This is a genomic window from Pseudoflavonifractor phocaeensis, assembly GCF_038439875.1.
Classification (GTDB): Bacteria; Bacillota; Clostridia; order Oscillospirales; family Oscillospiraceae; genus Vermiculatibacterium.
Genome location: NZ_JBCDMT010000002.1, coordinates 456,416 through 513,482, shown reverse-complemented (window position 1 = coordinate 513,482; position 57,067 = coordinate 456,416). Strand labels below are relative to the sequence as shown.

Below are 57,067 nucleotides of genomic sequence, written 5' to 3'. Positions count from 1 at the left end.
CCGCTGGTTTTACGACTACGTGGGGAAAAACCGCGCCGACCAGCGGGTGAGCCTGATCTACGTGGATCTGGACCAGTTCAAGCTGGTCAACGACACCTATGGGCACAACGCCGGGGACCAGGCCTTGATTCTGGCCGCCCGGGTGTTGAAGGAGGGGTTCCCGGATGGGTCCATCACCCGGCTGGGCGGGGACGAGTTCCTCATCACCCTGCTGGGGCCCTATGAGCTGTCCGACCTGCAGGCCCGCTCGGAGCTGCTGCTGCGGCGGATGGAACGCGCCTTCCAGTCCTCTCCCCAGCTGCGCATCCTCTCGGCCAGCATCGGCATCGCCCAGACCGACGACCCGTCGGTGAAGCTCGACACCCTGATCCAGCAGAGCGACCAGGCCCTCTATACCGCCAAACAGCAAGGCCGTGCCCGCTGCCACGTCTATCGGGATGAGGCGGGCCGGGGACCCCGGAGCTCCTGAGTCCCGCGGGAAAGACCGCGGCGGCCCGTCTGAAAGGGCGGGCCGCCGGCCATCCCTCCCTCACGTCACTTCGCCAGGCGGCGGAAAAAGCACAGGGAGCCCTCCGCCGGTGCCCCGTCCTCCTTTCCCGCCAGCCCTTGCATGGCGAAAAAAACTATGTTAAACTATCGAAAAGGCTCAGAAAGGGGACGGTGAAATGAAGATGCAGGAATCCGGGGAGGATTACCTGGAGGCCGTGCTGGTCCTCAAGGAGGAAAAAGGCCTGGTCCACTCCATCGACGTGGCCCGTCACCTGGGCTTCTCCAAACCCAGCGTCAGCCGTGCCATGAAGCTGCTGCGGGAGGACGGCGACGTGACCATGGACGCCGAGGGTGTCATCGAGCTCACCGCCAAGGGCCGGGAGATCGCCGAGCGGATCTACGAGCGCCACCGCCTGCTCACCCGCTGGCTCACCGAGCTGGGCGTCGGAAAAGAGCAGGCCGCCGAGGACGCCTGCCGCATCGAGCACGACCTGAGCGTGGAGACCTTTCAAAAGCTGAAAGAACACTTCGGTTCCCCTTAAAAAAATCAGCGAAAAGGGTTGACAAAATCGAGGGGTTTGTGGTAACATATCACTTGCGCTGAACGGCGCAGCCACAACGCACGAGTGGTGGAATTGGTAGACTCGCCGGCTTCAGGTGCCGGTGTTCGCAAGGACGTGTGGGTTCGAGTCCCACCTCGTGCACCAAAAAAAGAAGGAATTTTGTCATAAGACAAAATTCCTTCTTTTTTGGGTTCCGTGCCGCGGCGTGTCACTCCACCCGATTTGATTTCATCCGCGGACGGGCGAAATGAATTCGCCCTGCGGAAATTCTCCGCCGCTTTTGGCGGCTCCGAATTTGCGGCGCACTCGCGCCGTGCCGCTGTGCGGGGCCCCTTCTTCTCAATATCGTTTTTGCCGTCCCGCGGCTCTGTCCCTTTCCCCTCATCTCCAGGGAATGGTATGAAAGAGCCGCGGCCGCCTCTCCCCAAACCCGGCTTTTGCTTTTCTCCGATCCGTGCTATAATGATGCCGGGCCTCCGCTCCGCCGGAGGCCCGGCATCATTATGGAAAGAGCGTGGGAGACATGCACAACGAGCTGACCCGGAAGGATATCGAGCTGATGAAGCAGGAGCTGGACGAGCGGCGCATCCGCCTGCGGCCCAAGCTGCTGGAGGCGGTGAAGGAGGCCCGGGCCTTCGGAGATCTGAGCGAAAATTTTGAGTACAAGGCCGCCAAGCAGGAGAAAAACCGCAACGAGGGCCGCATCCGCTACCTGGAAAATATGATCCGCACCGCCCGCATCATCGACGAGGGGGGCAAAAACGGCGGCGTGGCCCTCTACGACAAGGTTACCGTCTTTCTGGAGGACGAGGGGGAGACTGAGGTCTACCAGATCGTCACCACCATGCGCCAGGATGCCCTTCACGGCCTTATCAGCCGGGAATCCCCCGTGGGAAAGGCCCTTCTGGGCCGACAGGTGGGGGACCGGGTCCACATCCAGGTGGATGAACACTACGGTTATGACATGCTCATTCAGGCCATCGAGAAGGGCCGGGACGACGGGAGCATCCCCCTGAACAAGTATTGAGCCGGGGGCGGAGCGCTCCGGGCGGGCCCGTTGGACCCGCCCGTTTTTTACACAATTAGGGCTGGAACCCTTTCCAGCTTTATGGTATACTACATTGGTAGACTTTACGGAAGGAGGCCCACCCATGGCCGAACTCTTTTTGCCCGTCCTCTCCCACTTCGAAAACGGCAACCCCTGGTCGGCCAGCGCTGGCCGGATGCGTTACCGGATCAGGCCGGAGGACGGCGGCCTCACCGCCCAGGTATGGGAGGGCCCCTGGGCCTATGAATTTTCCGACGTGGAGGAGACCCGCGCCTTTCCCCTCTCCCAGGAGGGGCTGGACCAGCTGCCCTCCTGGCTGGAGCAGTGGCGGCAGACCATCGAGGCCCGCCCCCGGCGCACCCTGGCCGAGGACATCGCCCGACGGGACGCCCACGCGGCCCGGGAGGCACAGGATTGACGGCTTTCCGCACAATTTTATCGCCCCCGGCGGGCCGGCACCGCTCCACCCAGGTGGAGACGGTGTCGGCCCGCTGTTTTTTGTCTCCGCTTTTTTCCATTCGAGGGAATCTTCCCTTGACCTTTTCTTGAAAGAGTTGTATAATTTACACAATTTAAATCTTTAGTTTAGCGTTCTTTGTGTACATTTTACAGCACCCAATTTCTGGGGATTTCAATTTTTGTAATAATTTACCAACTCGTCGGGAGGTCTTTATTGTGCAAAAGAAAACAACGGCCGTCCAGCGCTCGCCGCTGGACCGGTTTTTACAGGGAAGCGAGACCCACCTCCAGGATTTCCTGGGCAGCCATCCGGTGACCCAGGGAGGCCGGGAGGGCTACTCCTTCCGGGTATGGGCCCCCCACGCAAAAAAAGTCTGCCTCATGGGCGACTTCAACGGCTGGGACGTGGAAGCCCTCCCCCTCTCCCCCATCGGCGGCGGCGTGTGGGAGGTCTTTGTCCCCGGACTGGAGCGGTACGACACCTATAAATACGTCATCCACACCGCCGACGGACGGGCCCTGGCCAAGGCCGACCCCTTCGCCTTCCACGCCGAGACCCGGCCCGGAAACGGTTCCAAGCTCTATGACCTGTCCGGCTACCAGTGGGGGGACGCCAAGTGGCTGGAGTGGCGGAAAACCCACCCGGTCTACACCGCCCCCCTCAACGTCTACGAGCTGCACCTAGGCTCCTGGCGGCGCACTGGGGAGGACGAGTTTTTGAGCTACCGGGACATGGCCCAATACCTGGTGCCCTACGTGAAAGAGATGGGCTTCACCCACGTGGAGCTGATGCCCGTGATGGAGCACCCCCTGGACGCCTCCTGGGGCTACCAGTGCACCGGCTACTTCGCCGCCACCAGCCGCTTCGGCACCCCCCACGACCTGATGTGGCTCATCGACCAGCTCCACCAGGCGGGGATTGGGGTCATCCTGGACTGGGTGCCCGCCCACTTCCCCAAGGACGGCTTTGGCCTCTACCAGTTCGACGGCCAGCCCTGCTACGAGTACGCCGACCCCCGGAAGGGGGAGCACGCCGAGTGGGGCACCATGGTCTTCGACTACGCCAAGAACGAGGTGCGCTCCTTCCTCACCTCCTCCGCCCTCTTCTGGCTGGAGCAGTACCACGCCGACGGCCTGCGGGTGGACGCGGTGGCCTCCATGCTGTACCTGGACTATAACCGCTCCGACGGCCAGTGGGTCCCCAATATCCACGGGGGCAAGGAGAACCTGGAGGCGGTGAGCTTCCTCCAGGATTTGAACACCGCCATCTTCGCCGCCTGTCCCGACACCATGATGATCGCCGAGGAGTCCACCGCCTGGCCCCTGGTTACCGCCCCGGTGAGCGAGGGGGGCCTGGGCTTCAACCTGAAGTGGAACATGGGCTGGATGAACGACATCCAGCATTACATCAAGCTGGACCCCTACTTCCGGCAGTACAACCACCGGGACATCACCTTCTCCCTGGTGTACGCCTTCTCGGAAAACTATATTCTCCCCCTCTCCCACGACGAGGTGGTCCACCTGAAGGGCTCCCTGCTGGCGAAGATGCCCGGAGAGGACGAGATGAAGTACGCCGGGGTGCGGGCCTTCTACACCTACATGCTCACCCATCCGGGGAAAAAGCTCCTCATGATGGGCAGTGAGTTCGGCCAGTGGCACGAGTGGCAGTTCGAACACTCCCTGGACTGGCACCTGCTGGACCAGCAGGACGCCGACGGCGAGCGCCACCGCCGGCTCAAGGCCTTCTTCCAGGCCGCCAACAGCCTCTACCTCCAGCGCAGCGAGCTGTGGGAGGAGGACTTCGACTGGAAGGGCTTCCAATGGCTGTGTGCCGACGATTCCGGCGGCAACACCGTGGCCTTCCTCCGCAAGGATAAGAAGGGCGCCTTCCTGTTGGCGCTGTGCAACTTCTCCCCCGTCCCCCGTCCCGGCTACCGGGTGGGGGTCCCCGTGGGCGGCAAGTACGAGGCCATTTTGAATTCCGACGACGCCGCCTTCGGCGGCAGCGGCGCGGGGGACGTGGGACTCATCTCCTCGGAGAAGATCCCCTGTCACGGCCAGGACCAGTCCATCGCCGTGGATCTGCCCGCCATGAGCTCCGTCATCTACCGCTGCGCGCGGAAAAACCCCGTCCGGAAAAAGGCGGAGCCCAAAAAGAAGAGCCCGGCAAAAAAGGAACTTTGAGCGTTTCAAGCAGTTCCCTCTCGGGTCCACCGGCGGGGGACGCCCCTCCAGCGCACCACCTGTCCCAGCGTCCCATCAACAACGAGGTGATAAGATGAAAAAGGAATGTGTAGCCATGCTTTTGGCGGGCGGCCAGGGCAGCCGGTTGTTTGCCCTCACCCGCAAGGTGGCCAAGCCGGCCGTCCCCTTCGGGGGAAAGTACCGCATCATTGACTTTCCCCTGTCCAACTGTGTCAACTCCGGCATCGACACGGTGGGCGTCCTGACCCAGTATCAGCCCTTGGAGCTCAACGCCTATATCGGCAACGGCCAGCCCTGGGATCTGGACCGTTCCGACGGAGGGGTCCATATCCTGCCCCCCTATGTCCAGGAAGGGGACAAGGGCACCTGGTACAAGGGCACCGCCAACGCCATCTTCCAGAACATCAGCTTTCTGGAGCAGTACGACCCGGAGTATGTCCTCATCCTCTCCGGCGACCACATTTACAAGATGGACTACTCCGAGATGCTCCTCCACCATAAGCAGACCCACGCCGCCTGCACCATCTCGGTGATGGAGGTCCCCATGGATGAGGCCTCCCGCTTCGGCATCATGAACGTGGACGAGAACGACTCCATCTACGAGTTCGAGGAGAAGCCCAAAAAGCCCAAGAGCAACCTGGCCTCCATGGGTATCTACATCTTCACCTGGTCCAAGCTGCGGGAGTACTTGATGGCCGACGAGGCCGACGAGAAGTCCTCCAACGACTTCGGCAAAAACATCATCCCCGCCATGCTGAACGCCGGGGAGGTCATGAGCGCCTACCGCTTCTCCGGCTACTGGAAGGACGTGGGCACCATCGACTCCCTCTGGGACGCCAACATGGATATGCTCTCCCCCGACGCGGGCTTCGACCTCTACGACCCCGAGTGGCCCATCTACGCCCGGGCCTCGGCCCAGCCTCCCCACTTCACCGGCGCCTGCGCCCAGATCACCCACTCCATCGCCACCAGCGGATGTGCCATCTACGGCAAGGTGGAAAACTCCGTCCTCTTCCACTCGGTGACCATCGAGGAGGGGGCCCAGGTGCGCTACTCCATCCTCATGCCGGGCACGGTGGTCAAGTCTGGGGCGGTGGTGGAATACGCCATCGTGGCCGAACGGGCCGTCATCGGCGCGGGGGCCCACGTGGGCACCGCCCCCCCGGGCGGGGACGAGTGGGGCATCGCAGTGGTGGCCCAGGACATCAAGGTGGGTGACGGGGCCGTGGTGCCGCCCAAGGCCATGGTCACCCGGAACGTAAAGGGGGTGAGGGCATGAAGGATCTGCACGGCATCATTTTCGCCTACCGCCAGAGCCCCGATCTGCGGGAGCTGGCCCAGAAGCGCAACGCCTGCTCCATCCCCTACGGCGGCCGCTACCGCCTGGTGGACTTCGCCCTGTCCAATCTGGTGAACGCCGGGGTGGACGACGTGGGCATCATCGTGCACACCTCCTACCAGTCCCTCCTGGACCATGTGGGTTCGGGCAAGGACTGGGACCTCAGCCGCAAGCACGGCGGCCTGCGCATCCTGCCCCCCTTCAGCTTCTCGGGCAAGCACCAGTCCGGCCACTACCGGGGCCGGATGGATGCCCTGGCCGGGGTGTACTCCTACCTCCAGAACATCCGGCAGGACTATGTCCTCCTCACCACCGGCGACCTGGCGGCCAACCTGCCCATCGCCGAGATCTTCGCCCAGCACCTCTCCTCCGGCGCCGACATTACCGCCGTCTGCGCCCCGGTGAGCCAGGCCGATCCCCGGATGACCAACTATTTCACCCTGGACGGCGAGGGCCGGGTCACCGACATCGCGGTGAATCCCCCCGCCCATAACGGGGACGCCTCTCTGGAGACCTACATCCTCTCCAAGTCCCTCCTCCTCTCCCTGGTGGACCAGTGCGCCGCCCACGACGTGGCCTCTTTCAGCCAGGGGGTGCTCCTGTCCACCCGGGGCCGGGTGGACCTGCGGGCCTACCGCTTCGACGGCTACGCCGCACGGGTGCTGTCGGTGGCGGGCTACTTCCAGCGCTCCATGGAGCTGCTGGACCCCACGGTCCGCGCCTCCCTCTTCAACCCAGACCGGCCCGTCAAGACCAAGGACCAGTCCAACCCCTCCACCTACTACGGCCCCGACGCCCGCTCGGTGAACTCCCTCATTTCCGACGGCTGCGTCATCGAGGGCACGGTGGAAAACTCCATCCTCTCCCGTGGGGTCCGGGTGGAGAAGGGGGCCCGGGTGGAGAACTGCATCCTTATGCAGCGCACCACCATCCAGCAGGGGGCCGTCCTCCGGTACGCCATCACGGATAAGAACGTCCGCGTCTGCCAGAGCCGGATGCTCATGGGCCACGGGACTTACCCCCTGGTCATCGCCAAGAACGAGATCGTGTAAGGCGGGAAAGGAACGCCGTAGAAGCCTCCCCTTCGGCCCGCGGCTTTCCGCTTCCCCCCGCCCCCGCTTCCGCCGCCGGCTTTTCCCCGTTCGGAGAAAGGCTGTCCGCGCCCTTACCTCCACCAACGAAAGGAGACCTGTTCTATGAATATCCTCTTTGCCGCCTCCGAGGTTGCTCCCTTTATCAAGACCGGCGGACTGGCCGACGTGGCCGGCTCTCTCCCCCAGGCCTTGGCCCGGCTGGGCCATGACGTGCGGGTCATCCTCCCCCTCTACGACCGCATCGGGGAGGACTGGCGCAGCCAGATGACCTACCTCCAGTGCTTCCACGTCCATCTGGCCTGGCGGACGCCCTACTGCGGGCTCTTCGAGCTGAAGAAGGACGGGGTCACCTACTATTTCGTGGACAACGAGTACTACTTCAAACGCAAGGACATCTACGGCCACTACGACGACGCCGAGCGCTTCGCCTTCTTCTCCCGGGCGGTCATCGAATCCCCCGGCCACCTGGGCTTCTGGCCCGACGTGATCCACTGCAACGACTGGCAGACCGCCCTGGTGCCCATCTACCTGCTGGAGGAGCGGGGGGTGGTGCCCGAGCTGGCAAACGCCAAAAGCGTCTTTACCATCCACAACATCGAGTACCAGGGCCGCTACGGCCGGGAGCTCCTGGCCGACCTCTTCGGCCTGGCCGACGGGTATTTCCATGAGCATATGCTCTCCTATTACGGGGACGTGAATTTGATGAAGGGGGCCATCTACGCCGCCGACTACGTCACCACCGTCTCCCCCACCTACGCCGAGGAGCTGCGCTACGCCTTCTACGCCCACGGACTGGAAGGGGTCGTGGCCGACAACGCCCACAAGATGAAGGGCATCCTGAACGGCATCGACACCGTCCGCTACGACCCCTGGCGGGACAAGGGCCTCAGCAAGCTGTACAACGCCAAGCAGCCCCAGGGCAAGAAGGCCTGCAAGGCCGCCCTCCAGAAGATGGCGGGCCTGAACGAGGACCCCCACGTCCCCATCATCGCCTGCGTCTCCCGGCTGGTGAGCCACAAGGGCTTCGACCTGGTGGTGGACGCCCTGGGCGGCATCATGGACATGAACGTACAGATGGTGGTGCTGGGCACCGGCGACTGGAAGTATGAAGAGGCCTTCCGCAACGCCGCGGGCCAGTATCCCGGCCGCTTCTCCGCCCAGATCATGTACTCCGACGCCTTCTCCACCGCCATCTACGGCGGCGCCGACCTCTTCCTCATGCCCTCCATCTCCGAGCCCTGCGGCCTCTCCCAGATGATCGCCATGCGCTACGGCACCCTGCCTGTGGCCCGGGAGACCGGCGGGCTGCGGGACACGGTCATCCCCTGGAACCAGTTCACCGGAGAGGGCACCGGCTTCACCTTCGCCAACATCGACGCCGGGGACATGCTCTGGGTCCTGCGCCAGGCGGTGGAGCTCTACCAGGGTGATACCAAGGCGTGGAAGACCCTCCAGAAGAACGCCATGACCACCGATTTCTCCTGGGACCGCTCCGCCGGGGAGTACCGGGAGATCTACGGCTGGATCACCGGCAAATAAAAGGCCTTCTTAGAGGGAACGCCCACGTCGTTTGGCTCACGGCCAAATGAAAGGCTTCCCCTGGGGGAAGCTGGCGAGCGAAGCGAGACTGATGAGGGGAACTTATCCCTTTAGCAGAGCCTTTCCCATTTTCCCCAGTTCCCCTCATCCGGCCCTTCGGGCCACCTTCCCCCAAGGGGAAGGCTATGGCGGCTGACCCACGCCCCAATAAAAGGCTTCCCCTGGGGGAAGCTGTCTGCGAAGCAGACTGATGAGGGGAACTTATCCCTTTAGCAGGACTTTTCCCATGCCCCCAGTTCCCCTCATCTAGCCCTTCGGGCCACCTTCTACCCGCAGGGCATGAGCTGTCCGTAAGCGGCACAGCCGCCAACGGTCAGCCAACCCCAAGGGGAAGGCCGTGGCGGCTGGCTTACGGCCAAAGGAAGTCCTTTCCCCCGGGGAAGGCCAATGAAAGGCCCATCCCGGTATGTGCGATGCGGAAGGAGGCCGCCGAAGGCGGCCTCCTTCCCTGTCCCCTCTCCCCGCCGCATATTTGACAACCCGGCGGCAATATGATATAGTGACGCCGCTGTTCAACTTGGAAACGTTTCCAACTCACAACCCCGAGAATGGAGTGAATTTTTTGCGGAAATATACAAAAAAAGAACTGATGGACCTGATTATCGGCAAGCTGCGCCGAAACTTCGGCCGGGACGTGGACGAGGCCACCTCCCAGCAGATGTTCCAGGCCTGTGCCCTGGTGGTGCGGGACATCATCTCCGAGCGCCAGCTCAAATCCGCCGACAAGGAGCGGGACGAGCACGCCCGCCAGGTCCACTACCTGTCCATGGAGTTCCTCATGGGCCGCTCCCTGCGGAAGAACGCCTACAACCTGGGGATGGTGAAGCCCCTGACCCAGGCCATCGAGGCCCTGGGCTTCTCCGCCGCCGACCTCTTTGAAGAGGAGCCCGACGCCGGTCTGGGCAACGGCGGCCTGGGCCGTCTGGCGGCCTGCTACCTGGACGCCGCCACCACCCTGGACATCCCCCTCACCGGCTACACCATCTGCTACGAGCTGGGCATCTTCAAGCAGAAAATCGTGGACGGCCAGCAGATCGAGCTGCCCGACAACTGGCTGGACAGGGGCGGGGCCTGGCTCATCACCAAGATGGACGAGACCGAGGAGGTCCGCTTCGGCGGCACGGTGAAGGACGTGTGGTACCCCGACGGCTCCCACGGCATCGACCACTCCGGCTACACCACCGTGCTGGCCGTGCCCCGGGATATGCAGATCGCCGGCTACAAGACCAACCAGGCCAACGTCCTCCGGCTCTGGGACGCCAAGAGTCCCACCCCCGTGGACATGTCCCTCTACTCCGCCGGGGAGTACCTGAAGGCGGTGGAGCAGCAGGCCAACGCCGAGGTCATCTCCAAGGTCCTCTACCCCGAGGACAACCACCGGGAGGGCAAGTCCCTGCGGCTCAAGCAGCAGTATTTCTTCGTCTCCGCCACGGTGCAGTCCATCTGCCGCAAGCACAAGGCCGAGTACGGCACCCTGCGGAACTTCCACGAGAAGCACGTCCTCCAGATCAACGACACCCACCCCACCCTGGTCATCCCGGAGCTGATGCGCATCCTCCTGGACCAGGAGGGCTACTCCTGGGAGGACGCCTGGTATATCGTCAGCCGCAGCGTGGCCTACACCAATCACACCGTCCTCTCCGAGGCCCTGGAGCGCTGGCCCCAGGATCTTGTGGAGAGCCTTCTGCCCCGGATCTGGCAGATCATCGTGGAGATCTCCAACCGCTACCAGTCCGAGCTGTCCGCCTACTGGAACGGGGACCAGTCCAAGCTGGAAAAGCTGGCCATCATCTGGGGCCACGAGGTGCGCATGGCCAACCTCTGCGTGTGCGCCTGCTCCGCCGTCAACGGCGTCTCCGCCCTCCACACCGAGATCCTGAAAACCGACGTATTCAAGGACGCCTACCAGCGCCAGCCCGACAAGTTCCACAACGTGACCAACGGTGTGGACCACCGCCGCTGGCTCAGTGAGGTCAACCCCGAGCTGGACGCCCTTATCATCGACTGCTGCGGCTCGGACAAATACCTGCTCCAGCCCGACGCCCTCACCGAGCTGGAGAAATTCGCCGATGACGCCGCCGTGCTGGAAAAGCTGGCCGATATCAAAAAGCACAACAAGGCCCGCTTCGCCGCCTGGGTCCAGCGGGAGAGCGGCGTCCTCCTCAACACCGACGCCATGTTCGACGTGCAGGTGAAGCGCCTGCACGAGTATAAGCGCCAGCTTTTGAACGCCCTGCACATCATCTACCTGTGGCAGCAGCTCCACGCCAACCCCAACTTCGAGCTGACCCCCCGGGTCTACCTCTTCGGGGCCAAGGCCGCCCCCGGCTACGCCGTGGCCAAGGAGATCATCCACCTTTTGAACTCCCTGGCCGACACCGTCAACAAAGACCCGGTGTGCAAGGATAAGCTCCAGATGGTCTTTTTGGAGAACTACCGGGTGTCCATGGCCGAGACCCTCATCCCCGCCAGCGAGCTGTCCGAGCAGATCTCCACCGCCGGCAAGGAGGCCAGCGGCACCAGCAACATGAAGTTCATGATGAACGGCGCCCTCACCATCGGCACCCTGGACGGGGCCAACGTGGAGATGCACCAGCGGGTGGGCGACGAGAACTTCTTCCTCTTCGGCCTCAAGACCGAGGAGGTCAACGAGATGCGCCGCCGGGGCTACAAGTCCTACGAGTACTATATGCAGAACCCGGCCCTCAAGGCGGTCATCGACCAGCTCACCGTGGGCTTTGACGACGGGGTGAGCTATGCGGGCCTGGCCAAGCGGCTCCTCTTCGGAAACGGCTGTCCCCCCGACGAGTACTTCCTCCTGGCCGACTTTGAGAGCTACCGCTCCGCCCAGCTCTCGGCGGGCCGGACCTATCTGGACCCCAAGACCTGGAACCGGATGTCCCTCATCAACATCGCCCGGTCCGGCATCTTTGCCGCCGACCGGTCGATTCGGGATTACGCCGACGAGATTTGGCACGTGCCCCATAGATGAATGAAATGAAAACCGCCTTCCCTCTTTGCTGTAAGGGGGAAGGCGGTTTTGTTTTGTATCGGCTGATTGCACGTCAAACGTGCGTGGTTCTGAAAGACCATTCTTTTCTAGAAAAGAATGGCCTCTCAGACTCTCCAAGAAAAGTCTTGGGTGCTGACCTGCCCGCAGATTCCCTTTTCAGTAGGAGGTCTACTGCCCGTTGATAGGGGTATAAGCACGGGTGCGTCTGTGCGACCCGTGGTCCCTCTTGCGCCGCTGCCGCTGACAGCTTCTTGATAAGGACTGGTCTTTTAGCCTTCCCCTTGGGGGAAGGTGGCAGCCCGAAGGGCTGACGGATGAGGGGAACTGAGGAAAACACGAAAGGCTCTGTTAAAGAGATAAGTTCCCCTCATCAGTCTGCTTCGCAGACAGCTTCCCCCAGGGGAAGCCTAAGGGCTTTCGAGCCTCACCCAATCTCCTGCCAAGGGGTCCCCCTCCGGGGGCACCCCAGGGTGGCCTCTCTTGCGCCGCTCGGCCGCTAAGTGGTGCGGCAGTATTCTTGATCTCAAAAATATTGTGCCACACTATGGTAGCATATTGAAGTTATTATATTGGATAACTGATATAATGATGTCACTTTCCTGTCGAGTGACAGTATAAATTTGGGCTTAAATGCCATATGATATACTTAAAGCTCATAAATGGAGGTATCTTATGGCTACAACGAAACGGGTGTTTACCTTGCGGCTGGAAGATTATACATATGATAAAATTGGGGTGCTGGCCACTCGGGAACACCGTTCAATGGCAAACTGCATCGAGTATATCCTTATGGATTATATCTCAAAAATTGAACAAGAACAGGGCGAAATCAAACCAGAGGGCGAAAGCTATGAATGACATCACACCTCGTGAACTCGAGGTAGAAGCCCTCCGGGAAAATGACGGGCTCACCTATAAGGCCATCGGGGAATATCTGGGGGTCAGCCCAACCATGGCCCGCCATCTCTATGTTCACGCCAAACGCAAGCGGCGGGACGCCCTTCGCCGGGAGCTGTCCCACGGTGAAACAGAATGCCCCGTCAACGTCCCTTTCCTCCCCAGTGAGTTGACCGCCCTGCAAGACCTGCTCAAGCACGTGGTACAGACCCGCAGGCATAAGGGCAAAACCCTCTCCGCCTGCTACACCGACCGTGACTACGCCGCCGCCCGCCTGCTGTACAACAAACTGACCGGCAAAGACTAACTCCCACCTTCCAAGCCCTACCCAACCGAACCCCGGCCACGTTACGAAGTAAGGGGCCGGGGTTTTCCCACGCTCTTGTGGACAGCCCCGGGGAGGTTTCCAAAGGGAGGGGGACCGCAGTCCCCCTCCTTTGGTCGTTGAGAGGGGGTCCAGGTGGAGAGAGTCGAAACCGCAGCGTTAAGGAAACTTGCCAGTGGCAAGTTTTTAGCGTAGGCCGCCCGGCTATGCCGGGCGGGTCTCTCTTTCAAGGGGAGCACAGCAGGGGGACCATCTTTTCCACGTGGAAAAGATGGTCCCCCAGGCTTCCCACGTCCCGACGTGCAATCAAGCAAAAAAAGAAGGACCACCCTCCCCGGGTGGTCCCTCCCATATCACACTTCCATGATGACGGGCAAAATCATCGGATTCCGCTTGGTCTTCTTGAAGAGGTACCCGGACAAATCGTTCTTCATGTCCCCCTTCACGGCGGCCCAGTCCCGGCCATTGGACATCTGGCTCTTCTCCATGGACTCCAGGGCCACGGTCTTGAGCTCCTCCATCAATCCCTCGGACTCCTTGACGTACACGAAGCCCCGGGTGATGATGTCCGGCCCGGACATAAGCCCGCCGTCCATGGCGGACACGGAGGCCACCACCACGATCATGCCGTCTTCGGCCAGGTGCTTGCGGTCCCGGAGGACCACGGCGCCCACGTCGCCCACGCCGTAGCCGTCCACAAAGACCCGCCCGGCGGGCACGGTGCCGTTGATGCGGGCGCTGTTGGCGTCCACCTCAATGACCTTGCCGATGTCGGAAATGACGATGTTCCGGGGGTCCATGCCCATCTCCTGGGCCAGCTTGGCGTGAATTTTCAAGTGCCGCTGCTCGCCGTGGACGGGGATGAAAAACCTGGGCTTCACCAGGGCGTGGATGATCTTCAGCTCGTCGGCGCAGGCGTGGCCGGAGACGTGGAGCTGCCCGGCCCGCTCGTTGACCACCTCGGCCCCCTTGCGGTAGAGCTCGTTGATGACGTTGCCGATGGCGTTCTCGTTGCCGGGGATGGCGGAGGCGGAGAAGATGATGCGGTCCCCGGCCTGGATCTCCACCTGCTTGTGGGTGTTGAAGGCCATGCGGGTCATGGCGGACATGGTCTCCCCCTGGCTGCCGGTGGTGACCACGCACACCTTGTTCCGGGGCAGGCCCTTGATCTGGTTGAGATCCACCAAGGTGCCCTCGGGGATGCTCATGTAGCCCAGCTCGGTGGAGACCTTGATGGCGTTCTCCATGCTCCGGCCGGTGATGGCCACCTTCCGGCCGTACTTGGCGGCCACGCTCACCACCTGCTGGATCCGGTCCACGTTGGAGGCGAAGGTGGCCACGATGATGCGCTCCTCACAGCCCCGGAACAGGCCGTCGAAGGAGGCGCCCACGCTGCGCTCGGACTTGGTGAAGCCCCCCCGCTCCACGTTGGTGGAGTCGCACAGCAGGGCCAGGACCCCCTCCTTGCCCAGCTGGCCCAGGCGGGCCAGGTCGATCATCCCGCCGGAGATGGGGGTGGGGTCGATCTTGAAGTCGCCGGTGTGGACGCACACTCCCGCCGGGCACTTGATGGCGAAGGCCACCGCGTCGGCGATGGAGTGGTTCACGTGGATGAACTCCACGCTGAACCGCCCCGCCTTCACCGTCTCCCCCGCCTCGCAGGTGATGAGCTTGGTCTTGCCCAGCAGGTGGTGCTCCTCCAGCTTCAGCCGGATGAGCCCGGCGGACATCCGGGTGGCGTACACCGGCACGTTCAGCTCCCGCATCAGGTAGGGCAGGGAGCCGATGTGGTCCTCGTGTCCGTGGGTGATGAAGATGCCCCGGATGCGGTTCTTGTTTTTCAGCAGGTAGGTGAAGTCCGGGATGACCACGTCGATGCCGTACATATCGTCGTCGGGGAAGCCCATGCCGGCATCCACCACGATCATGTCGCCGCCGTATTCATAAACGGTCATGTTCTTGCCGATCTCGTTGAGACCGCCCAGGGAAATGATTTTCAGTTTTTCTGCCATGTGTGAATCATACACTCCTTTATCAGTACAGGTTGGGTGGATATGTATGGCATCCCTGAAAACCGGGGGAACGCCTGGGGGCGCTCTCATCACGGGCAGGGACACCTGGGGACAAAGGAGCGCGGTGCGGGTTACGAAGCGCACGCCAAAATCAGGCCAGGGGGCCGCCCCCAGTCCTGCCCGGCCCTGTATCGCCGGACAGTTGGGACGGTCCCCTCGCCGGGGCCCTCAATGTCCTTTTTGCCTTATATCATAGCGCTAACAGCGCATAAAGCCGTTCAAAAGCACACCGATAACGGTGTTATTCTAAGCTAGTATACCACATCCAAGCGGAAAAGTATACCTCTAATTTTCCTGGTCCAGCTCCCGCACCTTCCGCCGGTAAAAGTCGCACAGCTCGGCGGCGGTCTCGGCGTCGGCGGCCTCGGCCACCACCCGGAGGGCGGAGCGGCGGGACATGGGCACCAGGTACACCCAGCCCTCCCCCACCTGGGCCCGGACTCCCTCCCCCTGGCTCCTGGCGGCGGGATCGCTGTTCAGCACCGCCCCCATCACACGGCCCCGGCCGGAGCGGAGGGGCACCTCCCCCCGGGCGGTGGCGAACCGGGGGCAGGCCTGGTCCAGGTCGGCCAGCCGCTCCCCCGTCAGCCCCAGCCGGGCACAGATGCGGCAGCCGGCAAAGACGGCGTCCCACAGCCAGGGGAGGCTCCGCCACAGCTCCTCCGCCTCCTCCCCGTCCCGGCCCAGCCGCAGGACCGCCCCGTGGAAGGCGGCGGCCACGGTGTCGGCGGCGGCGGGGGCCCAGGCGGGGAGGGCCGCCCGCCCCCCGCCGTTTTCAAACTCGATGAGGGTCAGCAGCACCAACAGCCGCTCCGGGGCCACGGCCCGGCCCTCCTCGTCCCAGGCGGAGAGCCGGAAGCCCCCCAGGTCGGCGGACAGGGTGGGCTGGCCCCGCCCCTCTCCCCGGCTCACCCGGCACCCCATGGCGGTCAGGGCGGCGGCCAGCGCCTCGTTGGCCGCGCCCCCCTTGGGCACCTGGACCCGGGTGGGCCGCAGGGGGATGGAGGAGAGGCGGCTGAGCCGGGCGGCCTCCTGGGCGTAGCCGGAGCGGGCCCCGGTGACGGTGTCGATGGTCCCCACCCGTCCGGCGGGGACCCGGCTGCCCTCCCCCCGGAGGAGGGCCCCCTCGATCTTCCGCCGCTCCCCCCGGGGCAGGGGCAGGCCCCAGGGGCCGAAGAGGCGCAGTTCGGCGGCGTCAGAGTCCTGCTGGATAAAGAGGGTGACGGGCAGCTGGTAGTAGCGGCCCACCCAGGCCCCCGCGGAGGGGCACAGGGCGTCGCTGGCCAGGGCCCGCCCCCCGGCGGCGGCCACGCCACACCCGGCGGCCCGGCCCAGCATCCCGGCTCCGTCTCCCCCGGCCCAGCCCAGGCCCACCTGGCCCCGCTCCCCCAGGATGGCCCCCAGGGCCAGCATGGCCTCGGGGGTCAGCTCCTCCCCCACGGTGCCCCGAAGGGCCCCGCCGTCGGAGAACTTCAGCGCCCCGGCGCTGCCGGCGGTGACCAGGGAGGAGGTGGCCTTGCCCCCCTCGGGCACCCGGCGGCCGGGCCACAGCTTGACGCCGGGGGCCACGATGGCCTCGGCCCCCACGGCGGCCCCCTCCCCCAGCACGGCTCCCGGGCCCACCATGGCCCTGCGGTGGACGGCGGCGCCCTTGCAGAGGATGGCCCCGGTGACCTCGGCCCCCTCCCCCACGCTTGCCCCTAGGAGGACGGAGCGCTCCACCACCGCCCCGGTCTCCACGGTGGAGCCGTCCCCCAGGACGGCGCAGGGCCCCACGATGGAGCCGGGGGCCAGCCAGACCCGCTCCCCCACCCAGCAGGGCGGGCGCAGCTCCACCCCGGCGGGGGGCGTGGTCAGCAGCCCCCGGCCCAGGTCCAGCTTCACCTTCCCCGTCAGGGCGTCGGCGGCGGAGTCCAGGTAGGCCTTGCAGTCCCCCATGTCCTGCCAGTAGCCCTCGCTCTCCCAGCCGTAGAGGGGCTCCCCCTTGGCCAGGAGCTGAGGGAAGAGGTCCTTGCCGAAATCGTACTCGGTGTCCTCGGGCACCAGGTCCATGGCCCGGCGGGTGAGGACATAGACCCCGGTGTTCACAAGCTCCGTGTCCACCTGGCTCCACCCCGGCTTCTCCACGAAGCCCAGCACCCGGCCCTCCCCGTCCACCCGCACGAGGCCGTATTCCAATGGCTCCTCCCGGCGGCACAGGGCCAGGGAGGCCGCCCAGCGGCGGCTTTGGTGGAGGGCGCAGAGCTCCGTCAGGTCCAGATCGCACACCGCGTCCCCGCTGATGACCAGGAAATCCTCGTCCCCCAGGAAGTCCATGCACTTTTTGACGCCCCCCGCCGTCCCCAGGGGGGTGTCCTCCACAAAGTAGGTCAGCTTCACGCCGTAATCGGCGCCGTCGCCGAAGAAATCGGTGACGGCGCCGGGGAGGTAGCGCAGGGTGACGGCGATGTCTTTTACCCCGTGGCGGCGCAGGAGGTCCAGGATGTGGCCCAGCACAGGCTTACCCAGCAGGGGGGTCATGGGTTTGGGGCGGCCCAGGGTGAGCGGGCGCAGACGGCTGCCCTCGCCCCCCGCTAAAATCACTGCTTTCATGGGGAACACCACCTTGTTTTTGTGATGCTCCTTAGTATGGCTAGAGTTTTATAAAAATACCCGGCTTTACTTTTGGGGGAAAAATGGTAGTATAATGAAAACGATTTTTATTGTCAGGCAGGGGTGGCTGGGGAACGTAAAAAAGCCCGGGCCCGTTACTTTGTAACGGGCCCGGGCGGCTCAAAGGCTTCCCCTGGGGGAAGCTGTCTGCGAAGCAGACTGATGAGGGGAACTTATCTCTTTAGCAGAGTCTTTTCCATATCCGCAGTTCCCCTCATCCGTCAGCCCTCCGGGCTGCCACCTTCCCCCAGGGGGAAGGCTAAGGACCAACTTTCTGTTAAGCACACGTCAGCGGCAGCGGCGCCAGGGGGACCACGGGTCGCACAGACGCACCCGCGCTTTTCCCCCTATCAACGGGCAGTAGACCTTCTACTAAAAAGGGAATCTGCGAGCAGGTTTGCACCAGAGACTTTTCTTGGAGAGCCTGAGAGGCCATTCTTTTCTAGAAAAGAATGGCCTCTCAGAACCACCCACGTCCCGCCGTGCAATCACGCAAAAAAGAAAGGACCTCCCACCATGAACATCCAAATCTTCGGCAAATCCAAATGCTTCGACACCAAAAAGGCCGAGCGGTACTTCAAGGAGCGCCGGGTCAAGTTCCAGGCCGTGGACCTTCTGAAATACGGCATGAGCCGGGGCGAGCTCCTCAGCGTCATCCGGGCCGTGGGCCTGGAGGCGGTCATCGACCAGAAGCACCCCGACGCCCCGCTCCTGAATTACCTGGCCTACGACGACGCCAAGCTGGAAAAGCTGGTGGAGGACCCCCGGCTCCTCAAGACCCCTATCGTCCGCAACGGAAAGCTGGCCACCGTGGGCTACCAGCCCGAGGTGTGGAAGAGCTGGGAGTAGGACCGGCCTACGTCCCGCCCCCCTCCGCCGCCTCCAGCGCCCCGGTGAGCCGCCGGCGCCACTCCTCCACCGCCCAGCCGGGGGCGGTGAGGACCACCCCGGAGCCCAGGCCGAAGAGCCAGCCGTAAAACTGGGGGGACACCACCGCCTCCACCGTCAGGAGAAAGTGGTCCGGGCCGTCGGGGATGAGGATCACGTCCTGGCCGAACCGGTCCAGCATCACGTTCACCAGGGCGTTCTCACACTGCAGCCGCACCTGGGCCTCCTTCCCCGAGAACATATGGAAGTGCTTTTGGCCGTACTGGGCCAGATCGAAGGTTTCACAGGCCCGGTTGGACGTCCGGGGCAGGCCGGTCACCGTCAGCTCGGCGGTCTTGTCCACCCGGTAGTGGCGCAGCTCCTTCACGGCGTGGTCCCAGCCCACCAGATAGTAGTTCTCGTCGCTCCAGATGAGGCCGCAGGGGGAGACGGTGTACCGCTTCCCCTCCCGGCGGAAAACCTTCTCCTTTTTCACGTTGTAGTCAAAATACTGGAAGGTCACCGCCCGCCCCGCCGTGATGGCCGTGTGGAGCTTGTCGATGGCATAGTACACGCTCTCGTTGTCCGTCTTTACCCGCCGGTCCACGTAGACCTGCCGCTGGAGCTGCCTGGCCAGTCCCTGGCTGGTGAGGCCCTCCAGCTTGTGGATGAGGGCGTCGCTCTTCCTGCGGCTGATGAACCGGGAGGACTGCACCGCGTCCACCAGCAGCTTCAGCTCCGGCAGCTCGAACTCCCGCTGGCCGATGAACCAGCCAGCGTCCTTCCCCTTTTTGAACTGTACGTCCAGCCCAAATTCCCGTAGGATCTCCATGTCCCGGTAGATGCTCTTGCGCTCGGCGGAGATACCCTGCCGGGCCAGGGCCTCGATGAGGACCGGGGTGGGGATGGGCTGGTCCTCGTCCCCCCGCTCCAGCAAAAGCTGGCGGAGGATGAGCAGCTTGGCCTTCTGCCCGCTCTGTTTCGGCATCCTTTATTCCCCCTTTCACAGCCTTATCCTACCAGATATGCTGTACCATAAAAAGGACTCTGCCGCCAGGATACCACATTTTTCCTCCCCGCGCAAGGGCGGGCGGCGGCTTCCGACACTTTGCAACCCCTCCCCGCCATTCCTGCATTTTTTATTTACAAACGTTGGCCGGCGTGGTAAAATCAATACAATAGTTTGCTAAAGTGTGATTTGAGTTTTAGGTGGTGTTTTCCTTGCGCATTCGTGATATCCAGGTGGGCTCCATCTCTCTGCCCCTGACCCACCCCTTCAAGACCGCCCTGCGGAGCGTGGACCACGTGGACGACGTGGTGGTGCGGGTCATCGGGGAGGACGGCCGGATGGGCTACGGCGAGGCCCCTCCCACCGCCGTCATCACCGGGGAGACCAAGGGCTCCGTGGCCTGCGCCGTAAAGGAGTTCATCGCCCCCGCCCTCCGGGGGATGGACCTGATGGACCTGGAGGCCGTCATGGCCCGGCTCCAGGGCTGCATGGTACATAACACCTCCGCCAAGGCCGCCGTGGATATGGCCCTGCTGGACCTCTGGGGCAAGGCCCTGGGCGCCCCCCTTTGGCGGCTGCTGGGGGGCGCGAAGAAGTCTTTTCCCACCGACCTCACCATCTCGGTCAACGGCGTGGACGAGATGGTCCGGGACAGCCTGGAGGCCGTGGGCCGGGGCTTCGACATTTTGAAGGTCAAGGTGGGCAAAGAGAGCAAAACCGACGTGGAGCGGCTCACCGCCATTCGGAAGGCCGTGGGACCGGAGGTGAAGCTCCGGGTGGACGCCAACCAGGGGTGGAGCCCCCGGGAGGCGGTGCGGATCATCTCCGCTTTGGAGGACGCGGGGCTGGACATGGAGCTGGTGGAACAGCCGGTGCCCGCCGCCGATTTCGAGGGGATGAAGTACGTCACCGCCCGCGTGAACACCCCTATCCTGGCCGACGAGAGCGTCTTTTCCCCCGCCGACGCCGTGCGGGTCATCCAGGAGCGGGCGGCTGACCTCATCAACATCAAGCTGATGAAGACCGGCGGCGTGTGGCCCGCGTTGAAGCTGTGCGCCATCGCCGAGACCTTCGGGGTGGAGTGTATGATCGGGTGTATGCTGGAGAGCAAGCTGTCGGTCTCCGCCGCCGCCCACCTGTGCGCCGCCAAGGGGGTCATCACCCGGGCCGACCTGGACGGGCCCAGCCTTTGCTCCGTGGACCCCTTCTCCGGCGGGCCGGTCTTTGACGGGCCCACCGTCACCATGACCGAGGAGCCGGGCATCGGGGTGGGGGATATTCCCTGTACCGACTGGCAGTAAGCCTCTTTCATAAGTGAGGGCCATGGCCCTCACTTGGCTTCCCCCAGGGGAAGCTGGCTGGCCAAAGGCCAGACTGATGAGGGGAACTTACCGCTTTAACAGAGCTTTTCCCATATCCGCAGTTTCCCTCATCCGTCAGCCCTTTGGGCTGACACCTTCCCCCGAGGGGAAGGCTTTTTCAGTGCGTGCAACGGGGCACGAAACACCCCTTGTGATAAAATTGGAACGGAAAGAAGGATCAGCATGAAACGAATGAAGCGCGTATTGGCCCTGACCCTGTCCGCGGCTCTGGCCCTGTCTCTGGCCGCCTGCGGCGACAAGAAGGCCCCCGCCCCCAGCGCCGGCGGGGACGCCCCCGTCAGCTCCGCCCCCGGCCAGGAGGCGGTGTACACCCGCCTCTACGGCAGCGAGGTCACCACTTTCAACTACCTCTACACCTCCAACACCAACGACCTCCAGATGTCCGCCAACTGTGTGGACTGCCTGGTGGAGTACGACAACTACGGCGTGATGATCCCCTCCCTGGCCGAGAGCTGGGAGAACAACGCCGACAACACCGAGTGGACCTTCCACATCCGCAAGGGCGTGAAGTGGGTGGACTACCAGGGCAACGAGGTAGGTGACGTCACCGCCCACGACTGGGTCACCGCCGCCCGGTGGGCCAACGAGGCCAAGAACCAGGCGGGCAACCAGTACATGTACAACGGCATCGTCAAGAATGCCGAGGCCTATTACAACTACACCGCCTACCTGCTGGAGAGCGACAACGGCACCAAGACCGTCAATGAGGACGGGGAGGCCATCGACCCGGTGGCCGAGGTGAAGTTTGAGGATGTGGGCGTCAAGGCCGCCGACGACTACACCCTGGTCTACACCATGGAGGCCCCCTGTTCCTACTTCCCCTCCGTCCTCTCCTACTCCAGCTATATGCCGGTCTATGAGCCCTTCCTGGAGCAGATGGGGGAGAACTTCGGCGCCGCCACCGGCCCGGACACCATCCTCTATAACGGCGCTTTCCTCATGAGCGAGTTCGCCCCCCAGGACCACCGCACTCTGGTGAAGAACCCCACCTACTGGGACAAGGACAACGTGTTCCTGGACAGGATGGAGTGGCGCTACAACAACACCGCCAACACCCTGGGGCCCGAGCAGTTCGTCCGGGGCGAGGTGTCCTGGGCCCAGCTGGACGCCTCCCTGCTGACCTCCTGGCTCCAGGACGATGCCAAGTATGAGATGGTCTCCCCCAGCCGCCCCAGCGTGGCCTACTCCTACTTCTACGCCTTCAACTTCGAGCCCCGGTTCGACGCCTCTCTGGAGCCCGATAACTGGCTGCTGGCCGTCAACAACGAGAATTTCCGCCAGTCCATCCTCCACGCCCTGGACCGGGTGGGCGCTCTGGCCATCCAGGACCCCCAGAACCCGGAAACCCTGGTGAACAACACCATCACCCCCGCCACCTTCGCCAGCGCCGAGGGCCTGGACTACACCCAGTACCCCGCCCTGAAGGCCATCAGCGACTCTGACAGCTTTGACACCGACGCCGCCCTGGTGTACAAGGCCGCCGCCGTGGAGGAGCTGACCGCCGCGGGCTGCACCTTCCCCGTGAAGGTCTATATGCGCTATAACCCCGACACCGCCAACTGGGACAAGGAGTGCCAGCTGGTGGAGCAGCAGCTTGAGAAGGCCCTGGGCGCCGACTACATCGACATCATCGTGGAGGCCGGCCCCGCCAAGAACTTCCTCTCCACTGTCCGCCGCACCGGCGACTTCGGCCTGATGAAGTGCAACTGGGGCGCCGACTACGCCGACCCCCAGACCTGGACCGACCCCTTCGGCGAGAACAACACCTATAACTTCATGAACCAGGACGCCTCCCGCTCCGTGGCCGACGCCCCCTGCGACAACAAGTCCCCCGAGACCCAGGCTTTGGTGGCGCAGTACTACGAGCTGGTGAACGCCGCCAAGGCCATCACCGACGACGATGCCGCCCGCTATACCGCCTTCGCCGAGGCCGAGGCCTTCCTCATCGACCACGCCCTGGTGATCCCCTTCTCCCTCTCCACCGACGGCTACGTGGCCACCCGCCTCAACGTCTTTGAGGCCCAGTACGCCCCCTACGGCCTGGCCCTCCAGCGTTTCAAGTACCAGCACCTCATGGAGAAGCCTATGACCATGGAGCAGTTCAACACCCTCTACGCCCAGTGGCAGACCGACCGGGCCGCGGCCCTGGCCAAGGCCGGTGCGTAAGCACGGGCTGGCCGCTCTTTCAGAGGTTCCCCTCATCCGTCACCGGCGGAGCCGGTGACACCTTCCCCCTGGGGGAAGGCTTGGTTCTCTTCAACAGCGGAGAGAGGAAGGCGGCAAAGCCGCCTTCCTCCCCGCATATATGACGGCTTCACCCCCATGTGGAGCCGCGATATATGCGTCGCCCTCTTATACAAAGGAGGTCCACCTATGGCGAAATACATCGGGAAGCGTCTGCTGCGCTCCATCCTGACGCTTTTTATCATTATTACCATCGTCTTCGCCCTGCTGCGGCTCATGCCCATCGAGGGCTATTTCCAGAACTTTGAGAAGATGAGCTCGGTGCAGATCAAGGTAGGGCTCCAGCAGCTTGGGCTCACCGATCCCCTCCCCGTCCAGCTGGGCAACTTCTGGAAGGGGGTTTTCCGGGGGGATCTGGGGGTGAGCCACAAGTACCGGGTGGGGGTCCCCGTGCTGGAGATCATTGCCGGGAAGCTGCCCCTGTCCCTGGCCATCGGCCTGTCCGCCCTGGGCATCGCCCTGGTGCTGGGTCTGCCCCTGGGCATCCTCATGGCCCGCTCCACCCGCACCAAGTGGAAGATCGGGGACAGGCTGGGCACCGTGTTCGTTGTGGTCATCCAGGCCATTCCGGCGGCGGTCTATTACCTCCTCATCCAGTTCTACGCCTCCCGGCTGCCGGGGCTGTCCATGTTCTTCTACCCGGACAGGCCCCTGACCTGGATCCTCCCCATCTTCTCCCTGGCCCTGGGCAACATCGCCTACTACGCCATGTGGCTGCGCCGCTACATGGTGGACGAGTCCAACAAGGACTACGTGAAGCTGGCCCGGGCCAAGGGCGTGCCCACGGCGGACATCTCCCGCAAGCACGTTTTCCGCAACGCCTTCGTGCCCCTGGTGCAGTTCATCCCCACCTCGGTGATCCTGACCTTAATGGGCTCCCTCTACGTGGAGAGCCTCTACTCCATCCCCGGCATGGGCGGTCTGCTGGTCACCGCCATCCAGAACCAGGACAACACCCTGGTGCAGGCTTTGGTGCTCATTTACGCCGCCATCTCCATCCTGGGGCTGCTGGTGGGGGATATCCTCATGGCGATTTTAGACCCCCGCATCACCCTCGGGAAGAAAGAAGGTGGCCGCTGATGGCGTTTTTCCGAATCAAGGACAGCAAGACCCAGCAGTTGGCCGACGGGCTGAACGCCCAGGCCCGGCGGGAGTTCACCGAGGCCGAGCTCTTCCAGCCGGCCCCCTACGACCCGGACGCCGGGGAGCGGGGCGGGTACTCCAATTACTCCTACTGGGGCTCCACCTTCCGGGCCTTCGGCAAAAACAGGGTGGCCATGTTCTTCCTGTGCGTTATCCTGGCCACCCTCCTCTTCACCTTTCTGGAGCCGCTTTTGCCCTACGACCGGGAGCCCAACACCATCTACTACACCGAGCAGGCGGAGGTGAACCTCTTCACCCGCCAGCCGGTGCTGGACGAGAACGGGAACCCTGTCATCAAAACCTCCCTGGCCAAGGACCTGGCTCCCGGTTCTGAATTCTGGTTCGGCACCAACACCATCGGCCAGGATTTGTGGAGCCAGATTTGGTCGGGCACCCGGAACAGCCTGTTCATCGGCTTCGCCGTGGCCTGTGTGGACGCCATTCTGGGCATCCTGATGGGGGTGCTGTGGGGCTACGTGCGCAAGCTGGACTTCCTCTTTACCGAGGTATACAACATCTTTGACAACGTGCCCCAGACCCTTATCGTCATGATTATCTCCTACATCCTCCGGCCGGGGATGTCCACCATGATCTTCGCCATGTGCCTCACCTCCTGGCTCCAGACCGCCCGGTTCGTGCGCAACCAGGTGGTCATCATCCGGGACCGGGACTACAACCTGGCCTCCCGGTGCCTGGGCACCTCCACCTGGAAGATCATCACCAAGAACCTCCTGCCCTATCTCGTCAGCATCATCACCATGCGCATGGCCCTGGCCATCCCGGCGGCCATCAACAACGAGGTGTTCATCACCTACATCGGCCTGGGCGTGCCGCTGGAGACCCCCACCCTCGGGAACCTCCTGGAGGCGGGGCGGAAGGTCATGAGCGAGGCGGCCCTGCGCTACCAGCTCTTCTTCCCCGTCATCATCCTGGCCGCCATCACCATCTCCTTCTACATCATCGGCAACGCCTTCGCCGACGCCGCCGATCCCAAGAACCACGTGAACTGAGGGCCTTCCCCCGGGGGAAGGTGGCAGCCGGTCGGGCTGACGGATGAGGGGAGCCCTTCCCTTTCGCAATGCCTGGATCTGTTTCCCGCCGTTCCCCTCATCCGCCCCTGCGGGGCACCTGAAGGTGAATTGCCCCGAAGGGGCAAGAGAAGCCACCCTGGGGTGTCCCCCCAGGGGAAGGCTTTTAGACCCCTATCCTCTATCAAGGAGGCCACCCTATGACAAACGACAACATCATCCTCTCCTTCGAGGACCTTGACGTCCGCTTTACCCTCCGGGGCCAGGTTTTGCGGGCCATCCGGGGCATCTCCCTGGACGTTTACAAGGGGGAGAGCCTCGCCATCGTGGGGGAGTCCGGCTCGGGCAAGAGCGTCTTCACCAAGTCGGCCATGGGCCTGCTGGACGCCAACGGGTCCATCGCCGGAGGGCACATCTGGTACGACGGGAAGGACATCGCCCAGTACAAGACTGAGCAGGAGTGGCTGTCCATCCGGGGCCGGGAGATCGCCATGGTGATGCAGGACCCCATGACCTCGCTGAACCCCCTCAAGACCATCGGGGACCAGATTTTGGAGGCGGTGGTCCTCCACCAGGGCCTGAAGGGCGAGGCGGCCAAGGCCGCCGCCGTGGAGGCCCTCGCCGCCGTGGGCATCGACGAGCCGGAGCGGCGGTACAAGCAGTACCCCCACGAGTTCTCCGGCGGGATGCGCCAGCGGGTGGTCATCGCCATCGCCGTGGCCTGCCGGCCCAAGATTTTGATTTGTGACGAGCCCACCACCGCCCTGGACGTGACCATCCAGGCCCAGATTTTGGACCTCATCAAGCAGCTTCAAAAGAAGCTGGATTTGACCACCGTCTACATCACCCACGACCTGGGGGTGGTGGCCAACGTGGCCGACCGCATCGCCGTCATGTACGCCGGGGACATTGTGGAGGTGGGGACCTGCGACGAGGTGTTCTACGACCCCCACCACCCCTACACCTGGGCCCTGCTGTCCTCCCTGCCCCAGCTGGGGGTGAAGGGGGAGGCCCTCTACTCCATCGCCGGCACGCCCCCCAATCTCTTTTACGAGGTGAAGGGGGACGCCTTCGCCCCCCGGAACCCCCAGGCGCTGAACATCGACTTCGTGGAACGGCCCCCCTTCTTCCAGGTGTCCCCCACCCACAAGGCCCGGACGTGGCTGCTGGACCCCCGGGCCCCCAAGGTGGAGCCGCCGGCGCTCATCCGGGAACTGCGCAGCCAGGGAGGGAAAGCCAATGCCTGAGACACGCCAGAAGCTGCTGGAGGTCAAGGACCTGCGGGTCACCTTCGGCTCCAAGCGCCACCCCTTCACGGCGGTGGACGGGGTGAGCTTCGACATCTACAAGGGGGAGACCTTCGGCCTGGTGGGGGAGTCCGGCTCGGGCAAGACCACCATCGGCCGGGCCATCATCCGCATCAACCCGGTGTCCGGCGGCACCGTGACCTATAAGGGTGAGGTCATCTCCGGCAAAGTGAGCCGGGAGGTGGACCGGCGGGTCATCCAGGAGATCCAAATGATTTTTCAGGACCCCATGGCCTCCCTCAATGAGCGGGCCAAGGTGGACTACATCGTCTCCGAGGGGCTGTACGCCATGGGGAAGCACCTCTCCGAGGAGGAGCGGCGGGCCAGGGTGGCCCGGGCCCTGTCCGACGTGGGGCTGCTGCCTGAGTTCGCCAGCCGCTTCCCCCACGAGTTCTCCGGGGGACAGCGCCAGCGCATCGGCATCGCCCGCTCCCTCATCATGGAGCCGGAGTTCATCATCGCCGACGAGCCCATTTCCGCCCTGGACGTATCCATCCGGGCCCAGGTCTTGAACCTCATGTCCAAGCTCCAGAAGGAGCGGGGGCTGACCTATCTCTTCATCGCCCACGATTTGTCCGTGGTGCGGTTTATCTCCGACCGCATCGGGGTCATCTACAAGGGGCGGCTCATGGAGCTGGCCGGGAGCGAGCAGCTCTTCGCACACCCGCTTCATCCCTACACCCGGGCGCTTCTCTCCGCCATCCCCATGCCCGACCCGGTGGGGGAGCGGGGGAAGAAGTTAGTGGTCTACGATCCGGGGCGGCATCAGTATAGTGATACCAACCCGCCTTTTTGGGAAGAATTGGAGCCGGGGCATTTTGTCCGGGGGAGCGAAGCCGAGCTCGCGGAGTATCGGGGGATGCTCTGACGGGGCGGCGTTTGATTGTTCGCTGACTGCACGTCAAATGTGCGTATTTCTGGGGGAGGTTTCTTTTCCCCAAGGAAAAGAAACCTCCCCCAGACCCCCAAAGAAAAGTCTTTTGGTGCAGCCCTGCTCGCAGTTTCCCTTCTTAGTAGAAGGTCTACTGCCAGAAGAAAGGGGGAAAGGCACGGGAGCGTCTGTACGACCCGTGGTCCCTCTTGCGCCGCTCGGCCGCTGACGTGTGCTCGATAGAAGGTTGGTCTTTAGCCTTCCCCTCGGGGGAAGGTGGCAGCCCGAAGGGCTGACGGATGAGGGGAACTGTGGGCATGGGAAAAGGCTCTACCAAACCGATACGTTCCCCTCATCAGTCTGCTTCGCAGACAGCTTCCCCCAAGGGAAGCCTAATTTGCTCCTACCCAGGCGCACCAATGAGTTGCAAACGCTGTCTGTACAGCAGGAGTCAGCGGCAGCGGCGCTAAGAGGAGACGGGGTTGACAGACGTGAGCGCCGGTCGTATAAACGCCACCACCCATAAATTTAGTTCGGCACTTTTCTTTGGCATCCACCGCAGCGTTCAGAAAACTTGCCGGTGGCAAGTTTTTAGCGTAGGCTGGCCGGCTATGCCGGCCAGATCTCTGTCCTTGAGAATATAGGCGGCCCCGCAGGGCTGCTCCCCTGCATCCCCGTCCCCGCCCGGTGGGCGGGCTGCCCCAAACTGTGTGAATAGAAGGTGAATTTCCCCATGATAACCCCCAATTCCCTCTACCCCGGCGCCCGGGTGGCCCTGGTGGCCCCCTCCTCCGCCGTCCCGGAGAACCGGCTCTCCCCCGCTGTAGAGGCGGTGAAGGCCCTGACTCTGGAGCCGGTGGTCTACCCTTCCTGCTATTTTGACAATCGCCACGGCTACTTTGCCGCCGACGACGGCCAGAGGGCTAAGGATCTCCAGGACGCCTTCGCCGACCCCTCCATCCAGGGTATCTGGTGCATCCGGGGCGGCTACGGCGCCGGGCGGCTGCTGCCCCTCCTCAACTGGCGGGACATCGCCCGCCACCCCAAGCTCTTCTGCGGCTATTCCGACGTCACCGCCCTTCACATTGCCCTCAATCAGTGCTGCCGTCTGGTGACCTATCACACCCCCATGCCCTCCACCGAGCTCTACCAGCCGGTAGACGACTTCACCACGACCTACCTCCGCCGGGCCCTCTTCGGGGCCCTCACCGGCCCCCTGCCCCTGGGGCAGGAGGTGGCGGCTCTGGCCCCCGGCCGGGCCAGCGGGCCCCTCTGCGGCGGCAACCTCTCCCTCATCTGCGACAGCCTGGGCACCCCCTGGGAAATCGACACCAAAGGCAAGCTCCTCTTTTTGGAGGACATCGGGGAAAAGACCTACCGGATCGACGGGATGCTTACCCAGCTCCGGAACGCCGGGAAGCTGGACCAGTGCGCCGGCATCCTGCTGGGGGCCTGGACCGACTGCCTGCCCGAGTACCCCGAGAAAACCCTGACCCTGGATGAGATCTTCCGGGAGCTGATCCTCCCGGCCGGGAAGCCGGTGTTGGCGGGCCTGCCCGCCGGACATGTCCTGCCCACCCTGTCCCTCCCCCTGGGGGCCACGGCGGTCATGGACGCGGACGCCAAGAAATTAGAGGTGTGCTCATGACCAGGGATCAACTGACCATCTACCTGGAGCGGGAGATCGCCGTTTTTCCCGGCCAGACCGCCCTGCTGGTCTCCGACGCTTTTTCCCCCGATCCCTTCTTCAGCCATCAGGCCGAGGCCCGCTTTCCCTCGGCCTCCCTCATCAAGACCCCTATCCTCCTCACCGCCCTGGAGCAGGTGCGGCAGGGCATCCTGTCCCTCCGGGACCGGCTGGAGGTGCCCCAGCGGGCCATTCTCCCCGACAGCCAGGTTTTTGAGGAGGGGCCCGGATTCTTCACTCTGGAGGAGCTTCTCTACTGGATGATCGCCGACAGCGACAACACCGCCGCCAACGTCATTTTGGACACCCTGGGCCTGGACGCCGTCAACGAATACTGCACCATCCTGCTGGGCCTTTCCAACACCCTGTGCCAGCGGAAGATGCTGGACTTTGACGCCGCCAGGGCCGGGCTGGAGAACTACACCTCCGTGGCCGACCAGAGGCGGATGTTCTGCCTGCTCCAGGGTGGCCAAATCCTGAGCCACGGCCTGCGGGAAATCGCCCTGTCCATCCTCCGCCGCCAGCGGCACTCCGGCTGTATGCTCCGCTATATTGCCGACGACGTGGCCCTGGCCCACAAGACCGGCTCTCTGGACGGCGTGGCCCACGACTGCGGCCTCTTCCTCCTGACGAAGCCCCTCTTCGTGGGCATCTGCACCTGGGACGGCCCCAGCCCCGACGGGGACCCGGTCCAGCGGCGGTATATCGGCCGCCTGGCCAAGGCCATCTACGACACCTACAAGGAGGGCTGAACCATGGAAGCTGTGGTCTCAACGCCCCGCTGTCCCCTCTACCTCCGCCCCAGCGCCCAGAGCGAGCTGGCCGACGAGGCCCTTCTGGGCTGGACCGTCACCATCCTGGACAACCCCTGCCCCGGCTGGTACCAGGTCAGGACCGACTACGGCTACACCGGTTACGCCCCCGCCGGGGCGCTGACCGTGGGCGACGGCAATGCCCGGCGCTGGGCGGGGCTGGAGAAAAAAACGGTCTGCCGGGCCATCGCCTCCGTCCGTTCCCGCCCCAATGTCCAGGGCTGGCAGGTGGAGGAGCTTCTCCGGGGGGCCTGGGTGGCCGTCCACGGCGATCCAGACGGCGACGGCTGGCAGAAGATCTCCCTCCCCGACGGGCGGGAGGGGTTCACCAAGACCGGCTTCCTCCGCCCCATGCCCGCCGCCCCCCTCACCGAGGCGGCCTTCCGCCAGGCGGTGACCCACAACGCCGGGCTCTACTTGGGGACCCACTACCTCTGGGGGGGCAAGACCCCCATGGGCATCGACTGCTCCGGCCTCACCTTCATGGCCTACCGGCTGGCGGGGGCCGCCATCTGGCGGGACGCCTCCATCAAGGAGGGCTACCCCCTCCACGCCATCGACCCGGCGGACAAGAAGCCGGGGGATCTGATGTTCTTCCCCGGCCACGTGGCCATGTACCTGGGCCAGGGCCGCTACATCCACTCCACCGCCTTCAACGGCAGTGACGGAGTGGTCATCAACAGCCTGGACCCGGCCCAGGCGGATTACCGGCCCGACCTGCCGGAAAAGCTCACCGCCGTGGGGAGCCTGTTTTGAGGACAAAAAACGCCTGTACCCTTTGGGGTACAGGCGTTTCTTTTGGCTCAGTCCTTTTTGTCCAGCAGCTCCTGGGCCAATTCCACGGCCTCGAATACCATCCGGTCACAGTGCTCGCCCCGGGGCTCGCCCCGCTCCACAGCGGCCTTCAGGAGCTCGGCGCAGTTGATGGTGCCGTTCTTGTCCCGGAACCGGCGGAGCAGCTCGGGGCCGGCCTTGTCCCCCGCCCCGGCCATACCCAGGGCCATCAGCGCCCCGGTGACGGCGCCGCAGACCGAGCCGCAGCGCATGCCGGAGTTGAAGAAGGCTCCGGCCTTCCGGGCGGTCTCCTCATCGATGCCGCAGGCGGCGTGGAAGGGCATCAGGGTGGCTTGGCAGCAGTTGTAGTGGGCGGTGATATCCGCCCGGAGGGCTTTGGCTTTTTCCAGTGCTTCGCTCATGTGTGGTGGTCTCCTTTTTCTGTATTTATAATGAGTTTGGTTGGGTTATGTGGTTGTGGGACGGCATTTCGGTGTGGTGGTCACTGGCCGCACGTCAAACGTGCGCTCTTCTGGGGGACGTTTCTTTTCCCGAGGAAAAGAAACGTCCCCCAGACCCCCAAAGAAAAGTCTCTGGTGCTGACCTGCTCGCAATTTCCCTTTTCAGTAGGAGGTCTACTGTCCGTTGTTTGGGGGAAAAGCACGGGAGCGTCTGTGCGACCCGTGGTCCCTCTCGCGCCGCTCCGCCGCTGACGTGTTCTTGATTGATAAGTGTCGTTTGTGCGCGCCCTTAGCCTTCCCCTCGGGGGAAGGTGGCAGCCCGAAGGGCTGACGGATGAGGGGAACTACGGACATGGGAGAGGCTCTGCTAAAGCGATAAGTTCCCCTCATCAGTCTCGCTTCGCTCGACAGCTTCCCCCAGGGGAAGCCTAAGACCCGCCGAACCCCGGCCCCGTTACGGAGTAAGGGGTCCGGATCACCCCACGTCCGTAAGAACAGCCTGGGGAGGTTTCCAAAGGAGGGGAAACCGCGGTTTCCCCTCCTTTGGTCGCTGAGAAGGGGTCCAGGGGGAAATTTGTTGGCCCTTAGCGAGTCTACGAGCTTAGGGCCAGCTAATGCAGCGAAGCTGTTGAGTCGAAACTCTCCCCCTGGTGCTTTCTTGGGGGGTGGAAAAACCTTTAATTGAAGATATCCCCCTCCTCGGCGAACAGCCGCCTCACCTTCCCCATCAGGGGGCGGTGCCCCGGCCAATCCAGCTCCGGGTCGGTTTCCAGCAACTCATTCGCGGCCTCCTGGGCCTCCTTGAGGACCCGGGTGTCCCCCGCCAAATCGGCGGCCCGGAGGGTGGGCAGGCCGTGCTGGCGCTGTCCGAAGAAGTCGCCGGGGCCCCGCAGCTCCAGGTCCTTTTCCGCGATTTTGAAGCCGTCGGTGGTCTGGGTGAAGTATTTGAGCCGCTCCCGGGTCTCAGGGGAGCGGTTGGCGCTCACCAGCACGCAGTAGGACTGCCACTTCCCCCGGCCCACCCGGCCCCGGAGCTGGTGGAGCTGGGACAGGCCGAAGCGCTCGGCGTTCTCGATGACCATGAGGTTGGCGTTGGGCACGTCCACCCCCACCTCCACCACGGTGGTGGACACCAGGATGTCAATTTCCCCATGGGCGAAGGCGGACATGACGAGGCTCTTGTCTTTGGGCTTCAGCTTGCCGTGGACGAAGGCCACCCGCAGGTCGGGGAACACCGCCTCGGACAGCTCTTTGGCGTAGGCGGTGACCGCCTTGAGCTCCGCGGCCGGATTGGGAAGGAGGCCGGGGGGCTCCCCCTCCCCGTCCTGGGCCCCCTCCTCCACGGCGGGGCAGATCATGTAGACCTGCCGGCCCTCGGACACCTGCTTGCGCACGAAATTGTACATCCGCGCCCGCTTGTCCTCCCCCACCAGGAAGGTCTCCACCGCCGTCCGCCCCGGGGGCAGCTCGTCGATGACGGTCACGTCCAGATCGCCGTAGATGAGCAGGGCCAGGGTCCGGGGGATGGGGGTTGCCGACATGACCAGCACGTGGGGGGGCACCTCCGCCTTGGAGGCCAGAGCGGAGCGCTGGCCCACCCCAAAGCGGTGCTGCTCGTCGGTGATGACCAGCCCCAAATTCTGATAGACCGCCCCCTCGGACAGCAGAGCGTGGGTGCCCACCATCAGGTCGTATTCCCCCGCCGCCAGGGCGGCCTGGGCGGCCTTCTTCTCGGCGGCCCTCATCCCGCCGGTGAGGAGGCCCACCCGCACCCCGGCGGGGGCCAGAAGCTTGGTCAGCGTCTCATAATGCTGGCGGGCCAAAATTTCCGTGGGGGCCATCAGGGCGCTCTGGAAGCCCCCGGCGTGGGCCAGCCAGGCGGCGAAGGCGGCCACCGCCGTCTTGCCCGAGCCCACGTCCCCCTGGATGAGCCGGTTCATGGGCCGGGGCTGGGCCAGGTCGGCGGAAATCTCCTCCATGGCCCGCCGCTGGGCCCCGGTGGGCGGGAAGGGCAGGAGGGCGAGAAACTCGTCCAGCCGTCTTTTGGGGAAGGCCCTGCCCTGGGCGTCCGTCCGGCGGCGGCGGAGAAAGGCCATGCCGCAGGAGAGGGTGAACAGCTCCTCGAACACCAGCCGCCTCCGGGCCACCGCCAGGGCCTCCTGGTCGGCGGGAAAGTGGACGTTCCGGCAGGCGAACTCCGCCGTGCACAGCTGGTGCTTTTCCCGGACCGCCGGGGGCAGCTCGTCGGGGACCTGGTCGGCGCAGCCCTCCACACTCTGGAGGGCCAGGGAGGCCAGCAGGTTGTTGGACACCCCGGCGGTGAGGGGGTAGACCGGCATAATGCGGCCGGTGAACCGGGCCCGGTCCTCCCGCTCGAACACGGGGTTGGTGAGCTGGCGCTTGCGGCCCAACAGCTCCATGCGCCCGTAGAAGATGTAGCTCTCCCCCACCACCAGGGCCCGGCGGACGTAGTCCTGGTTGAAGAAGGTGACCTCCGCCGCCCCGGAGCCGTCCACGATGCGGCACTTGGTGAGGGTCAGCCCCGCCCGGACGCGGGAGACCCGGGGCGTCTCGGCCACCAGGGCGCAGACGCAGCCCGCCTCCTCGGTGGGGGCGGAGGTGATGGGGTAGATTTGGGTGCGGTCCTCGTAGGCCCTGGGGTAGTAGCCCAGCAGGTCCCCCGCCGCCGTCAGCCCCAGCTTCTGCAGGGCCTTGGCCTTGGCCGGGCCGATGCCCGGAAAGGACTGCAAGGGCCTGTCCAGCGTCATGTCTCCTCCCCCCTCTCCCAGTCTTTTTTGTATCCTACCACAAAACCGGCCCCGCTTCAACACCCTCCGCCGCCCCTCTTTCGCCCTTTTTTGCAATTTTTGCTTTTTCCACTTGCAAAACGCCCTTCCACCCGATATAATGTGATACATCTAAATTTGAGAGGAAAGGCGGGGTCAGCCTTGCAAGAGAAGACCTTCCAAAAAGTGATGGTGGCCAACCGGGGGGAGATCGCCATCCGCATCTTCCGGGCCTGCTACGATCTGGGCCTGCGGACCGTGGCCATCTATTCCAACGAGGACACCTACTCCCTCTTCCGCACCCGGGCGGACGAGGCCTATCTGGTGGGCCGCAACCAGAGCCCCCTGGCGGCCTATCTGGACATCCCCGCCATCATCACCCTGGCCCAGCGCCGGGGGGTGGACGCTATCCACCCCGGCTATGGCTTTCTCTCCGAGAACGCCGACTTCGCCAAGGCCTGCGAGGAGGCGGGCATCACCTTCGTGGGCCCCTCCTCCCGGGTGCTGGCCCAGATGGGCGACAAGCTGGCGGCCAAGGCCACGGCCATCGCCTGCGGCGTGCCCATCATCCCCGGCTCCACCGAGCCCTTGAAGGACGCGGACGAGGCGGTGGAAAAGGCCCTGTCCTACGGCTTCCCCGTCATCCTGAAGGCCGCCGCCGGCGGCGGCGGGCGGGGCATGCGCCGGTGCGACAGCGAAGAGGAGGTCCGCCGCAACTTCGAGCTTGTGAAAGGGGAGGCCAAGAAGGCCTTCGGCAACGACGACATCTTCATCGAAAAGTACCTGGTGGAGCCCAAGCACATCGAGGTGCAGATTTTGGCCGACCAATATGGCAACGTGGTCCACCTGGGGGAGCGGGACTGCTCCCTCCAGCGCCGCTACCAGAAGGTGGTGGAGTTCGCCCCGGCCTGGAGCGTGCCCCAGGAGGTGCGGGACGCCCTGCATGCCGACGCCGTGAAAATTGCAAAACACGTGGGCTATGTCAATGCCGGCACCGTGGAATTTCTGGTGGACAAGAACGGGGGCCACTACTTCATCGAGATGAACCCCCGCATCCAGGTGGAGCACACCGTCACCGAGATGGTCACCGGCATCGACCTGGTGCGGGCCCAGCTTTTGATTGCCGAGGGCTGCCCCCTGTCCGACCCCCGCATCGGCATGGCCAAACAGGAAAACCTGAACGTCAACGGCTACGCCATCCAGTGCCGGGTCACCACCGAGGACCCGGCCAACCACTTCGCCCCCGACACCGGCAAAATCACCGCCTACCGCTCCGGCGGCGGCTTCGGCGTCCGGCTGGACGGCGGCAACGCCTACACCGGGGCGGTCATCTCCCCCTACTACGACTCCCTCCTGGTCAAGGTCACCTCCTGGGACAACACCTTCGAGGGCACCTGCAACAAGGCCCGGCGGGCCATCAGCGAGGAGCACGTCCGGGGCGTTAAGACCAACATCCCCTTCATCACCAACATCCTGGCCCACCCCCTCTTCCGGGCCGGCCAGTGCCACACCAAGTTTATCGACGAGGCCCCCGAGCTCTTCGAGTTCCAGGAGGGCCAGGACCGGGCCACCAAGGTTTTGAAGTATATCGCGGAAATTCAGGTGAGGAACCCGGACAGCCAGCGCAAGCAGCTGGAAATCCCCCGGGTGCCCGTGCCCAGCCGCCTCCAGACCCCGGCCGACGGGCTGAAGGGCCTGCTGGACGCCCAGGGGCCGGAGGCCCTGTCCAAGTGGGTGCTGGGCCAGAAAAAGCTTCTCGTCACCGACACCACCATGCGCGACGCCCACCAGTCCCTCCTCTCCACCCGGATGCGCACCCGGGACATGGCCCTGGCCGCCCCCGGCACGGCGGAGATTTTGAAGGACTGCTTCTCCCTGGAGGTGTGGGGGGGCGCCACCTTCGATGTGGCCTACCGCTTCCTTCACGAGTCCCCCTGGGAGCGGCTGGACATCCTTCGCCAGGCCATCCCCAACGTCCCCTTCCAGATGCTGCTGCGGGGGGCCAACGCCGTGGGGTACACCAACTACCCCGACAACGTGGTGCGGGCCTTCATCGGCGAGGCCGCCCGGTGCGGCATCGACATCTTCCGGGTCTTCGACTCCCTCAACTGGGTCCCCGGCATGGAGGTGGCCATGGACGAGGTGTTGAGGCAAGGCAAGTTCTGCGAGGCCACCCTGTGCTACACCGGCGACATCCTGGACCCCAAGCGGGACAAATACACCCTCGAATATTATGTCAACCTGGCGAAGGAGCTGGAGAAGCGGGGCGCCCACATGCTCTGCGTCAAGGACATGTCCGGCCTGCTGAAGCCCTACGCCGCCAAGAAGCTGATATCGGCCCTTAAGAACGAGATCGGCATCCCCGTCCACCTCCACACCCACGACACCTCGGGCAACCAGATTGCCGCCTACCTGATGGCCGCCGAGGCGGGGGTGGACGTGGTGGACTGCGCCGTGGAGTCCATGGCCTCCACCACCTCCCAGCCCTCCCTGGACGCCCTGGTGGCCGCCCTCAAGGGCCAGGAGCGGGACACCGGCTTCGACCCCAAGGAGCTGCAAAAGCTCTCCAACTACTGGGCCGACGTGCGCCTGCGCTACGCCCGGTTCGAGGCAGGCATCAAGAACCCCTCCGCCGACATCTACCGCTACGAGATGCCCGGGGGCCAGTACACCAACCTGAAGGCCCAGGTGGAGAGCTTAGGGCTGGGCCACCAGTTCGAGGCGGTGAAGGAGATGTACCGCTCGGTCAACGCCATGCTGGGGGACATCGTGAAGGTGACCCCCTCCTCCAAGATGGTGGGCGACCTGGCCATCTTCATGGTGCAGAACGAGCTCACCCCCGACAACATCGTGGAAAAGGGGGAGGCCCTCACCTTCCCCGACAGCGTGGTCAGCTACTTCAAGGGCATGATGGGCCAGCCCGCCTGGGGCTTCCCCGAGGACCTCCAGAAGGTGGTCTTGAAGGGCGAGAAGCCCATCACCTGCCGCCCTGGGGAGCTGCTTCCCCAGGTGGACTTCGCCGCCGCCCGGAAAGAGGTGGAGAAATTCTACCCCGACTGCTCGGACCGGACGGTGGTGTCCTGGTGCCTCTACCCCAAGGTGGTGGAGGAGTTCTGCCGCCACCGGCAGGAGTACGGCTATATCACCCGCATGGGCAGCCACGTGTTCTTCGACGGCATGGCCCTGGGCGAGACCAACCAAATCAGCATCGAGGACGGCAAGACCCTGGTCATCAAGTACCTGGGACTGGGCGACCTCAACGAGGACGGCACCCGGAACGTGCAGTTCGAGCTCAACGGCATGCGGCGGGAGATCGCCGTGGCCGACCCCAGCGTGGACGCCCAGGTGGCCGCCGTGCCCATGGCCGACCCCTCGGACAAGAGCCAGGTGGGGTCCTCCATCCCCGGCATGATCTCCAAGATTTCCGTCAAGGCCGGGGAGACGGTGAAGAAGAACCAGGTCATCGCCGTCATTGAGGCCATGAAGATGGAGACCTCCGTGGTGGCCCGGATGGACGGCGTCGTGGAGGAGATTTTGGTGAAGGAGGGCTCCACCGTCAAAGCCGGGGAGCTGCTCATTACCATTAAGTAAGGTGTTCCCACCTCTGGGAGGTGGTGCCTTCTGGGGGACCATCTTTTCCCCGTGGAAAAGATGGCACCCCCAGCCCCCCCAGAAAAGACGCCCGGAGGGGGATTTCGATTTCCCCCTCCGGGACCACCCCTTGAAACGACCAAGGGAGGGGGGACCGCGGTCCCCCCTCCCCTTGGAACCCTCCCCAGGCTGTCCACAAGAGCGTAAGAAAACCCCGTGGCCGCACTTCGTAGCGGCCACGGGGCTCGCCAGCCCCCAGGCTTCCCCTGGGGGAAGCTGTCTGCGAAGCAGACTGATGAGGGGAACTTATCTCTTTAGTAGGGCCTTTGCTGTTATCCCCAGTTCCCCTCATCCGTCAGCCCGACCGGCTGCCACCTTCCCCCTAGGGGAAGGCGAAAGACCAACCTTCTATCAAGCACACGTCAGCCCCCCTCTCAGTCAGCTTCACTGACAGCTCCCTCCGAAGGGGGGGAGCCCTTGGCAAAGATTGGAGGCGGGGCGGGCCGCTGAGGACAGCGGCCCCTACGGATACGCTCTGCCTGCCCCGGAGGGGCCGCCAATCAAGCACACGTTAGCGGCGAGCGGCGCAAGGGGGACCACGAGTCGCACAGACGCTCCCGTGCTTTTCCCCCTATCAACGGGCACCAGACCTCCTACTAAGAAGGGAATCTGCGAGCAGGTTTGCACCCAAGACTTTTCTTTGGGGGTCTGGGGGATGTTTCTTTTCCTCGGGAAAAGAAACATCCCCCAGAAGAACGCACCTTCCGAGGTGCAATCAGTGAACGCGAAAACGCGCCCCCCGTCACCCCCCACCCAAAAACGCGAAAGGAGCCTTCCCATGGAAACCATCCTAAACCTCCTCCCCCTCACCGACGCCGAGCGGGCCGCCTTCCTGGCCGCCGCCCCCCACGAGGACCAGATCTTCCTCCCTGTGGAGCATCTCACCGCCTCCGCCGACACCGCCTCCCTGGACAAGATCGCCCGGGCCACCGTCATCCTCGGCTGTGTCTCCCCCCATATGCTGGCGGGCAGCACGGGGCTGAAATGGCTCCAGACCTGGTCCGCCGGGGTCAACCCCTACCTGCTTCCCGGCGCCTTCCCCCAGGGGGCCGCCCTCACCTCCGCCGTGGGGGCCTACGGCCAGGCGGTGAGCGAGCATATGTTCGCCTCCCTGCTGGCGGTGATGAAGAACCTGCCCGCCTACCGGGACCTCCAGATCGTCCACCGCTGGGACGACGCGGGCCAGGTCCTCACCCTCCGGGGGGCCAACGTCCTCCTGCTGGGCACCGGCGACCTGGGCAGCCACTTCGCGGGCCTTGTCAAGGCCATGGGAGCCCATACCATCGGCCTCAACCGCCATCCGGACAAGCCGGTGGAGCACGTGGACGAGCTCCACCCCCTGGCCGACCTGGACGCCTGGCTCCCCAGGGCCGACGTGGTGGCCATGACCCTCCCCGAGACCCCCCAGACCGTCCATCTGATGAACGCCCAGCGGTTGGCGCTGATGAAGCCCACCGCCATTCTGGTGAACGCGGGCCGGGGCACCGGGGTGGATAACCTGGCCCTGGCCGAGGCCCTCCAGGCCGGAAAGCTCTGGGGCGCCGCCCTGGACGTCACCGAGCCCGAGCCCCTCCCCCAGGACCACCCCCTCTGGGACTGCCCCAACTTCCTGCTCACCCCCCACGTGGCCGGGGGCGACCACCTGGACCAGACCGTCCGCAATATCGTGGCCATCGCCCTGGAAAACCTGCGCCACTTTATGGCAGGGGAGCCCCTGCGCAACCGGGTGCTCTGAGCCCTTCCCCACGTTTCCCATCCTTTTTCTTCCAAAATATGATACCCTCCAGACAACAACGTCTGGAGGGTATTGTTATGCGGTCTGTTTTCTGCCTGCTCCTGTCCCTATCCCTGCTCTCCCTCCCCGCCGGGGCGGCGGCGGGGGAACCCGTCACCCGGGGGGAGTTCGCCATCCTGCTCTGGCGTTCCGCCGGGGGCTTCCCCTACGACGTCAGCGCCCTCCCCTTCTCCGACGTGGAGAAAAACGCCGGCTGGGCCCAGGCGGTATGCTGGGGTTATGACGAGGGCCTCCTCCGGGGCACCGGGGACGGCCTTTTCTCCCCCGGCCGCCCCCTCACCCGGGAGGAGTGCGCCGCCCTTCTGCGCCGTTACGACGCCCGCCTGGGCCGGGACACCTTCTTCCCCGACGCGGGGGGCTGCAACGACTTCCAGGACATCTCCTCCTGGGCGGACGACAGCCTCTACTGGGCCTGCTCCACCGGCCGCATGGCCTGGCGGGACCGCCGTCTGGCCCCCTATGAAACAGTGACCGCCGCCGAGGCGGAGGGCTATTTCGACACCCTGGGATAGGGCGCCGGGTCACCGCACCAGCTTCTCCAGCTGCTCCCAGGTATAGCCCCCCGCCTCGATGGCCCCCCAGGTGCCGAACCGCTCCTCCACCATGGCCCAGGTGATGTACCAATAGACATAGTCCACCTGGAGGTGGCAGGGCAGGATGTCCTCGATGATCTTCCGCAGGGTCCCGTACCCGTCGGGGATGCCGGGCACGTCGGGGAAGCGCACCTCCACCACGCCGGGATCGGCGGTCTCACTGACCACGGCGTTGAGCCCGCAGCCCTTCAGATTGTCGTTGACGGCGGCCAGGGTGAAGCTGTCCCCGCCGATGCGCAGCAGGGCCGCCAGCGCCTTTCGCCGCCCCTGGGGGGTCCCGGCCACCGGCCTGCGGACCAGAAGCTCCTCGATCCGCTCCAGCCCCCAGTCCTCCGCCGTGTCCAGAAAGGCCTCCCGCTCCAGGCTTTCCAGCTGCTCCTCCGCCCCGTCCAGGGCGCGGCCCTCCCCCGCCAGCTCCCCGGCGGTGTACTTCCCCAGCGCCCGGTAGGGTCCCAGGGGCCGCAGCAGCTCCCAGAGCCGCTGGGCGTGGCTCATGCCGCCACCTCCACCGTCAGGCTGCCCAGCCGGGGCAGCTCCCCGGCCGCCACGGCCAGGTCGGCGGCGGGGGAGAGGACCGCGCAGTTGGCCACCCCCGCCTGGGTGAACACCAGCCCGCTGAGCTGGGCGGTCAGCACGTCCTTACTCAGCCGCGCCCCGGAGAAAAAGCCCCGGAGGGCGGCCTCCACCCCGGCCCGCACCGCCGCCGGGTCCGCCCCCTCCGCCGGGACGGCCCGCACGGCCACGTCCACCGTCCGCACCGTGGGGGCCTTCACCGCCACGTCCACGGCGATCTCCCGCCGGGCCTCGAAATAGCCCGTCAGCTCCGCCAGCAGCTCTGCCCCCGGCAGGCCGGAGGGAGTGGCCACCACCACGTCCACCGTCCCCCGCCCCCTGGCCCGGGGGATGACGGTGACGGCGGCCACCTCGGGAAAGGACAGGGCCCCCTGTTCATAAAAGGCGGCGTTGGCCCCGTTGGGCATCCGGCGGTAGGTCTCCATCACCCGGCGGCGCAGGGTCTCGTCGTCCTCCGCCTCCGCCCCGCCGGTGAAGGGCCCCGGATTGACGCACCGGCTCACCCCCACCGGGGGCACCGCCATGGCCAGGACGCTCCCGGCGGGCACGTTTCCCGCCGCCCCCGGCTCCACCGCCCGGGCGGCGGTCTCCACCGCCGTCTGCCCCGCAGCCAGCACCGCCGGGGCCGTTGTCTCGAACCGCGCCATCCCCGCCGTGGCGCACACCGTCCCCGCCGGGATGGCCAGGTCGGCGGAGGCGGGGGCGTCCACGGAAAACCGGAGGGTCCCCTCCGCCCGGACCGCCCCCCGCCGCTCCAGCCCCCGGAGGGCGGCGTGCCGCTCCAGATACTCCCCCGCCGCCGTCTGGGGGAAGCACTGCCGGGACAGCCATTCCCCCTGGACGTAGAGGGCGTACACCTGGGCCGCCACGGCGTAGAGCCGCACCGACAGCTCGCTCACCGCCGACGCCTCCGCCCCCGTCTCCCGCCGGAACAGCTCCAGCATCTCGTCATAGATCTCCTCGATGGTTTTCATCCCAGTCCCCCCAGTTCTACCGTCACCGTCAGTTCCTCCCCCTGCCACGCCAGCTCCGCCAAGAGGAGGGCCCGCCCCTCCTCCTGGGACAGGCCCACCCCGGTGACGGTCAATGCCTCATCGGCCAGGGCCTCCTCCACGTACCGCCGGGCCAGGGCCTCCCGCTGGGCGGCCCTGGCCTGCCCCAGCAGGTGGAGGCGGCTGCCCAGCTCCGGCAGGAAGGGAAAGCTCCCCCGCCGGAGGGTCAGCTTCCACAGCACCCGCTCCAGCAGCTCCCGGGCCCCGGTCACCGTCACCAGACCCCCCCGGCCGTCGGAGACATAGTCTCCCTCCCGCAGCATCAGCGCCATGCTCACCCCTCCTCCCGCTCCGGCTGGGGCCCCACCACGGTGCCGTTGACCTTCAGCAGGCCCGTCACCTCCACGCTCCCCTCCAGGGTCAGCCTGACGGCCGCCTTTCCCACCGTCAGGGCCACCTCTCCGGGCCGCAGGCCCAACTCCCCGCTGTCCTGGGCCGCCCCCAGGGCGCAGGGCTTCTCCCCCTCGCCCCCGGCCTTGAGGACCAGCACCTCCTGCCCCGCCGCCGGCACCCAGTGGTAGCCCCCGGGGGCGTATACCGCCACCCCCCGGCGCTCCCCCTCCAGCCAGGCCCCCGCCGGGTCCCCCGGTACCGTCACCGGCCCCGTCAGGGCGGCGACCCCCCGCCGGGGCACCTGTCTTTGTCTGGAAAGCCACATTCTCTCTCACCTCAATTTCAGCTTCACCCGGGAGCCGCCGCCGTCCAGCACGGCCTGCGTCTCCACCACCGTCCACGTCCCCGCCAGGGCGGGGCGGGAGAGGGTCACCGCCACCCGGTCCCCCGGCTCGCAGAAATACGCCCCCGGCACCGTCAGCTCCAGGGCAAACCGCTCCTCATAGGACCGGTCCAGCTGGAACTGGCCGGAGTAGCGCATGGCCTGGTAGGCGCTCCTCCCCGGCATGGTCATCACCCTCCGGCACCGCCCCCCCTGCCGGAGGAACCCCTCGTTGACCATCCGCTGGGGGGACAGGCTCCCCCGGTCCTGGACCAGGACCTCGGACCAGACCCCATACCGCTTGTCCCGCCAGGAGACGGCGGTGACCCCTGTGCGGTCGTCCACCGCCACCCTCCGGGGCTCCTCCGCCGCCACGATCAGGCTGCCGTAGACGTCGAACCGGGGCTGGACGCCCCCGTGGTACCGGGCGAAGGAGTAAAGCACCTGCCACTCGCTGCTCCCCGTGGCCACGGAGAACCCCGGCACCGGCGGCAGGTTCCCTGCCTTCCCCACCGGCAGGCCATAAGGGGACACGTGGTCCCGCAAAATGTCCGCCAGGGTGGCCACCTGGTAGTCCCGCCCCGCCGCCTCGTTGTCCAGCAGAAGGGCCGCCAGCCCCCGGCCCGCCACCGACAGGGCCCCGCCGTTCTCCCCCCAGGACAGCTCGTATTCGTCCAGCACCCCGGTGAAGCGCCTGGCCCCCCCGTCCTCCAGAATGAGCCGGTATGCCCCCTCCAACGCCGGCTCCACCCCGGCGTCCCAGAGGCAGCTCCCCTCAAAGCTGTCGCAGGGCACCGTCCCGGTGCGCCGCAGCTTCCAGCTGGTGAAGGGGGGCAGATCCATCCGTCCCCCCTCCGCCGTCAGCAGATATCCCGTCATCATCTCACCCGCACCTTCTCTCCCGGATGGATGAGGTTGGGGTTCTTCAACTGGGGGTTCAGGGCGATGACCCCCGTCAGCTCCGCCCCGTAGTCGGCGGCGATCCGCCAAAGGCTCTCCCCCTTGGCCACCGTGTGCCACAGCTCCCCGTTGGCCGCCCCGGCCGCGGTCGGGGTGCCGTTCTCCCCGCCCCCCGCCGTTGGGGCCGGGCTCCTGGCGTAGGCCGCATAGCCGTCATAGGCCTCCCAAAAGGTGAAGGAGTACCCCACGTAGTCCCGCCGGGGCTCCTGGGCCAGAGTGAGGGAGACGAAATAGGCGTTGACCGCCTGCCAGATGGGGTGCACCAGCACGCCGGGGCCCTCACTGTAAAACACCGAGGCCAGCTTCTTGAACTCCTCGTAAGCCCCCTCCCCGGTGAATTCCCCCTCCCCCCGCATCACCCGCCGGACAGGCCCCAAATCCTGCAGGTGATAGCGGCCGAAGGGCACCTTCTGGTTCCCCATCCGCCGCTGGTACTCCATGGCGTACACCCTGGGATTGTGGGGCCAGGTGTACTCCTTGAACCGCATGGGCGCAAGCTCCACGGTCCTTCCTCCTTCCCGTTCCGGGGCATTCGCTCCCCGTCAATACAACTCAAAGCCCCCGCCGTACCGCCGGGCGTCCCGCTCCACCGCCCGGTCCAGCTCCTCCGCCCCAATGGCCGGGAGGGAAGCCTCCTCCGGGGCCGGAAGGGCCAAAGCCCCCCGCCGGTCCCGGACATACCCGGCGGCCTCCGCCGTCCGGGCCAGCCGCCGCAGCCACGCCGCCCCGGAAGGCTCCGCTATGGCCGGGGCACCGCCGGAAGCAAGGGGCAAATCACGCGGGCTCTCCTTCGCCGCTCCCCGCGCCCAGAGCCTTTCCGAGGAAATAACCCTCCCGGCGGGAGCGCGCGCATCCCCGCCCTCCTCCGGCTGGGCCCCGCCCCCCGCCTTCCAGGGCCGCTCCCCGGCAAAGGGCGTCCTCCCAAGAAGGGACCCCACGGCCTCTCCCGCCGCCGGGGCTCCTTCCTTCTCTTCCAAATCCGCCTCTCCACGGGCGGGGGCCTTCCCGGAAGCCGGGGGGGAGACCCCAACCGCCAGACCCCCGACCGCCAGCTCCGGGGTCTCCCCCTCCTCCCGCCCGGTCTCCTCCTGGGCCAGCGCCAGGGCTAAATAATCCGTCATCCGCTCTCCCCCCGCAGTTCCCGGAATTTCCGCTCGTCAAAGCCGCCGTTCTCCCCCCAGTCTCCCGGCGTGGCCCCGCACACAGGGCACCGGCCCTCCTCCGCCTCCGCCCGGCAGCCCGGGCACAGCCGGGAGAGGGCCTCCTCGTCGTCCAGCAGCAGGTTGAGGGCGCACCACAGGTAGTCCCGGTGGGTCATCTCCCGGGCCCGCGCCTCAGTGGGCAGCGCCCCAAAAGCCTTGAGCACACGCCATTGAAGGCGCTCATAAGGCGTGCGCTCCAGGCTTTTTTTGCCCCGTCCACCGCCTCCTCCCCGTCCAGGGCGGAGGGGTTGTTCTCCCGGTCAAACGCCCCCCACCGGCGGGCCAGGTCCCCGATCTGCCCCGCCGTCAGCGTCTCCAAAACCGCCCGCCCGCTCTCAAAGGCGGGCTTTTTGTCTCTTCTGAGAGCCCTGGCCAGCAGGCAGGCGTTGGCGCACAGGGCCCCCTCCCGGCCCTCTCCCGCCAGTTCCTCCCCCTCGGCCCTGGCCTCCATGGCCTCCCAGGCCGGGAGGAGCCGGAGGGACCAGCCCCGCCCCAGGTCCTTCTCCCTGGGGCGGCTCAGCAGCCCGCCCGTCATCTCAGGGCGGTCTCCACCCGCCGCGCCGCCACGATGGTCACCTTTTCCAGCACCATGTCCCCCAGCTTCCCCGTCTCGCTCAAATCCTGCCACTGGCAGCCCGAGTAGATGATCCGCCGGTCGGGCTTGCAGATGACCAGATTGAAGTCCTCCAGATCATAAAAGCTCAGCCCGTCCCGGCTGGCCTCATCGGTGGCGTAGAGGCGGGTCAGCACCACCGTGTGCTTGCGCTGGCCGGGGATGGTGGCCACCGGCTCGCTCTCCCCGAAGGCCTCCACCACCGAGCTGGTCTTACTGGTCTGGGCGGAGTAGCTCTGTACCACCGCCAGCTTCTTGCCGTTTAACTCCAGATAGATGTCCGCGCTGGTGGGAAATCGGCTCGCGATCATAAAATCCCCTCCCTCAGACCGTGATGTGGGCCGACAGCCAGATCTGGCTCAGGCCGTGGGCCACCGTGAAATCGAATTCCACCAGGCACACCGTGGGGTTGTCCTCCAGGGCCCACACCTCCACGTTGCCGTAGTCCGTGATGATCTCGCCGCTCTTCTTCCGCTCCAGCTCCACGATGACCTGGCTGCGGATGGCCCCCCGGCCCTGCTCGGTGTTCTTGGCCCGGCTGAACTTGGCCCCCAGGGCGTTTCGCAGGGCGGGGATCACGTCGTCCACCACCCGGATGGTGGTCAATTCCCGCCAGGTGGCGTCGGCGGCGGAGCCGGTCTTGGTCCGGGTGGTGATCCCTCTCGTCACGGCCACCACGCCGCCGCTCTGCTCCAGGGGGGTCACCCCGCCCAGCACCAGGGCGTCCACCTCCCCGTCCGACCACTCCCGGTCCAGACCGGCCAGCCCCTTCAGCTCCGCGCCCCCCAGGGGGACGGCGGGGTCTGCCTCCCCGGCGATGGCCCCCGCCACCGCCGCGGCGGCCCGGACCCCGCCGGGGGCCGCCAGCACCACCCGCTCGCAGTTGAGCTCTGCCGCCCGGGCGGTGAGGGCCTCCACCCCCTCGTCCCCGCCGCCGCATACCACGGCCAGCCGCTCCCGCCGGGCCCCGGCGGCCGCCTTCACGCTGTCCCGCAAGGCCTGCTGGACGGCCAGGGTGTCGCTGCCGCACACCACCACCGCCAGCTGTTCCACCTTTTCCAGGGCGGCGAAGGCCCCGGCGTAGCCCGCCTCCTCCGCCACCGGCACGGCGTATACCCGCCCCGCCCCGTTTTTCAGCAGCAGCTCGGCCAGGACGGCCAGCTCCGCCCCGTCGCCGAAGGCGGCCCGGGCCTCCTCGGCGCTGGACAGGGGGTAGACCTCCCCCGCCGTCCCCGCCGGGCACACCGCCGCCACTCCGGCCCAGCCCCCGCCCCGGCGGCCGATCACCGCCGAGGAGGCGTCGTACACCGAGTAGACCCCCGGCCTCTGATGCTCCGTCACATTCATCCTCTGCTCTCTCCTCTCACCGTAAAGTCCAAAAAGGCCCCGTCCTCCCCCGTCACCGCGTAGGACCAGGCCTCAAATTCCGCCTGGACGGGACAGAAATACCGCCCCGCCTCCTTCCGCCACACCGTCTCCCCGGCGGAGAAGGCCACGGGGCGCAGCCCCTCCGGCCCGCCCCGGGCCAGGGCGGCGGTCAGGGCGTCCAGCCCCTCCTGGACCTGGGCCGCCGTGGCGGCGTAGAGGTCCAGGCCGAAGGTGAGCCGCACCTTCTTGCCGTACAGCTCCTCCCACCGGCCGGCGGCCTCGTCGTACCGCTCCCCCAGGTAGTCCTGAAAGCCGGGGGGCCCGCCGGAGCAGGCCCGCAGGGACACCGCCGCCACCGCCTGCCCCGCCGGGGAGCAATGCTCCCCAGGCCAGGCGGCCACGGCCTCCACCCCGGCCCCGGCCAGATACCGGACCAGCCCCCGGCGCAGCTCCTCCGTCCCCCTCATGACCGCTCCTCCCTGTCCTGCTCTTCCGCCAGCGCCCACCGGTAGGCCGCCCGCTCCCCCACCGGCACGGCCCGCGCCCGGATAAAGCGGAAGGAGCGGCCCTCCCAGACCAGCTCCTCCACCCCCTCCGGGTCGATCTCCGGCGGCCCCAGATAGAGGTATCTGCCCGCCGGAGCCGCCCCCAGGGGGGTCTGCTCCTCCCCCGGCGCCCGCTCCCGCACCGGCTGAAAAAAGGCCCGGACGGGAAGGTCCTCCCCCCCTCGGCAGAGGGTCACCCTCTGGCCGTACCGCTCCAGCAGGTTCTTCCACACGGTCCCGTCCATCAGCCCCGCACCCCCCAAAAGGCGAACCCCTGGTCCCGGAGGTAGGGCTTCATCACCTGCCGGGCTTGGAGCCGCAGGGCCTCCCGCCGCTCCCGGCCCTCCCGCCGGACGGTCACATCCCCGGCGGTGAAGGCCCTCACCCCGTCCTCCTCGGCCAGGGCCAGGGCGGCCAGCGCCATCCAGGCCGCCGCCAGGGGGAAGGCCCCGCCGCAGTCCTCCGGGGCCGTCCCCGGCCGCAGCAGGCCCGCCAATTCCGTCTCTGCGGCGGCACACAGGGTCCGCAGCCGGCCGCTCTCCTCCACCTTCCCCAGCGCAGTGGCCAGGGCCAGGATCTCCTCCGTCATCGGACCGCCTCCCATCTTCCCGGGCCGCTTATACCGTCAGCACCTTGGCCGCGTCCCGGAACACCTTAGCAAACCCGGCCACGGTGGTGATGGCCGCCCGCTCCATCTGCCGGTCGATGAGCTTGTCATACTCCACCAGCACGTCGGAGCCCTTCACCATCTCCAGGGCGTACCGCCGGTCCAGCCCGATGAGCGTCCCGCTCCCCAGGGCGGAGGTCCGCAGCAGGTTGGCCCCCAGGGGGGTGGTCAGCTTGCCGGTGCCCTGGAAGTTGAGGCCGGTGAGGGGGTCCCGAAACTCCTCCATCTTCAGCATCTTGAGCATCACGTCCCCCGACACCAGCAGGGTATTCATCTCGTAGGGGTCGAACTGGGCCCAGAAGTCCACCAGGTCGTCGTAGGCCAGCGTCCCGGCCGTCCCCCCGATGGGGGCCGTCCCCACCTTCAGCTTGGCGGCGGGGTTTTCGTTGCCGTCGCCGTTTTCCAGCACGTCGATGGCGTCCTCCAGCAGGGAGCGGCTGATCTGGGCCCCGATCTGCCGCAGGGTCACGGAGAAGAGGTCCAGCTTCTGCCCCCGCACGGCCTCGTAGGAGGCCACCAGCATCCGCCCCCGCTTGTGCAGCCGCACCAGGTTCTCCTGGGTCCGCACCTGGGTCTGGGGGATGACCGCCCCCTCCTCCACCCGGCGGGGCTCCTTCTTGCCCTTCTCGGGCACCGAGGCGATGGAGCGGTAGTCCGAGCCATCGAACCGGGTCACGGCGGCGGTGATAGAGGGCAGCAGGTCGGCCTCCTCCATCCCCTGCCGGACGCTCCGGGCCACGTACTCGGGGAAGAGGACGGCGGACTGGGCGGTCTGGAAGAATTTCTCCACCACGTCGCTGCCCGCGCCCTTCACCTTGATGTCGAACCGCTTGAGCTGCCGCTGATAGGCGTCCAGCCCCTCCAGGGCGGTACCCCGGTATCGCTCGGAGGGGTCGGCCCCCTCCAGCACGGCGGTAAAGCTCTTCCCCGCCACCCGGTACATCCCCTTCTCCAGGTCCAGATTGTCAAACTGATGATTCATGCTTTCCTTCCCCCTTCTCACAGCTTCACGGCGGCCACGCCGCCGCCCACCGCCGCCACCAGGTACTCGCCCCCGGCCTCCCCGGTCCCGGCCTTCTTCACCCCGCCGGTGCCGTCGGCGGTGAGGTTCACCCACCCCGGCGCCACCGTCTCATCGGCGCAAGGGACCTCGGCGAAGCCGGCCACCTGGACGGCGGCGTACCCGGTCTTGACGGACACCGCCACCCCGCAGAACCGCTCCCCGGCGGCGCAGGGGGCCACCGTGCCCTCCCCGGACAGCTTCACCGCCCGCCCCGCCTCTACGCCGTCGGCGGCGTAAAACGTGGCGTTCACCTCTCCGATCCCCTCAAACGAAACCTTGCTGCTCATCCTTCATTTCCTCCCTTTCCCTGTGTTTGGCGGGCCTTACACCAAAAAGGCCCCGTCCTCCCGGTCCCCGTCCTCCTCCTGCCTGGCGTAGGACAGCCTGGGCCCCTGGGGCCACCGCTCCTCCGCCTGCCGCCGGAACACCGTCCTCAGGGCCGTCAGCTCCCCCTCCTCCAGCTTCCCGGCGATGGACTCCACCACCTCCACATCCAACTCCGGCTGGCTCAGCGCCGCCAGCCGGGCCACCTCCCGGCGCAGCTCCTCCAGGTATTTCCGGCCCAGCACGGCCGCCCGCTCCAGCGCCTCCAGCTCCCGCCGGGCCTCCGGCGCCTGTCCCGCCAAAACCTTGAGGGTGGGGGCCAGGGTCTTGATGACCCCCGCCTGTGGCTGGGCGGGCACCGCCACGAAGGACCACTCGTAGGCGTCCGCCGCCCCCTCCAGCTCCGCCCAGCACAGCTTGCCGTTGTGGGTCCGCCCCTTCACGTGGTGGCACTCGTCCAGCCCCCGGCCGCACACCGAGCACACCGCCCGCTCCACCGAGCAGCCCACGCTGACCTCTTTCTTGATGCCCCCCTCGATCTCGGCGATCAGGTCCCCGTTGGCCCCGGTGCGCAGCATATAGGCCCAGCCCTTCAGATAGCGGTAGGGCTTCCCCGCCCGGGTCACCCGCCCCGCCTCCTCCACCACCTCGGTCTGATAGACCCTGGCCGTCTGCCCGGCGGCGGACCAGTTGTGGTCGAAAAGGCCGCTCTTGCCCACGAACAGCCCCGCCAGCCCCTCCAGGGTCTCCTCGGAAAACCGCTCCCACTCCCGGTCCACCTCGTTGTCGCAGAGCTTCACCGTGAAGGTGTACACCTCCTCCGCCGTCAGCTCCCTCCGGGCCAGGGCGTTGATCTTCTCCAGATCCTCCCGGCCCACCACGCACCCGCCTCCGGCGTTTGCCTCCTTGATGATGTTCATCTCTCCCGCTCTCCTTCCTCAAATCCTTCCTGTGGCGCGAAAGCCCTCCGGGGGACGGCGGGCGGCCCTCATGCCCCGCCCTCCCGCGCCCGTTTCAGCCCCTCCGCCTGCTCCCGATAGAGCTGGGCTCTCGCCTCCTCCACCAGGTCCTGCAGATTGATGTCCTCCCAGTCCACCGCCACCCGGGCCGGGTAGCCGTGGAGCCGCAGCCAGGTCTCGCAGACCCGCTCTACCACCGGCGTCACCGCCCTGCGCAGGGCGGTGATCTCGCTGGTGAGCATATCGGCCTGTTGGGCGCTCATCCGCTCGGTGGCCGACCAGGACAGCCCCAGCAGGAAGGGGGGCACCCCCGTCTTGGCCACCAGCTGCTCCAAAATCTGCCGCACCGGCACCTGGCTGTCCAACACCTGGTTGTCCGCCCCGATGACCTTGATGTCCACATCCCCCACGGCCACAAAGTCCCGCAGGTTCCCGCCCTTCCCGGCCTGCATGGCAGAGGACCACGCCCGGGCGATCTCCTCGCCCCGCTCCCTGGCCCAGTCGGCGTCCCCGCTCCCCGGCTTATACACCACGGCGAAACGGGCGTTGCCCATCCGCTCCCAGTTGGTACCGGTGGCCTGGTAGATCTTCAGCAGGATCCCCGCTAAAAAGGGCATGGACCGCAGCAGGGACACCCCGTAGGGGTGGTCGGCCTCGGGCTGGAAGGGGGTGAACAAGATCAAGTCCTGCCCCTCCAGCTCCTCCACCCTTCCGTCCCGCCGCCGGGCGCAGACGGCGAAGTCCAGGGGGCTGTCCCCCTCCTTGAGCACGATCCGCTCCGGGTCGGCGCACAGCAGGGCCGCCACCTCCCGCCGGTCCCGGCTCACCACGATCTCCCCCACCGCCCGGCCGCATACCAGCAGGGAGTCCAGATAGCAGTCCAAAAAGGACTGGATCCCCCGCTGCCCCCGCCCGGTGTCCACCTTCCGCAAAAATTCCTCCAGCTCCTCCTGCCCGGCGCTGGCGGAAACCCTCACGCCCCCCGCCAGCCGCACCAGCTTCCCCACGGCGGCGTCCACGATGGGCACCGCCTCCCGGATGCACCGGTAGAGCCCCACCTCCCCGTCCCCCAATGGGACGTACCCATCCAGCATCCCGAAGGGGTGCCGCCCCCCCTCCCGGGTCTGCACCACCGGCGGCGCCGGCGTTTTTTTCCGATCCAGCCATTTCATCTTCCGCACCTCTCCCTCCAACGGCCTACCAGCCTGTCCGCTCCACGCTCAGCCCCCCGATGTACCCGTCCCCCTTCTCCAGGGACACGGCGAAATACCGGATGTCGTCCATGGCGTGGTCAAACCGCTTCACCACCCGGTCCCCCACCGCCCGCTGGTCCCAGCAGTAGAGGGAGAACTCCCGGACGGCGTCCCGGCAGGGGGCGCAGATGACTAGCCTCCCCCGCCGCAGCAGGTCGGCGGTCACCCGGATGCCGGACACCACGTCGTTGTCCGCCCGGGCCACCGGCCACCCCTCCTCCCGGAGGCAGGCGATGAAGCTGGCCGCCGACGGGTCCACCACCACCCGCCGCAGGTGCCGCCCCGCCGCCAGCCGCTCCAGGTCGGCGGCATATTCCCGGTCGGTTTTCTGCCGCCCCTCCCGCCGGGCGTCATAGTAAAACTCGTCCACCCGGTACCACACCTCCCCCTGCCGCCCCCACAGCCCCATGGAAGTGGGGTTCACCGTCCCGTAGTCGCAGGACACCCGCCACTCCTCCATGGTCCCCGGGGGCACCGGCCGCACCATGGCCTCGTCAAAGAAGTCGTAGACCCGCCCCTCAGCCACCGCCCACTCCCCCAGCACGAACCGCCGGTAAAAGGCCCCGTGGAAGCTCCTGCGGTACCGCTCCAGCACTTGGGGGCTCAAAGAGGGGTTGTCCGTCATGGCGAACCGCACCCGCAGGGCCTTCCGCTCCCCGGCCCGCAGCACCCACTCCTTGTAGAACCAGTGCTCCGGCCCCTCCGGGTTGCAGGAAAACCATGCCTTGGCCCCCTCCACACTGCACCGGGCCAAGGCCTGTTCCACGAAGGACCGGGGCATCAGGGCCGCCTCGTCCAACAGCACCCCCGCCAGGGTGATCCCCTGGATGAGAGCCCCGCTGGCCTCGTCCTTCCCCCCGAAAAAATAAAAGGTGTTCTCCCGCCCCCCGAAGGCCACCCGCACCTGATGCTGGCTCACCAGCTCCCGGACCGAGAAGCCCAGCTCCCCCAGCACGGGGGCCAATGGGCTCCACAGGTTCCGCCGCACCGAGGCCACCGTCCTGCCGCACAGGGCGAGCCGCTCCCCATTGAACCGCCGCATGGCCCAGCAAAAAAAGGACAGCCCCAGGCAGAAGGTCTTTCCGCTGCGCACCGCCCCATCGCAGATGATAGCCTCCCGGTCCCGCCAGGGGGAGCCGTCGCACCACCAGTCCAGCACCAACCTCTGCTTGGGCGAAAAATCCCGCACATCCACCCTACGTCTCCTCCCGCTCCCGCCGGGCCGCCCCCTCCAGGGCCTCATAGAGCCGCCGGGCCTTGGGGTCCTCCCCGGCCCGCTCCAGCAGCCATTGGAGCGCCGCCAGCCGGTCGATGAACTTCAGCTCCACCGTCCCGGCGCTGCTGCGCTTGAACTCCGCCACGGCGGACAGGTCCAGCCCGTCCAGCGCCCCCAGCTCCTCCTCCGAAAGAAAAGCCAGCCGCACCGCGTCGTTCACCCGGATCTCCGCCAGCTTCCTGATCTGCTCCAAAACCGCCTCCCGGTCCTCCATCCATCCCCCTCCTCACACCCCTCCCGTTCCACCCTCTCCGGTTGCCCGTTTGGATACACCCATCCCGACTAGAGTTGCCCAAGTCTACCAAAAGTCAACCACAAACCCTGCACAAACCCTTTGAACCCAAGCCATTTCACCGTTTTCCCCCGCCATTTTGTCAACCAAAAAGTCTACCACCACAACAAAAACGGCCGTGAAGCTATGCTTTACGGCCATTTTTGTTGTTTCTCGCAACCTTTTTTAATCCCCAGGGGCGTTATACTTGCATAATTCTGCCAAAAATAGCTCACCCGCCAAAAACAGAAGGAGGAATTTCTATGAACAACCTCAAGCGCGTTCTCAGCTTGGGTCTGGCCGGAACCATGCTCACTGGCATGATGATGGTCGGCGCCTCTGCTGCGAACAAAGAGTTCACGGACGCCGACGAGATCACTCACGTCGAAGCCGTCAACTCCATGGCCGCTCTGGGCGTCATCGCCGGTAAGGACACCGGCGCTTTCGACCCCGACGGCACCGTCACCCGGGCCGAGATGGCCAAGATCATCTGCGTCATGCTCAGCGGCGGCGAGGACCCCACCCTGGGGACCAAGACCGTTCCCACCTACTCCGACATCAAGGGCCACTGGGCTGAGAGCTACATCGAGTACTGCTCCAGCATCGGCATCATCGCCGGCCAGGGCGATGGCACCTTCGGCCCCGACGCCACCGTCACCGGCTCCGCCGCCGCCAAGATGTTCATGGTGGCCCTGGGCTACGACTCTGACGTCTTCGGCTTCACCGGTATCGACTGGTCCATCAACGTCAACCGTGAGGCCAGCAACGCCAAGCTGTACGACGAGATCAAGGGCGTGGACGTGTCCGCCGGCCTGTCCCGTGACAATGCCGCCCAGATGGCTTACAACGCCCTGGACGCCAAGGTCATGAACAAGACCTACGACAAGGTCCAGTCCAACGGCGAGATCAGCTACAACTATGAGCTGAGCACCACGGAGTCCTTCCTCAACAAGTACTTCGACGCTCACACCTTCATCGGCACCTACACCGGCAACTACGACTCCGGCGCCTCCAGCAACAAGGGCGAGGTTGCCGTCTACGGCAAGCTGGACAACGCTACCGCCGAGTCCCCCAAGACCGTTGCCACCTTCCCCTCCGACATGGACATCACCAACATCGGTGAGGAAGTCAAGATCATCTTCAAGGACGGCAAGGGCGGTTCCGCCAACAAGCCCGACAAGAAGGACACCATCTACGGCGTGTTCAACACCGGCACCACCACTGTCTATGAGGTGACTAAGGCTGACATCCAGGACGCCGAGAGCACCACTAAGATCAAGTTCGGCGGCGTAAAGTACGACATCGACACCGCCAACGGTGTTGAGGTCGTGGTCAACTACATTACCGACGCGCCCACGACCTACACCAACGCCGCTACCCTTCAGAGCTCCGTTCTGAAGTTCCAGTCTGTGGACACCATCAAGTTCGTCACCAACGAGGACGGCAAGATCAACGCCGCCTACATCACTGAGTATTACGCCGGCAAGGTTTCCGGTGTGACCTCTTCCAAGGTGACCATCTCCGGCGTCGGCGCCATCGAGATCGAGGACAACGACATCTACGAGGGCATTGCCAAGGACGACGTGGTGGCCTACACCCGCTTCTACGACACCAACAAGGACGACGCTTTCTTCACCGTGACCAAGACCGAGTCCGTCGAGGGCGAGCTGACCGGCTATAAGCAGGACGGCGGTTTGTACGTCAACGTGGTTGTGGACGGTACCACCTACAAGATCGAGGGCAAGCCCGCCGCCATCGCCAACCTGACCGACGACGCCATCACCGCTCCCGCCTCCGGCAACATCGGCGACACCGTCCGGGTGTTCCTGGTCAACGGCATGGCCGTTGCTGTGCAGTCCATTGACCAGACCGGCGGCAAGTACGCCATGATTACCGAGCGCAGCGCTACCGGCACTCTGGGCTCCACCATGGACCCCATCAAGGTCAGCGTGTTGCTGCCTGACGGCACCGAGCAGACCCTGAACCTGCACAAGGACTCCCTGAAGTCCCCCGGCAACGCCGTGACCCTTGGCGACGTGCCCGCCGGCACCCTGGTGGAGTACTCCTCCATCTCCAACGGCACCATTAAGCTTAAGAGTGTGGCCGGCCAGGTTGCCAACTCCGGCGCCGCCACCCCCATCACCGCTACGGATGCCGCTGGCACTCCTGGCAACGCCAGGGTCTGGGACAAGACCGCCAAGACCCTGACCTATTCCGCTAAGCTCACCGCCGTGGCCTCCTCCGACGCCGCCCTCTTTATCCTGGTGGATAAGAACGCCAACGGCACTTGGGACGCCGGCGAGGACTTCTTCGCCTATAATATGCGGGGCGTGGGCAACATTAACAACACCGCTACCAACGGCGTGAAGGTCGCCTACTACCTGAAGGACGGCCAGGCCGTGGCCGCCTACATGGTGCTGACCGCCAAGCCCGGCAGCTCCACCGCCGACACCCTGTACGGCATTGTCACCGGCTACAATGGCACCCGTACCCTGAACGACGACACCTACTACCAGTACACCGTGGCCGTGGGCCGCGATGAGGACGTTGTGGTCAACGTGGACGACGCCAGCACCCTGGCCGCCGGCGACCTGGTCATGTTCGACGAGGCCACTGACACCAAGTACACCGGCAACGACGGCGTCAAGAACAGCACCGGCGACATCACCCACCTGGTGACCGCCACCGGTGTCGCTCAGGCCAAGAGTGACATCGTCGCCGTGAAGGACTACAACGAGTCCAACCGCCTGCTGACCTACTACACCGACCTGGCCCGTCCCTCTGTCACCGGCGAGTTTACCGGCACCATGGCTTCCATCACCGTGGACAAGGACGTGAAGATCGTCTACGTCAACGCCAAGGACAACGAGGCTGGCGAAGAGGTCGGCGTGGGCGCCTTTGACGCTTCCACCGGTTACGCCAACGCGGTGTTCCACACCGATGACGACGGCATCGTCGACGCCATCCTGGTGGAGACCTCCGGCAAGGCCAACCTGGATAAATACGGCTCCGGCAAGAATGCGGCTACTACCAACTTCGGCAGTACCACCAGCTATGCCATGACCGGTGCTGCGAAGGCTACTATCAAGGGCGCTGAGGTCACTGTGACCGCCAATGATGCCACTGTTCTGGCTGGCAACAGCACTTCCTTCACTGTGACCGTGGCTACTCCCGCCGCCGGCGCCGCCGGCATTGAGGCCGGCACCATCACCGTGGCTCTGGCCAACCTGGGTAGCGCCACCGTGAACACCACCACCGGCACCAACTGCTCCGCTTCCCTGGCGGGTACCACGCTGACTATCACCATCGACACCGCTGCCACTGCTACCAGCGGTACCTTTGTGGTGAGCGGCACGCCCACCGCCTCCGTTACTGCCAGTGCTTCCTAATCGATCCACACAAACACTCACACTGCAGTAAGGTAAAAAGGACCCCCGGACGAGCAATCGTCCGGGGGTCCTTTCGTCCCCTCACCGCAGGACCAGATAGTGGTAGACCAGCCCCTCGTCGTTGGCAGAGACATGGTAGGACGCGCCGATCTGGCGGCTGTGGACGATGAAGCCCTCCGCCGCGGTTTCCACGATAATATTTTCCCCCCGCTGGGCGGGGTGCCCCGCCAGGGCCAGGCCGCCAAAGTAGGAATATCCTCCGCCCATAGCCCCATCTTGACTGACGACCAGCACTGCTTTGGGAGAAAAGTCCAGGGAAATGTTTCGCCTGGCCGCTCCGTCGCCCACGTAGGCACCAACTACCACCCAGGCGGCGGCGTCCAGGGCGGCGAAGTTCTCGTTGAACTCCTCCCGCAGAAAGTTGTCCCCCGGCTCCCAGAGGTGTAGGCCGTAGCTTGCTGTTTGATTGGTTGACATAAAGTTAAATTCCTCCCTTTCCAAGGGGGGCGGGAGCACAGGCAAAGTGCTCCTTTTTCGTCACACAGTTCCCCCAAGGCCCCACCACGCCTCGAGGGCAAAAAAACAGGCTGTACCGTTCGGTACAGCCTGTTTTTTGTCCGTATTCTCAGCCCTTCAGCGTCTCCGCCCAAGCCTCGTACTTCGCCACCTTCT

At 65.5% G+C, this 57,067-nt stretch carries 52 protein-coding genes and 1 tRNA gene (2 of these 53 cut by a window edge); 26 read left to right on the top strand and 27 right to left on the bottom strand.

The annotated features are described in order from the left end of the window. From AAEU42_RS04450 to AAEU42_RS04395, 12 genes are all read left to right on the top strand, one after another. Positions 1–469: the 3' end of a sensor domain-containing diguanylate cyclase gene (locus AAEU42_RS04450; protein ID WP_342232328.1), read on the top strand. The gene continues 1,154 nt to the left of window position 1, outside the view; 469 of the gene's 1,623 nt are visible here — the last part of the coding sequence; its start codon lies off the left edge, out of view; the stop codon is at positions 467–469. Between the two features lie 196 nt (positions 470–665). After that, complete coding sequence (locus AAEU42_RS04445; RefSeq protein WP_342232327.1) at positions 666–1,031, top strand: metal-dependent transcriptional regulator; 366 nt, start codon at positions 666–668, stop codon at positions 1,029–1,031. A gap of 78 nt (positions 1,032–1,109) precedes the next feature. Next, a tRNA-Leu gene (locus tag AAEU42_RS04440) sits at positions 1,110–1,196 on the top strand. Between the two features lie 379 nt (positions 1,197–1,575). Continuing rightward, positions 1,576–2,079 (top strand): GreA/GreB family elongation factor, encoded by a 504-nt coding sequence (locus AAEU42_RS04435; protein WP_342232326.1) that lies wholly within the window; start codon positions 1,576–1,578, stop codon positions 2,077–2,079. A gap of 124 nt (positions 2,080–2,203) precedes the next feature. After that, complete coding sequence (locus tag AAEU42_RS04430; RefSeq protein ID WP_342232325.1) at positions 2,204–2,518, top strand: hypothetical protein; 315 nt, start codon at positions 2,204–2,206, stop codon at positions 2,516–2,518. Between the two features lie 257 nt (positions 2,519–2,775). Then, on the top strand, positions 2,776–4,743 hold the full coding sequence (gene glgB / locus AAEU42_RS04425; RefSeq protein ID WP_342232324.1) for a 1,4-alpha-glucan branching protein GlgB: 1,968 nt from the start codon (positions 2,776–2,778) through the stop codon (positions 4,741–4,743). 94 nt (positions 4,744–4,837) lie between these two features. Further along, complete coding sequence (locus AAEU42_RS04420; RefSeq protein ID WP_342232323.1) at positions 4,838–6,043, top strand: glucose-1-phosphate adenylyltransferase; 1,206 nt, start codon at positions 4,838–4,840, stop codon at positions 6,041–6,043. Continuing rightward, complete coding sequence (glgD, locus tag AAEU42_RS04415) at positions 6,040–7,155, top strand: glucose-1-phosphate adenylyltransferase subunit GlgD (RefSeq protein WP_342232322.1); 1,116 nt, start codon at positions 6,040–6,042, stop codon at positions 7,153–7,155. Before AAEU42_RS04420 ends, glgD begins: the two co-directional genes overlap by 4 nt. A 144-nt stretch (positions 7,156–7,299) precedes the next feature. Next, positions 7,300–8,736, top strand: coding sequence for a glycogen synthase GlgA (glgA, locus tag AAEU42_RS04410; protein WP_342232321.1), 1,437 nt, complete (start codon positions 7,300–7,302; stop codon positions 8,734–8,736). Positions 8,737–9,385: 649 nt separating this feature from the next. Next, positions 9,386–11,788: a glycogen/starch/alpha-glucan phosphorylase gene (locus AAEU42_RS04405; RefSeq protein ID WP_342232320.1), complete on the top strand. Its 2,403-nt coding sequence runs from the start codon at positions 9,386–9,388 to the stop codon at positions 11,786–11,788. A 693-nt stretch (positions 11,789–12,481) separates the two neighbouring features. After that, positions 12,482–12,667, top strand: coding sequence for a hypothetical protein (locus AAEU42_RS04400; RefSeq protein ID WP_342232319.1), 186 nt, complete (start codon positions 12,482–12,484; stop codon positions 12,665–12,667). Then, positions 12,660–13,013 (top strand): helix-turn-helix domain-containing protein, encoded by a 354-nt coding sequence (locus AAEU42_RS04395; protein ID WP_342232318.1) that lies wholly within the window; start codon positions 12,660–12,662, stop codon positions 13,011–13,013. Before AAEU42_RS04400 ends, AAEU42_RS04395 begins: the two co-directional genes overlap by 8 nt. Before the next feature lie 371 nt (positions 13,014–13,384). Here AAEU42_RS04395 and AAEU42_RS04390 read toward each other — a convergent pair whose 3' ends face one another. Next, positions 13,385–15,043, bottom strand: a complete 1,659-nt coding sequence (locus AAEU42_RS04390) for a ribonuclease J (RefSeq protein WP_342232317.1) — start codon at positions 15,041–15,043, stop codon at positions 13,385–13,387. A gap of 345 nt (positions 15,044–15,388) precedes the next feature. After that, on the bottom strand, positions 15,389–17,695 hold the full coding sequence (locus AAEU42_RS04385) for a sugar phosphate nucleotidyltransferase (protein WP_342232316.1): 2,307 nt from the start codon (positions 17,693–17,695) through the stop codon (positions 15,389–15,391). Positions 17,696–18,271: 576 nt separating this feature from the next. Here AAEU42_RS04385 and AAEU42_RS04380 point away from each other — a divergent pair. Continuing rightward, a complete protein-coding gene (locus tag AAEU42_RS04380; RefSeq protein ID WP_342232315.1) occupies positions 18,272–18,604 on the top strand; it encodes an arsenate reductase family protein in 333 nt (110 codons plus the stop codon). Positions 18,605–18,611: 7 nt separating this feature from the next. Here AAEU42_RS04380 and AAEU42_RS04375 read toward each other — a convergent pair whose 3' ends face one another. Continuing rightward, complete coding sequence (locus AAEU42_RS04375) at positions 18,612–19,610, bottom strand: helix-turn-helix transcriptional regulator (protein ID WP_342232314.1); 999 nt, start codon at positions 19,608–19,610, stop codon at positions 18,612–18,614. Positions 19,611–19,843: 233 nt separating this feature from the next. On the opposite strand from AAEU42_RS04375, the gene AAEU42_RS04370 reads away from it, so the two are divergent. The 9 genes from AAEU42_RS04370 to AAEU42_RS04330 all read left to right on the top strand — a co-directional run bounded on the left by AAEU42_RS04370 (position 19,844) and on the right by AAEU42_RS04330 (position 30,861). Beyond that, positions 19,844–20,932, top strand: coding sequence for a dipeptide epimerase (locus AAEU42_RS04370; RefSeq protein WP_342232313.1), 1,089 nt, complete (start codon positions 19,844–19,846; stop codon positions 20,930–20,932). Between the two features lie 252 nt (positions 20,933–21,184). Next, positions 21,185–23,179 (top strand): peptide ABC transporter substrate-binding protein, encoded by a 1,995-nt coding sequence (locus AAEU42_RS04365; RefSeq protein WP_342232312.1) that lies wholly within the window; start codon positions 21,185–21,187, stop codon positions 23,177–23,179. A 207-nt stretch (positions 23,180–23,386) separates the two neighbouring features. Beyond that, positions 23,387–24,337, top strand: a complete 951-nt coding sequence (locus AAEU42_RS04360) for an ABC transporter permease (protein ID WP_342232311.1) — start codon at positions 23,387–23,389, stop codon at positions 24,335–24,337. After that, complete coding sequence (locus AAEU42_RS04355) at positions 24,337–25,410, top strand: ABC transporter permease (protein WP_342232310.1); 1,074 nt, start codon at positions 24,337–24,339, stop codon at positions 25,408–25,410. The genes AAEU42_RS04360 and AAEU42_RS04355 overlap by 1 nt, the downstream gene beginning before the upstream one ends. A 218-nt stretch (positions 25,411–25,628) precedes the next feature. Beyond that, the gene (locus AAEU42_RS04350) at positions 25,629–26,675 is read left to right on the top strand and encodes an ABC transporter ATP-binding protein (protein ID WP_342232309.1); all 1,047 of its coding nucleotides are present in this window, start codon (positions 25,629–25,631) and stop codon (positions 26,673–26,675) included. Then, complete coding sequence (locus AAEU42_RS04345) at positions 26,668–27,603, top strand: ATP-binding cassette domain-containing protein (RefSeq protein ID WP_342232308.1); 936 nt, start codon at positions 26,668–26,670, stop codon at positions 27,601–27,603. Before AAEU42_RS04350 ends, AAEU42_RS04345 begins: the two co-directional genes overlap by 8 nt. A 736-nt stretch (positions 27,604–28,339) precedes the next feature. Continuing rightward, a complete protein-coding gene (locus AAEU42_RS04340) occupies positions 28,340–29,254 on the top strand; it encodes a S66 peptidase family protein (protein WP_342232307.1) in 915 nt (304 codons plus the stop codon). Continuing rightward, positions 29,251–30,045 carry a serine hydrolase gene (locus tag AAEU42_RS04335; RefSeq protein ID WP_342232306.1) on the top strand — a complete coding sequence of 265 codons (795 nt, stop codon included), beginning with the start codon at positions 29,251–29,253 and terminating at the stop codon, positions 30,043–30,045. Before AAEU42_RS04340 ends, AAEU42_RS04335 begins: the two co-directional genes overlap by 4 nt. Positions 30,046–30,048: 3 nt before the next feature. After that, complete coding sequence (locus tag AAEU42_RS04330) at positions 30,049–30,861, top strand: C40 family peptidase (protein WP_342232305.1); 813 nt, start codon at positions 30,049–30,051, stop codon at positions 30,859–30,861. A 47-nt stretch (positions 30,862–30,908) separates the two neighbouring features. Here AAEU42_RS04330 and AAEU42_RS04325 read toward each other — a convergent pair whose 3' ends face one another. Both AAEU42_RS04325 and recG read right to left on the bottom strand, forming a co-directional pair. Then, complete coding sequence (locus AAEU42_RS04325; RefSeq protein WP_342232304.1) at positions 30,909–31,301, bottom strand: C-GCAxxG-C-C family protein; 393 nt, start codon at positions 31,299–31,301, stop codon at positions 30,909–30,911. A 716-nt stretch (positions 31,302–32,017) separates the two neighbouring features. After that, on the bottom strand, positions 32,018–34,108 hold the full coding sequence (recG, locus tag AAEU42_RS04320; protein WP_342232303.1) for an ATP-dependent DNA helicase RecG: 2,091 nt from the start codon (positions 34,106–34,108) through the stop codon (positions 32,018–32,020). A gap of 180 nt (positions 34,109–34,288) precedes the next feature. On the opposite strand from recG, the gene AAEU42_RS04315 reads away from it, so the two are divergent. From AAEU42_RS04315 to AAEU42_RS04305, 3 genes are all read left to right on the top strand, one after another. Then, positions 34,289–37,717 (top strand): pyruvate carboxylase, encoded by a 3,429-nt coding sequence (locus AAEU42_RS04315; RefSeq protein WP_342232302.1) that lies wholly within the window; start codon positions 34,289–34,291, stop codon positions 37,715–37,717. An 838-nt stretch (positions 37,718–38,555) separates the two neighbouring features. Beyond that, positions 38,556–39,512 (top strand): D-2-hydroxyacid dehydrogenase, encoded by a 957-nt coding sequence (locus AAEU42_RS04310; protein WP_342232301.1) that lies wholly within the window; start codon positions 38,556–38,558, stop codon positions 39,510–39,512. A gap of 77 nt (positions 39,513–39,589) precedes the next feature. Next, a complete protein-coding gene (locus tag AAEU42_RS04305) occupies positions 39,590–40,084 on the top strand; it encodes an S-layer homology domain-containing protein (RefSeq protein ID WP_342232300.1) in 495 nt (164 codons plus the stop codon). A 9-nt stretch (positions 40,085–40,093) separates the two neighbouring features. Here the strand turns inward: AAEU42_RS04305 and AAEU42_RS04300 are convergent, their stop codons facing one another. The 20 genes from AAEU42_RS04300 to AAEU42_RS04205 all read right to left on the bottom strand — a co-directional run bounded on the left by AAEU42_RS04300 (position 40,094) and on the right by AAEU42_RS04205 (position 52,949). Then, the gene (locus tag AAEU42_RS04300) at positions 40,094–40,660 is read right to left on the bottom strand and encodes a DUF2313 domain-containing protein (RefSeq protein ID WP_342232299.1); all 567 of its coding nucleotides are present in this window, start codon (positions 40,658–40,660) and stop codon (positions 40,094–40,096) included. Next, positions 40,657–41,712, bottom strand: a complete 1,056-nt coding sequence (locus tag AAEU42_RS04295) for a baseplate J/gp47 family protein (RefSeq protein ID WP_342232298.1) — start codon at positions 41,710–41,712, stop codon at positions 40,657–40,659. Before AAEU42_RS04295 ends, AAEU42_RS04300 begins: the two co-directional genes overlap by 4 nt. Continuing rightward, complete coding sequence (locus tag AAEU42_RS04290; protein WP_342232297.1) at positions 41,709–42,062, bottom strand: hypothetical protein; 354 nt, start codon at positions 42,060–42,062, stop codon at positions 41,709–41,711. Before AAEU42_RS04290 ends, AAEU42_RS04295 begins: the two co-directional genes overlap by 4 nt. Before the next feature lie 2 nt (positions 42,063–42,064). Next, entirely contained in the window at positions 42,065–42,448 is a 384-nt protein-coding gene (locus AAEU42_RS04285; protein WP_342232296.1) for a hypothetical protein, read from the bottom strand. Positions 42,449–42,454: 6 nt separating this feature from the next. After that, complete coding sequence (locus tag AAEU42_RS04280; protein WP_342232295.1) at positions 42,455–43,387, bottom strand: hypothetical protein; 933 nt, start codon at positions 43,385–43,387, stop codon at positions 42,455–42,457. Next, entirely contained in the window at positions 43,384–43,968 is a 585-nt protein-coding gene (locus AAEU42_RS04275; RefSeq protein ID WP_342232294.1) for a LysM peptidoglycan-binding domain-containing protein, read from the bottom strand. Before AAEU42_RS04275 ends, AAEU42_RS04280 begins: the two co-directional genes overlap by 4 nt. 39 nt (positions 43,969–44,007) lie before the next feature. After that, positions 44,008–44,586 (bottom strand): hypothetical protein, encoded by a 579-nt coding sequence (locus AAEU42_RS04270; RefSeq protein WP_342232293.1) that lies wholly within the window; start codon positions 44,584–44,586, stop codon positions 44,008–44,010. After that, positions 44,583–44,783, bottom strand: a complete 201-nt coding sequence (locus AAEU42_RS04265; protein WP_342232292.1) for a molybdopterin oxidoreductase — start codon at positions 44,781–44,783, stop codon at positions 44,583–44,585. Before AAEU42_RS04265 ends, AAEU42_RS04270 begins: the two co-directional genes overlap by 4 nt. Then, on the bottom strand, positions 44,780–45,202 hold the full coding sequence (locus AAEU42_RS04260) for a hypothetical protein (protein ID WP_342232291.1): 423 nt from the start codon (positions 45,200–45,202) through the stop codon (positions 44,780–44,782). Before AAEU42_RS04260 ends, AAEU42_RS04265 begins: the two co-directional genes overlap by 4 nt. Next, entirely contained in the window at positions 45,199–45,591 is a 393-nt protein-coding gene (locus AAEU42_RS04255; protein ID WP_342232290.1) for a hypothetical protein, read from the bottom strand. The genes AAEU42_RS04260 and AAEU42_RS04255 overlap by 4 nt, the downstream gene beginning before the upstream one ends. Before the next feature lie 13 nt (positions 45,592–45,604). Next, complete coding sequence (locus AAEU42_RS04250) at positions 45,605–46,627, bottom strand: phage tail sheath subtilisin-like domain-containing protein (RefSeq protein WP_342232289.1); 1,023 nt, start codon at positions 46,625–46,627, stop codon at positions 45,605–45,607. Next, entirely contained in the window at positions 46,624–47,115 is a 492-nt protein-coding gene (locus AAEU42_RS04245) for a hypothetical protein (RefSeq protein ID WP_342232288.1), read from the bottom strand. The genes AAEU42_RS04250 and AAEU42_RS04245 overlap by 4 nt, the downstream gene beginning before the upstream one ends. Then, on the bottom strand, positions 47,112–47,438 hold the full coding sequence (locus AAEU42_RS04240) for a hypothetical protein (protein ID WP_342232287.1): 327 nt from the start codon (positions 47,436–47,438) through the stop codon (positions 47,112–47,114). The genes AAEU42_RS04245 and AAEU42_RS04240 overlap by 4 nt, the downstream gene beginning before the upstream one ends. Next, positions 47,438–47,782, bottom strand: a complete 345-nt coding sequence (locus AAEU42_RS04235; protein WP_342232286.1) for a hypothetical protein — start codon at positions 47,780–47,782, stop codon at positions 47,438–47,440. The genes AAEU42_RS04240 and AAEU42_RS04235 overlap by 1 nt, the downstream gene beginning before the upstream one ends. Positions 47,783–47,810: 28 nt before the next feature. Next, complete coding sequence (locus AAEU42_RS04230; RefSeq protein ID WP_342232285.1) at positions 47,811–48,842, bottom strand: phage major capsid protein; 1,032 nt, start codon at positions 48,840–48,842, stop codon at positions 47,811–47,813. A 17-nt stretch (positions 48,843–48,859) separates the two neighbouring features. Further along, positions 48,860–49,210 (bottom strand): hypothetical protein, encoded by a 351-nt coding sequence (locus tag AAEU42_RS04225; protein WP_342232284.1) that lies wholly within the window; start codon positions 49,208–49,210, stop codon positions 48,860–48,862. A gap of 36 nt (positions 49,211–49,246) precedes the next feature. After that, positions 49,247–50,167, bottom strand: coding sequence for a hypothetical protein (locus tag AAEU42_RS04220; RefSeq protein ID WP_342232283.1), 921 nt, complete (start codon positions 50,165–50,167; stop codon positions 49,247–49,249). Positions 50,168–50,235: 68 nt separating this feature from the next. Further along, on the bottom strand, positions 50,236–51,378 hold the full coding sequence (locus tag AAEU42_RS04215) for a serine/threonine protein phosphatase (protein ID WP_342232282.1): 1,143 nt from the start codon (positions 51,376–51,378) through the stop codon (positions 50,236–50,238). Between the two features lie 25 nt (positions 51,379–51,403). Then, positions 51,404–52,654, bottom strand: coding sequence for a PBSX family phage terminase large subunit (locus tag AAEU42_RS04210; protein WP_342232281.1), 1,251 nt, complete (start codon positions 52,652–52,654; stop codon positions 51,404–51,406). A gap of 1 nt (position 52,655) precedes the next feature. Further along, positions 52,656–52,949, bottom strand: a complete 294-nt coding sequence (locus AAEU42_RS04205; RefSeq protein WP_342232280.1) for an XRE family transcriptional regulator — start codon at positions 52,947–52,949, stop codon at positions 52,656–52,658. 320 nt (positions 52,950–53,269) lie between these two features. Between AAEU42_RS04205 and AAEU42_RS04200 the strand changes: the two genes are divergently transcribed. Further along, a complete protein-coding gene (locus AAEU42_RS04200; protein ID WP_342232279.1) occupies positions 53,270–56,395 on the top strand; it encodes an S-layer homology domain-containing protein in 3,126 nt (1,041 codons plus the stop codon). Between the two features lie 81 nt (positions 56,396–56,476). Here AAEU42_RS04200 and AAEU42_RS04195 read toward each other — a convergent pair whose 3' ends face one another. Next, positions 56,477–56,872, bottom strand: coding sequence for a hypothetical protein (locus AAEU42_RS04195; RefSeq protein WP_342232278.1), 396 nt, complete (start codon positions 56,870–56,872; stop codon positions 56,477–56,479). A gap of 148 nt (positions 56,873–57,020) precedes the next feature. Beyond that, positions 57,021–57,067, bottom strand: the end of a protein-coding gene (locus tag AAEU42_RS04190; protein WP_342232277.1) for a phospho-sugar mutase. 1,681 nt of this gene lie beyond the right edge of the window; 47 of the gene's 1,728 nt are visible here — the last part of the coding sequence; its start codon lies off the right edge, out of view; the stop codon is at positions 57,021–57,023.

Coding starts and splice junctions, on each gene's coding strand:
- AAEU42_RS04445 (WP_342232327.1), top strand. CDS start 666: ATGAAGATGCAGGAATCCGGGGAGGATTACCTGGAGGCCGTGCTGGTC.
- AAEU42_RS04435 (WP_342232326.1), top strand. CDS start 1,576: ATGCACAACGAGCTGACCCGGAAGGATATCGAGCTGATGAAGCAGGAG.
- AAEU42_RS04430 (WP_342232325.1), top strand. CDS start 2,204: ATGGCCGAACTCTTTTTGCCCGTCCTCTCCCACTTCGAAAACGGCAAC.
- AAEU42_RS04420 (WP_342232323.1), top strand. CDS start 4,838: ATGAAAAAGGAATGTGTAGCCATGCTTTTGGCGGGCGGCCAGGGCAGC.
- glgD (WP_342232322.1), top strand. CDS start 6,040: ATGAAGGATCTGCACGGCATCATTTTCGCCTACCGCCAGAGCCCCGAT.
- glgA (WP_342232321.1), top strand. CDS start 7,300: ATGAATATCCTCTTTGCCGCCTCCGAGGTTGCTCCCTTTATCAAGACC.
- AAEU42_RS04405 (WP_342232320.1), top strand. CDS start 9,386: ATGGACCTGATTATCGGCAAGCTGCGCCGAAACTTCGGCCGGGACGTG.
- AAEU42_RS04400 (WP_342232319.1), top strand. CDS start 12,482: ATGGCTACAACGAAACGGGTGTTTACCTTGCGGCTGGAAGATTATACA.
- AAEU42_RS04395 (WP_342232318.1), top strand. CDS start 12,660: ATGAATGACATCACACCTCGTGAACTCGAGGTAGAAGCCCTCCGGGAA.
- AAEU42_RS04390 (WP_342232317.1), bottom strand. CDS start 15,043: ATGGCAGAAAAACTGAAAATCATTTCCCTGGGCGGTCTCAACGAGATC.
- AAEU42_RS04385 (WP_342232316.1), bottom strand. CDS start 17,695: ATGAAAGCAGTGATTTTAGCGGGGGGCGAGGGCAGCCGTCTGCGCCCG.
- AAEU42_RS04380 (WP_342232315.1), top strand. CDS start 18,272: ATGAACATCCAAATCTTCGGCAAATCCAAATGCTTCGACACCAAAAAG.
- AAEU42_RS04375 (WP_342232314.1), bottom strand. CDS start 19,610: ATGCCGAAACAGAGCGGGCAGAAGGCCAAGCTGCTCATCCTCCGCCAG.
- AAEU42_RS04365 (WP_342232312.1), top strand. CDS start 21,185: ATGAAGCGCGTATTGGCCCTGACCCTGTCCGCGGCTCTGGCCCTGTCT.
- AAEU42_RS04360 (WP_342232311.1), top strand. CDS start 23,387: ATGGCGAAATACATCGGGAAGCGTCTGCTGCGCTCCATCCTGACGCTT.
- AAEU42_RS04355 (WP_342232310.1), top strand. CDS start 24,337: ATGGCGTTTTTCCGAATCAAGGACAGCAAGACCCAGCAGTTGGCCGAC.
- AAEU42_RS04350 (WP_342232309.1), top strand. CDS start 25,629: ATGACAAACGACAACATCATCCTCTCCTTCGAGGACCTTGACGTCCGC.
- AAEU42_RS04345 (WP_342232308.1), top strand. CDS start 26,668: ATGCCTGAGACACGCCAGAAGCTGCTGGAGGTCAAGGACCTGCGGGTC.
- AAEU42_RS04340 (WP_342232307.1), top strand. CDS start 28,340: ATGATAACCCCCAATTCCCTCTACCCCGGCGCCCGGGTGGCCCTGGTG.
- AAEU42_RS04335 (WP_342232306.1), top strand. CDS start 29,251: ATGACCAGGGATCAACTGACCATCTACCTGGAGCGGGAGATCGCCGTT.
- AAEU42_RS04330 (WP_342232305.1), top strand. CDS start 30,049: ATGGAAGCTGTGGTCTCAACGCCCCGCTGTCCCCTCTACCTCCGCCCC.
- AAEU42_RS04325 (WP_342232304.1), bottom strand. CDS start 31,301: ATGAGCGAAGCACTGGAAAAAGCCAAAGCCCTCCGGGCGGATATCACC.
- recG (WP_342232303.1), bottom strand. CDS start 34,108: ATGACGCTGGACAGGCCCTTGCAGTCCTTTCCGGGCATCGGCCCGGCC.
- AAEU42_RS04310 (WP_342232301.1), top strand. CDS start 38,556: ATGGAAACCATCCTAAACCTCCTCCCCCTCACCGACGCCGAGCGGGCC.
- AAEU42_RS04305 (WP_342232300.1), top strand. CDS start 39,590: ATGCGGTCTGTTTTCTGCCTGCTCCTGTCCCTATCCCTGCTCTCCCTC.
- AAEU42_RS04300 (WP_342232299.1), bottom strand. CDS start 40,660: ATGAGCCACGCCCAGCGGCTCTGGGAGCTGCTGCGGCCCCTGGGACCC.
- AAEU42_RS04295 (WP_342232298.1), bottom strand. CDS start 41,712: ATGAAAACCATCGAGGAGATCTATGACGAGATGCTGGAGCTGTTCCGG.
- AAEU42_RS04290 (WP_342232297.1), bottom strand. CDS start 42,062: ATGGCGCTGATGCTGCGGGAGGGAGACTATGTCTCCGACGGCCGGGGG.
- AAEU42_RS04285 (WP_342232296.1), bottom strand. CDS start 42,448: ATGTGGCTTTCCAGACAAAGACAGGTGCCCCGGCGGGGGGTCGCCGCC.
- AAEU42_RS04280 (WP_342232295.1), bottom strand. CDS start 43,387: ATGATGACGGGATATCTGCTGACGGCGGAGGGGGGACGGATGGATCTG.
- AAEU42_RS04270 (WP_342232293.1), bottom strand. CDS start 44,586: ATGACGGATTATTTAGCCCTGGCGCTGGCCCAGGAGGAGACCGGGCGG.
- AAEU42_RS04265 (WP_342232292.1), bottom strand. CDS start 44,783: ATGACCCACCGGGACTACCTGTGGTGCGCCCTCAACCTGCTGCTGGAC.
- AAEU42_RS04260 (WP_342232291.1), bottom strand. CDS start 45,202: ATGACGGGCGGGCTGCTGAGCCGCCCCAGGGAGAAGGACCTGGGGCGG.
- AAEU42_RS04255 (WP_342232290.1), bottom strand. CDS start 45,591: ATGATCGCGAGCCGATTTCCCACCAGCGCGGACATCTATCTGGAGTTA.
- AAEU42_RS04250 (WP_342232289.1), bottom strand. CDS start 46,627: ATGAATGTGACGGAGCATCAGAGGCCGGGGGTCTACTCGGTGTACGAC.
- AAEU42_RS04245 (WP_342232288.1), bottom strand. CDS start 47,115: ATGAGGGGGACGGAGGAGCTGCGCCGGGGGCTGGTCCGGTATCTGGCC.
- AAEU42_RS04240 (WP_342232287.1), bottom strand. CDS start 47,438: ATGGACGGGACCGTGTGGAAGAACCTGCTGGAGCGGTACGGCCAGAGG.
- AAEU42_RS04235 (WP_342232286.1), bottom strand. CDS start 47,782: ATGACGGAGGAGATCCTGGCCCTGGCCACTGCGCTGGGGAAGGTGGAG.
- AAEU42_RS04230 (WP_342232285.1), bottom strand. CDS start 48,842: ATGAATCATCAGTTTGACAATCTGGACCTGGAGAAGGGGATGTACCGG.
- AAEU42_RS04225 (WP_342232284.1), bottom strand. CDS start 49,210: ATGAGCAGCAAGGTTTCGTTTGAGGGGATCGGAGAGGTGAACGCCACG.
- AAEU42_RS04220 (WP_342232283.1), bottom strand. CDS start 50,167: ATGAACATCATCAAGGAGGCAAACGCCGGAGGCGGGTGCGTGGTGGGC.
- AAEU42_RS04215 (WP_342232282.1), bottom strand. CDS start 51,378: ATGAAATGGCTGGATCGGAAAAAAACGCCGGCGCCGCCGGTGGTGCAG.
- AAEU42_RS04205 (WP_342232280.1), bottom strand. CDS start 52,949: ATGGAGGACCGGGAGGCGGTTTTGGAGCAGATCAGGAAGCTGGCGGAG.
- AAEU42_RS04200 (WP_342232279.1), top strand. CDS start 53,270: ATGAACAACCTCAAGCGCGTTCTCAGCTTGGGTCTGGCCGGAACCATG.
- AAEU42_RS04195 (WP_342232278.1), bottom strand. CDS start 56,872: ATGTCAACCAATCAAACAGCAAGCTACGGCCTACACCTCTGGGAGCCG.